This is a genomic window from Pseudomonas sp. McL0111, from assembly GCF_052567255.1.
Map to the genome: position 1 here is coordinate 111,314 of NZ_CP199585.1, position 55,386 is coordinate 166,699.

At 59.3% G+C, this 55,386-nt stretch carries 56 protein-coding genes and 2 tRNA genes (2 of these 58 only partly in view); 36 read left to right on the forward strand and 22 right to left on the reverse strand.

Annotated elements, in window-relative coordinates; genetic code table 11:
* On the forward strand, positions 1 to 689 hold the 3' portion of the coding sequence (locus ACTWLJ_RS00570; protein WP_445179497.1) for an ABC transporter ATP-binding protein. 13 nt of this gene lie to the left of the window's left edge; 689 of the gene's 702 nt are visible here — the last part of the coding sequence; its start codon lies beyond the left edge, outside the window; it ends in the stop codon at positions 687 to 689.
* Between the two features lie 60 nt (positions 690 to 749).
* On the opposite strand, the gene acpP is transcribed toward ACTWLJ_RS00570, so the two are convergent.
* The 4 genes from acpP to ACTWLJ_RS00590 form a co-directional block, all read right to left on the reverse strand.
* The gene (acpP, locus tag ACTWLJ_RS00575) at positions 750 to 989 is read right to left on the reverse strand and encodes an acyl carrier protein (protein WP_445179498.1); all 240 of its coding nucleotides are present in this window, start codon (positions 987 to 989) and stop codon (positions 750 to 752) included.
* Positions 990 to 1,105: 116 nt separating this feature from the next.
* Positions 1,106 to 1,357, reverse strand: a complete 252-nt coding sequence (locus ACTWLJ_RS00580) for a hypothetical protein (RefSeq protein ID WP_445179499.1) — start codon at positions 1,355 to 1,357, stop codon at positions 1,106 to 1,108.
* Between the two features lie 371 nt (positions 1,358 to 1,728).
* Positions 1,729 to 2,967 carry a DUF2599 domain-containing protein gene (locus ACTWLJ_RS00585; RefSeq protein ID WP_401216560.1) on the reverse strand — a complete coding sequence of 413 codons (1,239 nt, stop codon included), beginning with the start codon at positions 2,965 to 2,967 and terminating at the stop codon, positions 1,729 to 1,731.
* 33 nt (positions 2,968 to 3,000) lie between these two features.
* The gene (locus tag ACTWLJ_RS00590) at positions 3,001 to 4,722 is read right to left on the reverse strand and encodes a DUF2599 domain-containing protein (protein WP_445179500.1); all 1,722 of its coding nucleotides are present in this window, start codon (positions 4,720 to 4,722) and stop codon (positions 3,001 to 3,003) included.
* Between the two features lie 302 nt (positions 4,723 to 5,024).
* Here ACTWLJ_RS00590 and ACTWLJ_RS00595 point away from each other — a divergent pair, with 302 nt between their 5' ends.
* The 4 genes from ACTWLJ_RS00595 to ACTWLJ_RS00610 are packed head-to-tail and all read left to right on the forward strand — an operon-like array spanning position 5,025 to position 7,468.
* Positions 5,025 to 5,327, forward strand: a complete 303-nt coding sequence (locus ACTWLJ_RS00595) for a BufA1 family periplasmic bufferin-type metallophore (protein WP_445179501.1) — start codon at positions 5,025 to 5,027, stop codon at positions 5,325 to 5,327.
* 25 nt (positions 5,328 to 5,352) lie between these two features.
* Entirely contained in the window at positions 5,353 to 6,240 is an 888-nt protein-coding gene (bufB, locus tag ACTWLJ_RS00600; protein ID WP_445179502.1) for an MNIO family bufferin maturase, read from the forward strand.
* Positions 6,237 to 6,995: an HvfC/BufC N-terminal domain-containing protein gene (locus ACTWLJ_RS00605; RefSeq protein WP_445179503.1), complete on the forward strand. Its 759-nt coding sequence runs from the start codon at positions 6,237 to 6,239 to the stop codon at positions 6,993 to 6,995. Before bufB ends, ACTWLJ_RS00605 begins: the two co-directional genes overlap by 4 nt.
* On the forward strand, positions 6,992 to 7,468 hold the full coding sequence (locus ACTWLJ_RS00610; RefSeq protein WP_401216569.1) for a DoxX family protein: 477 nt from the start codon (positions 6,992 to 6,994) through the stop codon (positions 7,466 to 7,468). Before ACTWLJ_RS00605 ends, ACTWLJ_RS00610 begins: the two co-directional genes overlap by 4 nt.
* An 11-nt stretch (positions 7,469 to 7,479) precedes the next feature.
* Here ACTWLJ_RS00610 and ACTWLJ_RS00615 read toward each other — a convergent pair whose 3' ends face one another.
* A complete protein-coding gene (locus ACTWLJ_RS00615; RefSeq protein WP_445179504.1) occupies positions 7,480 to 8,394 on the reverse strand; it encodes a LysR family transcriptional regulator in 915 nt (304 codons plus the stop codon).
* A gap of 104 nt (positions 8,395 to 8,498) precedes the next feature.
* Between ACTWLJ_RS00615 and ACTWLJ_RS00620 the strand changes: the two genes are divergently transcribed.
* From ACTWLJ_RS00620 to ACTWLJ_RS00630, 3 genes are all read left to right on the forward strand, one after another.
* Positions 8,499 to 9,098 carry a short chain dehydrogenase gene (locus ACTWLJ_RS00620; RefSeq protein ID WP_401216572.1) on the forward strand — a complete coding sequence of 200 codons (600 nt, stop codon included), beginning with the start codon at positions 8,499 to 8,501 and terminating at the stop codon, positions 9,096 to 9,098.
* Positions 9,099 to 9,157: 59 nt separating this feature from the next.
* Complete coding sequence (locus ACTWLJ_RS00625; protein WP_401216574.1) at positions 9,158 to 9,811, forward strand: COG3650 family protein; 654 nt, start codon at positions 9,158 to 9,160, stop codon at positions 9,809 to 9,811.
* A 97-nt stretch (positions 9,812 to 9,908) separates the two neighbouring features.
* A complete protein-coding gene (locus ACTWLJ_RS00630) occupies positions 9,909 to 11,522 on the forward strand; it encodes an NAD(P)/FAD-dependent oxidoreductase (RefSeq protein ID WP_445179505.1) in 1,614 nt (537 codons plus the stop codon).
* Positions 11,523 to 11,651: 129 nt separating this feature from the next.
* On the opposite strand, the gene ACTWLJ_RS00635 is transcribed toward ACTWLJ_RS00630, so the two are convergent.
* Positions 11,652 to 12,746, reverse strand: coding sequence for a PLP-dependent cysteine synthase family protein (locus ACTWLJ_RS00635; protein WP_401216578.1), 1,095 nt, complete (start codon positions 12,744 to 12,746; stop codon positions 11,652 to 11,654).
* Positions 12,747 to 12,995: 249 nt separating this feature from the next.
* Between ACTWLJ_RS00635 and nhaA the strand changes: the two genes are divergently transcribed.
* Entirely contained in the window at positions 12,996 to 14,183 is a 1,188-nt protein-coding gene (gene nhaA, locus ACTWLJ_RS00640) for a Na+/H+ antiporter NhaA (RefSeq protein ID WP_401216580.1), read from the forward strand.
* A 6-nt stretch (positions 14,184 to 14,189) separates the two neighbouring features.
* Here the strand turns inward: nhaA and ACTWLJ_RS00645 are convergent, their stop codons facing one another.
* Positions 14,190 to 14,765 (reverse strand): hypothetical protein, encoded by a 576-nt coding sequence (locus tag ACTWLJ_RS00645; protein WP_445179506.1) that lies wholly within the window; start codon positions 14,763 to 14,765, stop codon positions 14,190 to 14,192.
* A 224-nt stretch (positions 14,766 to 14,989) separates the two neighbouring features.
* Between ACTWLJ_RS00645 and ACTWLJ_RS00650 the strand changes: the two genes are divergently transcribed.
* Together ACTWLJ_RS00650 and ACTWLJ_RS00655 are read left to right on the forward strand one after the other, a co-directional pair.
* A complete protein-coding gene (locus ACTWLJ_RS00650) occupies positions 14,990 to 16,216 on the forward strand; it encodes an S-type pyocin domain-containing protein (protein WP_445179507.1) in 1,227 nt (408 codons plus the stop codon).
* 4 nt (positions 16,217 to 16,220) lie between these two features.
* Positions 16,221 to 16,475, forward strand: a complete 255-nt coding sequence (locus tag ACTWLJ_RS00655) for a colicin E3-like toxin immunity protein (RefSeq protein ID WP_445179508.1) — start codon at positions 16,221 to 16,223, stop codon at positions 16,473 to 16,475.
* Positions 16,476 to 16,550: 75 nt separating this feature from the next.
* On the opposite strand, the gene ACTWLJ_RS00660 is transcribed toward ACTWLJ_RS00655, so the two are convergent.
* On the reverse strand, positions 16,551 to 17,015 hold the full coding sequence (locus ACTWLJ_RS00660) for an outer membrane lipoprotein (RefSeq protein WP_008086349.1): 465 nt from the start codon (positions 17,013 to 17,015) through the stop codon (positions 16,551 to 16,553).
* Between the two features lie 167 nt (positions 17,016 to 17,182).
* Between ACTWLJ_RS00660 and ACTWLJ_RS00665 the strand changes: the two genes are divergently transcribed.
* Positions 17,183 to 17,419 carry a hypothetical protein gene (locus ACTWLJ_RS00665; RefSeq protein ID WP_445179509.1) on the forward strand — a complete coding sequence of 79 codons (237 nt, stop codon included), beginning with the start codon at positions 17,183 to 17,185 and terminating at the stop codon, positions 17,417 to 17,419.
* Positions 17,420 to 17,424: 5 nt separating this feature from the next.
* On the opposite strand, the gene pdxH is transcribed toward ACTWLJ_RS00665, so the two are convergent.
* From pdxH to dinG, 5 genes are all read right to left on the reverse strand, one after another.
* Positions 17,425 to 18,072: a pyridoxamine 5'-phosphate oxidase gene (gene pdxH, locus ACTWLJ_RS00670; RefSeq protein WP_445179510.1), complete on the reverse strand. Its 648-nt coding sequence runs from the start codon at positions 18,070 to 18,072 to the stop codon at positions 17,425 to 17,427.
* 24 nt (positions 18,073 to 18,096) lie between these two features.
* Positions 18,097 to 19,206: an OmpA family protein gene (locus ACTWLJ_RS00675; protein WP_445179511.1), complete on the reverse strand. Its 1,110-nt coding sequence runs from the start codon at positions 19,204 to 19,206 to the stop codon at positions 18,097 to 18,099.
* Positions 19,207 to 19,318: 112 nt separating this feature from the next.
* On the reverse strand, positions 19,319 to 20,464 hold the full coding sequence (locus tag ACTWLJ_RS00680) for a serine hydrolase domain-containing protein (protein ID WP_445179512.1): 1,146 nt from the start codon (positions 20,462 to 20,464) through the stop codon (positions 19,319 to 19,321).
* Between the two features lie 190 nt (positions 20,465 to 20,654).
* Positions 20,655 to 23,009, reverse strand: a complete 2,355-nt coding sequence (locus ACTWLJ_RS00685) for a beta-galactosidase (protein WP_445179513.1) — start codon at positions 23,007 to 23,009, stop codon at positions 20,655 to 20,657.
* 93 nt (positions 23,010 to 23,102) lie between these two features.
* On the reverse strand, positions 23,103 to 25,247 hold the full coding sequence (dinG, locus tag ACTWLJ_RS00690; RefSeq protein ID WP_445179514.1) for an ATP-dependent DNA helicase DinG: 2,145 nt from the start codon (positions 25,245 to 25,247) through the stop codon (positions 23,103 to 23,105).
* A 98-nt stretch (positions 25,248 to 25,345) separates the two neighbouring features.
* Here dinG and ACTWLJ_RS00695 point away from each other — a divergent pair, with 98 nt between their 5' ends.
* Complete coding sequence (locus ACTWLJ_RS00695; protein ID WP_401216598.1) at positions 25,346 to 25,810, forward strand: CopD family protein; 465 nt, start codon at positions 25,346 to 25,348, stop codon at positions 25,808 to 25,810.
* Between the two features lie 70 nt (positions 25,811 to 25,880).
* Here ACTWLJ_RS00695 and ACTWLJ_RS00700 read toward each other — a convergent pair whose 3' ends face one another.
* The 4 genes from ACTWLJ_RS00700 to ACTWLJ_RS00715 all read right to left on the reverse strand — a co-directional run bounded on the left by ACTWLJ_RS00700 (position 25,881) and on the right by ACTWLJ_RS00715 (position 28,583).
* Complete coding sequence (locus ACTWLJ_RS00700; protein WP_401216600.1) at positions 25,881 to 26,639, reverse strand: collagen-like protein; 759 nt, start codon at positions 26,637 to 26,639, stop codon at positions 25,881 to 25,883.
* Positions 26,632 to 26,913 (reverse strand): DUF1145 domain-containing protein, encoded by a 282-nt coding sequence (locus tag ACTWLJ_RS00705; RefSeq protein WP_445179515.1) that lies wholly within the window; start codon positions 26,911 to 26,913, stop codon positions 26,632 to 26,634. Before ACTWLJ_RS00705 ends, ACTWLJ_RS00700 begins: the two co-directional genes overlap by 8 nt.
* A gap of 161 nt (positions 26,914 to 27,074) precedes the next feature.
* Positions 27,075 to 27,797: an OmpA family protein gene (locus ACTWLJ_RS00710; protein WP_445179516.1), complete on the reverse strand. Its 723-nt coding sequence runs from the start codon at positions 27,795 to 27,797 to the stop codon at positions 27,075 to 27,077.
* 90 nt (positions 27,798 to 27,887) lie between these two features.
* Complete coding sequence (locus ACTWLJ_RS00715; protein WP_401216605.1) at positions 27,888 to 28,583, reverse strand: OmpA family protein; 696 nt, start codon at positions 28,581 to 28,583, stop codon at positions 27,888 to 27,890.
* Between the two features lie 199 nt (positions 28,584 to 28,782).
* Here ACTWLJ_RS00715 and ACTWLJ_RS00720 point away from each other — a divergent pair, with 199 nt between their 5' ends.
* From ACTWLJ_RS00720 to ACTWLJ_RS00735, 4 genes are read left to right on the forward strand one after another with little or no spacing between them, the layout of a single operon-like run.
* The gene (locus ACTWLJ_RS00720; protein WP_445179517.1) at positions 28,783 to 29,280 is read left to right on the forward strand and encodes a DUF6231 family protein; all 498 of its coding nucleotides are present in this window, start codon (positions 28,783 to 28,785) and stop codon (positions 29,278 to 29,280) included.
* 4 nt (positions 29,281 to 29,284) lie between these two features.
* Positions 29,285 to 29,761, forward strand: a complete 477-nt coding sequence (locus ACTWLJ_RS00725) for a YchJ family protein (RefSeq protein WP_401216609.1) — start codon at positions 29,285 to 29,287, stop codon at positions 29,759 to 29,761.
* A gap of 45 nt (positions 29,762 to 29,806) precedes the next feature.
* A complete protein-coding gene (locus ACTWLJ_RS00730) occupies positions 29,807 to 30,301 on the forward strand; it encodes an LEA type 2 family protein (RefSeq protein ID WP_445179518.1) in 495 nt (164 codons plus the stop codon).
* Complete coding sequence (locus ACTWLJ_RS00735) at positions 30,298 to 30,522, forward strand: SEC-C metal-binding domain-containing protein (protein ID WP_445179519.1); 225 nt, start codon at positions 30,298 to 30,300, stop codon at positions 30,520 to 30,522. The genes ACTWLJ_RS00730 and ACTWLJ_RS00735 overlap by 4 nt, the downstream gene beginning before the upstream one ends.
* A gap of 183 nt (positions 30,523 to 30,705) precedes the next feature.
* On the opposite strand, the gene ACTWLJ_RS00740 is transcribed toward ACTWLJ_RS00735, so the two are convergent.
* Entirely contained in the window at positions 30,706 to 31,263 is a 558-nt protein-coding gene (locus ACTWLJ_RS00740) for a cysteine hydrolase family protein (RefSeq protein WP_445181435.1), read from the reverse strand.
* Positions 31,264 to 31,406: 143 nt separating this feature from the next.
* Between ACTWLJ_RS00740 and ACTWLJ_RS00745 the strand changes: the two genes are divergently transcribed.
* From ACTWLJ_RS00745 to pdeM, 11 genes are all read left to right on the forward strand, one after another.
* Positions 31,407 to 32,051: a glutathione binding-like protein gene (locus ACTWLJ_RS00745; RefSeq protein ID WP_445181436.1), complete on the forward strand. Its 645-nt coding sequence runs from the start codon at positions 31,407 to 31,409 to the stop codon at positions 32,049 to 32,051.
* 152 nt (positions 32,052 to 32,203) lie between these two features.
* On the forward strand, positions 32,204 to 34,654 hold the full coding sequence (locus ACTWLJ_RS00750) for a penicillin acylase family protein (protein ID WP_445179520.1): 2,451 nt from the start codon (positions 32,204 to 32,206) through the stop codon (positions 34,652 to 34,654).
* A 193-nt stretch (positions 34,655 to 34,847) separates the two neighbouring features.
* On the forward strand, positions 34,848 to 35,882 hold the full coding sequence (locus ACTWLJ_RS00755) for a ligase-associated DNA damage response exonuclease (RefSeq protein WP_445179521.1): 1,035 nt from the start codon (positions 34,848 to 34,850) through the stop codon (positions 35,880 to 35,882).
* A complete protein-coding gene (locus tag ACTWLJ_RS00760; protein ID WP_445179522.1) occupies positions 35,879 to 37,567 on the forward strand; it encodes an ATP-dependent DNA ligase in 1,689 nt (562 codons plus the stop codon). The genes ACTWLJ_RS00755 and ACTWLJ_RS00760 overlap by 4 nt, the downstream gene beginning before the upstream one ends.
* Positions 37,568 to 37,961: 394 nt before the next feature.
* Positions 37,962 to 38,744, forward strand: a complete 783-nt coding sequence (locus ACTWLJ_RS00765) for a transporter substrate-binding domain-containing protein (protein ID WP_445179523.1) — start codon at positions 37,962 to 37,964, stop codon at positions 38,742 to 38,744.
* A 57-nt stretch (positions 38,745 to 38,801) separates the two neighbouring features.
* Positions 38,802 to 39,530 (forward strand): ABC transporter permease, encoded by a 729-nt coding sequence (locus ACTWLJ_RS00770; RefSeq protein ID WP_445179524.1) that lies wholly within the window; start codon positions 38,802 to 38,804, stop codon positions 39,528 to 39,530.
* Entirely contained in the window at positions 39,527 to 40,237 is a 711-nt protein-coding gene (locus ACTWLJ_RS00775; RefSeq protein WP_445179525.1) for an ABC transporter permease, read from the forward strand. The genes ACTWLJ_RS00770 and ACTWLJ_RS00775 overlap by 4 nt, the downstream gene beginning before the upstream one ends.
* A gap of 12 nt (positions 40,238 to 40,249) precedes the next feature.
* A complete protein-coding gene (locus ACTWLJ_RS00780) occupies positions 40,250 to 41,368 on the forward strand; it encodes a succinylglutamate desuccinylase/aspartoacylase family protein (RefSeq protein ID WP_445179526.1) in 1,119 nt (372 codons plus the stop codon).
* A gap of 13 nt (positions 41,369 to 41,381) precedes the next feature.
* Positions 41,382 to 42,146, forward strand: a complete 765-nt coding sequence (locus ACTWLJ_RS00785) for an ABC transporter ATP-binding protein (RefSeq protein ID WP_445179527.1) — start codon at positions 41,382 to 41,384, stop codon at positions 42,144 to 42,146.
* A 180-nt stretch (positions 42,147 to 42,326) separates the two neighbouring features.
* Positions 42,327 to 44,816, forward strand: a complete 2,490-nt coding sequence (locus ACTWLJ_RS00790; protein ID WP_445179528.1) for a ligase-associated DNA damage response DEXH box helicase — start codon at positions 42,327 to 42,329, stop codon at positions 44,814 to 44,816.
* A complete protein-coding gene (gene pdeM, locus ACTWLJ_RS00795) occupies positions 44,813 to 45,469 on the forward strand; it encodes a ligase-associated DNA damage response endonuclease PdeM (RefSeq protein ID WP_445179529.1) in 657 nt (218 codons plus the stop codon). Before ACTWLJ_RS00790 ends, pdeM begins: the two co-directional genes overlap by 4 nt.
* A gap of 22 nt (positions 45,470 to 45,491) precedes the next feature.
* Here pdeM and ACTWLJ_RS00800 read toward each other — a convergent pair whose 3' ends face one another.
* Together ACTWLJ_RS00800 and dcd are read right to left on the reverse strand one after the other, a co-directional pair.
* A complete protein-coding gene (locus ACTWLJ_RS00800) occupies positions 45,492 to 45,701 on the reverse strand; it encodes a hypothetical protein (RefSeq protein ID WP_445179530.1) in 210 nt (69 codons plus the stop codon).
* Between the two features lie 106 nt (positions 45,702 to 45,807).
* Entirely contained in the window at positions 45,808 to 46,374 is a 567-nt protein-coding gene (gene dcd / locus ACTWLJ_RS00805) for a dCTP deaminase (protein WP_129390062.1), read from the reverse strand.
* Positions 46,375 to 46,727: 353 nt separating this feature from the next.
* On the opposite strand from dcd, the gene ACTWLJ_RS00810 reads away from it, so the two are divergent.
* The gene (locus ACTWLJ_RS00810) at positions 46,728 to 46,937 is read left to right on the forward strand and encodes a cold-shock protein (protein ID WP_002554837.1); all 210 of its coding nucleotides are present in this window, start codon (positions 46,728 to 46,730) and stop codon (positions 46,935 to 46,937) included.
* A 151-nt stretch (positions 46,938 to 47,088) separates the two neighbouring features.
* On the opposite strand, the gene ACTWLJ_RS00815 is transcribed toward ACTWLJ_RS00810, so the two are convergent.
* The gene (locus ACTWLJ_RS00815; RefSeq protein WP_445179531.1) at positions 47,089 to 48,096 is read right to left on the reverse strand and encodes a DUF481 domain-containing protein; all 1,008 of its coding nucleotides are present in this window, start codon (positions 48,094 to 48,096) and stop codon (positions 47,089 to 47,091) included.
* Positions 48,097 to 48,259: 163 nt separating this feature from the next.
* Here ACTWLJ_RS00815 and ACTWLJ_RS00820 point away from each other — a divergent pair, with 163 nt between their 5' ends.
* From ACTWLJ_RS00820 to ACTWLJ_RS00835, 4 genes are all read left to right on the forward strand, one after another.
* Positions 48,260 to 48,613, forward strand: coding sequence for an MGMT family protein (locus tag ACTWLJ_RS00820; protein WP_445179532.1), 354 nt, complete (start codon positions 48,260 to 48,262; stop codon positions 48,611 to 48,613).
* 43 nt (positions 48,614 to 48,656) lie between these two features.
* Positions 48,657 to 50,216: an AmpG family muropeptide MFS transporter gene (locus ACTWLJ_RS00825; protein ID WP_445179533.1), complete on the forward strand. Its 1,560-nt coding sequence runs from the start codon at positions 48,657 to 48,659 to the stop codon at positions 50,214 to 50,216.
* Between the two features lie 129 nt (positions 50,217 to 50,345).
* Positions 50,346 to 52,061, forward strand: a complete 1,716-nt coding sequence (locus tag ACTWLJ_RS00830) for a proline--tRNA ligase (RefSeq protein ID WP_445179534.1) — start codon at positions 50,346 to 50,348, stop codon at positions 52,059 to 52,061.
* A 17-nt stretch (positions 52,062 to 52,078) separates the two neighbouring features.
* Complete coding sequence (locus ACTWLJ_RS00835) at positions 52,079 to 53,032, forward strand: hypothetical protein (RefSeq protein WP_445179535.1); 954 nt, start codon at positions 52,079 to 52,081, stop codon at positions 53,030 to 53,032.
* Between the two features lie 103 nt (positions 53,033 to 53,135).
* On the opposite strand, the gene dinB is transcribed toward ACTWLJ_RS00835, so the two are convergent.
* Positions 53,136 to 54,197, reverse strand: a complete 1,062-nt coding sequence (gene dinB / locus ACTWLJ_RS00840; protein ID WP_401216641.1) for a DNA polymerase IV — start codon at positions 54,195 to 54,197, stop codon at positions 53,136 to 53,138.
* A gap of 281 nt (positions 54,198 to 54,478) precedes the next feature.
* Between dinB and ACTWLJ_RS00845 the strand changes: the two genes are divergently transcribed.
* From ACTWLJ_RS00845 to mprF, 3 genes are all read left to right on the forward strand, one after another.
* Positions 54,479 to 54,555 (forward strand) — tRNA-Met (locus ACTWLJ_RS00845).
* A gap of 219 nt (positions 54,556 to 54,774) precedes the next feature.
* Positions 54,775 to 54,851 (forward strand) — tRNA-Met (locus tag ACTWLJ_RS00850).
* Positions 54,852 to 55,130: 279 nt separating this feature from the next.
* Positions 55,131 to 55,386, forward strand: partial view of a bifunctional lysylphosphatidylglycerol flippase/synthetase MprF gene (gene mprF, locus ACTWLJ_RS00855; RefSeq protein WP_445179536.1) — the 5' portion only. Its footprint extends 2,384 nt past the window's final position; only the first 256 of its 2,640 coding nucleotides appear in the window; its start codon is at positions 55,131 to 55,133; the stop codon falls past the right edge of the window.

The window sequence follows — 55,386 nt, forward strand, 5'->3', positions numbered from 1 at the left end:
AAAACGTTTCCACCTTCTACGGCAAGATCCAGGCCCTGCACAGCGTCAACGTCGAGATCAATCAGGGCGAAATCGTCACCCTGATCGGCGCCAACGGTGCCGGCAAGTCCACGCTGCTGATGACGCTCTGCGGTTCGCCGCAAGCCCACAGCGGCAGCATCCGTTACATGGGTGAGGAACTGGTCGGTCAGGACTCGTCGGTGATCATGCGCAAAAGCATTGCGGTGGTGCCGGAAGGTCGTCGGGTGTTTGCCCGTCTGACCGTGGAAGAGAACCTCGCCATGGGCGGATTCTTCACCGACAAGGGCGACTATCAGGAACAGATGGACAAGGTTCTCGGACTTTTCCCACGCCTGAAAGAACGCTTCGCCCAACGCGGCGGCACCATGTCCGGTGGCGAACAGCAAATGCTCGCCATCGGCCGTGCGCTGATGAGCAAACCGAAACTGCTGCTTCTCGACGAGCCATCGCTGGGTCTGGCACCGATCATCATCCAGCAGATCTTCGACATCATCGAACAGCTGCGCAAGGACGGTGTGACGGTGTTCCTGGTCGAGCAGAACGCCAACCAGGCGCTGAAAATCGCCGACCGCGCCTACGTTCTGGAGAACGGTCGGGTAGTGATGCAAGGCACTGGTGAAGCACTGCTGACCGACCCGAAAGTACGCGAGGCGTACCTTGGCGGTTGATGTATTTCGCTGAACAAAAAACGGCCTTCGGGCCGTTTTTTATTTCTCGTAATCCTCCCTTCAGGCTTTAACATGCAAACGAACATAATCAATAGCCTGCTGCACAGTAGCGATTTTTTCGGCATGCTCATCCGGAACGTCCATTCCAAACTCATCTTCAAGTGCCATGATTAATTCAACAGTATCCAAGGAGTCCGCGCCCAAATCATCTATAAAGCTGGAAGAATTTTTAAAATCCCTATCCAGCACTCCCAACTGCTCCGCAACAATTCTCTTCACTCTCACTTCCATCTTGTCCATATTAAAATCTCACTTTTACATTGTTTTGAGAGCTCGCTATGGCTCCCTGATAACAGAGCAACTTAGCAGCAGCCAGCCGTCTATCGATGACGATCAAGTCTGAAAGCTCTTTGAAGTCATCTTTCAACTTTTGAGCGGAGCGTCTCTTTCGAAGAAAGAACACCAAGTGTCTGCAGCACGTTGTTCATTGCATGAAGAACACCGATGTCCTCAAGGGTTGCCTTCTTATTGAGAATCCTGCGAAAGCAAAAGTAGATCTGCATCTCTCCCAACGCAGCACCGTCGTGAACCATGTCCTCATTCAGAATGATTTGAGCTTTTTCATTAATCTTGTTCTCCAGATAATCCTTCAACTCAGCCCTGGTCATACCTGCTCTCCTTGTTAAAAATCAGAGCTTGAATATATCCATGATGAGAACAGCTTCGCACCTGTCAGAAATAACAGGTTTTAATATCCATTCACTATCAGCAGTCAGCGCTTATTCCGACTGCTCAAACAACACGAATAATGATCAGCACTAAACATCGACTTTCAATACTGTTGGGTTTTTCTGACAATAAAAAACGGCCTTCGGGCCGTTTTTTTATGCCTGCCTCAAACCTCCAGCTCACCGATATCCCCTGTGGGAGCCAGCCTGCTGGCGATAGCGGTACGGCATTCAACATCGATGTTGACTGTCGTACCGCTATCGCTGGCAGGCCAGCTCCCACATTGGAGAATTGCCCTCAAGCAAATGGCTCAGTACGGATTGCAGTGTTTTGCTACCGCTGTGGCTTGGTCAACGTATGGTCGTGCCGGCTCCAGGTTCCATTCAGGCTTGTTCCTCACCGGTTTGCCATCGAACGTCGCCGCCAGGTGACAGACCATCTGCCGACGCAGCGAGCCGCCATTGACGCTGTACTGCCGCCATTGCTGATCGTCTTTGTGCTTGTTGTACAACTCGGCAAACATGCGGTCGGTCTGGTCATCCTTGATCGCCCGGCCGCACGCGGTCGGCACCACTTGCAGCGACCAGGTGTTCGGCCCGAGTTCCGGATCGGGACGCTGTACCCAGGTGCTGGACTCGATGTACTTGTCACAGAACTTCGGTGCAGTCGGCGTCGCGGTCTGGACACAGGAGAAGCTGGCCTTGGCGACCGGGGTTTTCGGGAAGTCGATCTTGATGATGTTGCGATCCTTGCCGGTCTTGGCTTTGTAGTCGCGCTGATTGGCCATGGCATCGTTCAAACCGCGTTGATCGCTGTAGAAAAACGCCAGAACCGGTAGTTCGTCGGTTTTCGGATTGCCCAGACGCAGTTCGGTCTGAGTCTGAAACTCGCGGCTGTTGATGACTTTACGTGCGCCCATGAAGTTGCGAAAGGCATCCACGCGCTCCTTGCTGCTCATCGGATTGCGCATGTTGAAGCCGCATTGCAATTGGTCCTGCTGGCGGTTGTTGTTGAACTGGGTGAAGTGCGCAACCCAGGCATTCGGACTCAGGATCGGGGGTTTCATTGCCTGGCAGACAGCTTCGGCTGGCGCGGTGTTTTTGTTATCGCCACAGCCACGGTCATTGCGAAAATCGGTCCAGGCGTCGTTGGGGAACGCGCAATAAACATGTACCGGTGTTTCCGGGTCGCGCACCAGATCTCTCGGGGTAATCAGGTAGCCGTTCTGCGTGCTCATGCCGGGATCTTCATAACTGATACCGTCGGCACGCATATAGGACGCGGCAAACGTACCCAGCTCGATGGCTTTCGGGCTGGGATTCCAGACATCCCATTGCTGCCCTTTGGCCGGATCAGCACGGTGTGTGCCGCGAACCAGTAATCCAGAACAGTCCGATGCGGGGTCCTGACCACAACTGTCGACCGTGTTGTTGTACAGCGTTTCAACCTTTTTCAGCGTCTCTGCGCATGACTCCGCGTTGGCCCATGTCGCATGCGCCAACAGTGGCAACACGAGCAATGGAGCGAACCTGTTCAGACCTTTGTTCATGGCTTGCATCTCCTTGATTAGCCAAACACACCTTCAACGTGCGACCGGGTTGCAACCCGCAGCCTTGGTCTCGCTATCCGACAACGCTGGCCGGAACGGCTCCAGATTCCACGGCGTCTTGTTGCGGTAATTGACCAGCACGCAGCCCAATTGCTGGCGCATGCTGCCGGCCGCTGTTTCGTTGTCGCGCCAGTTGCTGTCAGCGCCCTTGAGCGCGAACAACTGGTCATACAGAGCCGCGAGCTGCTCGTTGGGCAAGGCGCGGCCCGCCGCCGTGGGCACGATGCTCAGGGACCATTCATCCTTACCGGTGCCGGGGTCGTAACGCTTGATCCAGTCGGCAGAGGCAATGTATTGCGGCGCCTGAACCGGCAGCGGATTGCAGCCGGCCTTGGCCGATTCCTGCGCGCTGACATTGGGCCGGAACGGCTCCAGATTCCATTCGGTCTTGCCCGGATAGTTCTGGATCAGGCAGCTCAGTTGTCCGCGCATGCTGCCCGCCGACTTCTCGTTGTCGCGCCACTGGCTGTCGGCGCCACGCAGGGCGAACAGCTCTTTGTACAAGGCGTCCTGATCGCTGGCCTGAATTGCTTTGCCTTGGGCGGTTGGCGTGATTTTCAGCGACCATTCGTTTTTCTTGCTGCCCGGGTCGTAACGTTCGATCCACACCGCTTCAGCGATGTATTTCTGCGCCGGTGTCGCGGGGGTCGGCTGCGCGCCGCCCGCTGTCGTCAGATCTATCGCCTGATCGGCAGCGACATAGCTGAAACGCTGTTCCGCAGGCTTGGTGAAATCCAGCCGCAGGATCGGCACGCTGTAGCCCTGCGCCTGAAGTTTCTTCTGAAAGCTGCGTGCGCTGTTCAGGCCGTTTTCCGGTTTCGGTGGCGCCTGATCACCGCGCGTGGCGAAGTTCTGCGTGCTGTTGACGTTGTAGATAAAGGCATCGATGTACTTCATGTTTTCACTGCCATCGTTAGTTGCGGTGGCGTTCTTCAACATGAACTCGTTGACCTGGGCGCTGTAGGAGAAAGGGTCTTTGTTGGTGGTGGTCGGGCGGGATTCGTGAACCCGGATCATCGCGTGCCAGTCGCTGGGTTTTTCCGCGTTAAAGGAACACTGGCCGTACTGAATCGGCCCTTTCATCAGGCCGGTGTATTTCTGCGTCCACTGCTCGGCAGTGCTGACCCCGGCCTCCGCGCAAGTGCCGTAAGCCAACGCGGCGTTGCGATTGTTCATCGTGCCTTGAGCGGCGCGAGGTGGCTCTCGACTGTCGAAGAATCCGCAGCCATACCATTTGCGCTCGGGCCCGGTGCCGCCATCGAAAGCGTAGATGCAGGTAAAGCCCTGCTCCTTGACCGGCAGGTTAAGCGCAGCCGCATCGGTGGGTGTTCGCAGGATCAAACCGGCCGGGTGGATGAGAATCTTCGTGCTCAGATCCTTGCGAATCCACGAGTAGGAAGTTGCGCCGATCTTGATCGCGTAAGGACTGTAATCCCACGGATTGAACGGCCCGTCGTTGACCATGCGCAAGGTCACGCCGCTGCAATAGTAGAGACCGCGGGCCGCGCCGGTATCGGGTTCCTGACAGCTGTCCTTGAGGGTGTTGTAGTTGTTGTTGATGCGCTTGAGCGTGTCCAGCGGATCAACTTGCGTCTGCGCGTAAACCGTACCGAACAATAAGGGCAGCGTGCAGGCGAGAGCAAAAGATGAAGTCCTGCGCAAAAGCACAGCGGAGGCTGAGCGATCCTTCTTCATGAGATACCGTCCTGGTAAATCGGCCTGTGAGAGGGGCCGTTGAAATGACTATAGAACAGAAGATTCTGAACACAATCACTGTGGGAGCGAGCCTGCTCGCGAAAGCGTTGTGTCATTCAGCAGATGTATTGACTGATTCTTCCTCTTCGCGAGCAGACTCACTCCTACAATGGATTGCAGTGCTCTGAGATTTTTATCAAAAACTTTTGAATCGGCTGTAACGCTTCCCCATGAGCTTTCTCTAGTGGGGTAAGCAAGCGCAAATCGCTTGTACAAACCCTGACTGAAACCGGAGAAACATCATGACTGCTACCACTCGCACCCTGTCCGCCACCGCCCTGGTTCTGGCCCTCGGTTCTGCTCTGAGCATCGCCGCCGTTTCCACCGCCCACGCCGCTGACGACATGGAAAAATGCTTCGGCGTGGCCATGAAAGGTCACAACGATTGCGCCGCAGGTGCAGGCACCACTTGTGCCGGCACCGCGAAAATGGATTTCCAGCCAAATGCCTGGAAACTCGTTCCAAAAGGCACCTGCGCCACCACTGAAAGCAAGACTTCGCCGACCGGTTTCGGTCAGATGGAAGCCTTCAAAGCCAAGTCCTGATAGTCGGTCTGCCTGAGTGACGATCATGTTCACAGCCAACAACCACGCCCGGCCCCGCACTCAGGCAGCCCTCACCGGGCTCCCGCCCCGTGCCGGGCTGGGGCTCAAGACCGGGCATTTTCGTGAAGTGCTGGGTACACAACCGGACATCGGCTTTTTCGAAGTCCACGCCGAAAACTACATGGTTGCCGGCGGCCCGTTTCATCATTTTCTTGGTCTGGTCCGCGAGCAATATCCGCTGTCGCTGCACGGCGTTGGCCTGTCCATCGGTGCTGAAGGGCCGCTGGATGTACAACATCTGCAGCGCCTCGCCGAGTTGATCGACCGCTATCAACCGCATTCCTTTTCCGAACATCTGGCGTGGTCGAGCCACGGCCCGGTGTTCCTCAATGATTTGCTGCCCCTGGCCTATGACACACCGACCCTGAATCGCGTCTGCGACCACATCGATCAGGTGCAGAACACCCTGAAACGCCCGATGCTGCTGGAGAACCCGGCGACCTATCTGGCATTCCAGCGCTCGACCATCGATGAGGCGCAGTTCATCAGCGAGGTAATCCGCCGCACTGGCTGCGGGCTGTTGCTCGACGTCAACAATGTCTACGTGTCGTGCATCAACCATCAACGCGATCCGCTGGCCTACCTTGATTTGCTGCCCTTGCACGCCGTTGGCGAGATTCATCTGGCCGGGTTTGCCGAAGATTCCGACAGCCTCGGCGACCGCTTGCTGATCGACGATCATGGCGCGCCAATCGATCAGGCAGTCTGGGCGCTGTATCAGCAGGCACTGCAACGTACCGGCCCAATGGCGACGCTGATCGAGCGCGACAATCAGGTGCCAGCCTTCAACGTATTGCTGGCCGAGGCGCGGCAGGCTGATGAGTTGTTGCTGTGCGCCGGGGGTCAATCATGAGCACTCAAGCCGCGTTTGCCGCCGCCCTGCTCGACACTCGCCTGCCATGCCCCGAAGGCCTGTACAGCGCCAACGGCGCCGATCCCGACAGCCGATTTTCGGTGTACCGCAACAATGTGCAGAGCTCGTTGATCAATGCGCTGTCGGACAGCTATCCGGTCGTCGCGCAGTTGGTAGGCGAGGAGTTTTTCCGTGCGATGGCCGCAATCTTCATCCAGAGCCAACCGCCGCAAACTCCGCTGATGAGTAGCTACGGCGATGCTTTGGCGACTTTCATTGCGGCGTTCGAACCAGCCGCCAGCGTGCCGTATCTGGCCGACGTCGCACGACTCGAACGCCTGCGCACCCTCGCCTATCACGCCGCTGATGCAAACCCGGTGCATCCGGAACAGATCAGCGCCGCCCTCGCCGATCCACAAGCGCTGAGCGAACTGAGCGTTGAGCTTCACCCCTCGTTGTACTTGCTCGATTCGGCCTACGCCGTCGTCGCGATCTGGGCCGCGCATCAGCAAGACGCATCGTTGGCGCAGGTCGATGTGAACCTCGGCCAACATGCGCTGGTGCTGCGCAACGAGCTGGATGTCGAGGTGTTTGCCCTCGATCACGGCGCCAGTGTGTTTATCCGTCACTTGCTCGCTGGTCAGCCGTTGCTGGCCGCCGTGCAAGCCAGCCCGCCATTCGATCTGAGCCAGACTCTGGCGCTGCTGATCTCCCGCAACGCCATCACCCACCTGAACAACAAGGTATCGCCATGAACAACCTCATCACTCGCGCCATTGCCCTGCTGGAAATGATCCCGCGCAGTCTGATTGCCTTCATCGCGCGATTCTCGATTGCCGCGGTGTTCTGGAAGTCCGGGCAGACCAAGGTCGAAGGCTTGGCCATCGATTTGATCGACGGCACCTTTCAGGTTGGCTGGCCGCGCCTGGCGGACTCGACCATTCCGCTGTTCAAAAGTGAATACCATGTGCCGCTGCTGTCACCGGAAGTCGCCGCGCACATGGCGGCGTTCGCCGAGCACTTCTTCCCGATCCTGATTCTGGTTGGCTTCGCCACGCGCTTTTCCGCACTGGCATTGCTCGGCATGACCCTGACGATCCAGATATTCGTCTACCCGGATGCCTATCCGACCCACGGCACCTGGGCGGCGGTGTTGCTGTACCTGATGACCACCGGGCCGGGCAAGCTGTCGATCGATCACCTGATTGCCAAACGCTACAACCATTGAGGTCAACAGGGTTAGCGTTGCAGTCTGTCCAATGCCTCGCCGCTGCGCTTGAACCAGCCGATCAGATAGTCCGCCAGCACCTGCGTGCGTTTGGGCAATCCGCCCTGATACGGGTGCACCAGATGCATCGGCATGCGACGGGTCTGATAATCGCGCAGGAGCCAGCGCAATCGTCCGTCGGCCAATTCCGTTTGCAACAGATAAGACGGCAACCGGGCGATCCCTGCGTCGGCAAGCGCAGCCTTTTTCAGCAGGTTGTAATGGTTACTGGCGAACGGCCCGGACACCCTCACCCGCAGCAATTCGTGCTGCTGGTGATACAACCACTCTTCGCGACCGCTGTAATGGCTGTTGAGCAAGCATCGGTGTTCGGCCAGCGCCTGCGGCGTCAGCGGCTCACCGAAGCGCTCTAAATAGGCCGGGCTGGCGCAGGTCATTTCCTGCCACGCCAACAGCGCCTTGGCCACCAGCCGTTCGTCATTGGCCACTTCGGAGCGGATCGCCAGATCAAAGCCGTCCCGCGACAGGTCGCGATAGCTGTTGTTCAGCTCCAGCTCGATCTGCACGTCGGGATACTGCTGCGAAAACTCCAGCAGCAAGCCGTCGAAGAAAGTTTCCCCCAGCGACACCGGAACCGTCATACGCACGGGGCCGGCCATGTCGTCCTTCAATCGTGCCAACGCCTGACGCGCCCGCTCGACTTGGACTACAAGTGCCTGCGCTTGTGGCAACAACGCAGCACCAGCAGCGGTCAGGCTCAAACGACGGGTCGTCCGTTGCAGCAGCACCACGGAAAACCGTGCCTCCAGTTGGCTGATGCGCTTGGACAACTGGCCCTTGCTGCACCCCAATTGCTGCGCCGCCAAGGTGAAACTGCCGGCTTCGATCAACACGGCGAACGCCGCGAGATCATCCATTTCGCTCATGGATTGTTTCCATTTGAAAACCAAAGGTTGCCTATTAGTGCGCTTATCCGCAGGAAAAACCACTCTAGACTGAAACCTCGTTCAATCACTCGAGGTACAGCACGATGAAAATTCTGTTGATCGGCGCCAGCGGCACCATCGGTTCGGCGGTAGACAAAGAGCTGTCGCAACGTCACGAAGTCATTCGTATCGGTCGCACCAGCGGCGATTTCCAGGTGGATATCAGCGACAGCGCATCGATCCGCAAATTGTTCGAACAGACCGGCAAGTTCGACGCATTGGTTTGCGCCGCCGGCAAAGTCACCTTCGCCGCGCTTGGCGAGATGACCACCGACAGCTTCACCCTCGGCCTGAACGACAAGCTGATGGGCCAGGTTAATCTGCTGCTGATTGGCCGTGAGTTCGCCAACGATGGCGCCTCGTTCACCTTCACCACTGGCGTGCTCAGCCACGACCCGATCCGCACCGGTGCCTCGGCTGCGCTGGTCAATGGCGCCCTCGATAGCTTCGTGCGTTCCGCCGCCATCGAATTGCCGCGTGGCCTGCGAATCAACTCGGTCAGCCCGACGGTGATCCTGGAAGCGATGGGCAGTTACGCCCCGTATTTCCGTGGCTATAAACCGGTTTCTGCAGCGGATGCGGCGTTGGCCTACGCGAAAAGTGTCGAAGGCCTGCAAACCGGTCAGACTTTTCACGTGGGCTAAACCCTTGTGATGAACGGTCAGCCTGCGTAACGTGGCGGCACTTGTCTGGAGAGCCGAAGATGCGTGTTGCCCGTTCGTTGATCGTTGTTGCCCTGCTGCCGTTGTTTGCCGCCTGCCAATTGCTCGATGGCCCGCGGGAAAGCGCTTCCCATGTCGGGCAAACCCGAATGCAAGGGCAACTGACCGCAGCCGACGGCAAACTGGTGTTCCAGTCCTGCGGGGAACAGCGCCAGTACGTGGTCAACGACATCGGCGGCACCAGCGTGCTGCAGGAAGCCGCCAGCCTGGCGGATCAACAGGGCAAGTTGTTTGCCGATGTTCGCGGCAAGATCGTCGGTGATCGCCTCGACCTGACTCAGTTGTACCGGGTCGAGCGCTCCGGCACCGCTTGCGATGATGCCAACTTCAAATTGCTGATCCTGCGCGCTGCCGGTCACGGCCCGGAATGGAATGTGAAAGTCAGCGGCAAAGGCCTGGTCATCGATCGCGAAGGCCAACCGCCACTCGCCGTGCCTTATGTTGAAGAGCAATTGGGCGACGGTCGCTTCAATCTCAGCTCAGAAGCCAACAACCAGCGAATCGAACTCTGGGTCGCGCCGCAGCGTTGCGTCGACAGCAACACCGGTAGCGTGCAGCACATGAGCGCCGAGTTGCGTATCGACGGCAAGGTGCAGCGCGGTTGCGGGTATTTCGGCGGATCGCGCAACGACTGAGCTTTTTAGCCTCACCAAATCCGGGCTTTGCGGCTTATAATCGCGGCCTTAAAACGCCTTGGCGCAGTTGTGCGCCCCGCGAACCCGGACCCCCGCCATGTTACGAATTACTGAACTCAAGCTGCCAATCGACCATCCCGAAGAAGACCTGCGCGTCGCCATCGTGCAACGCCTGGGCATCGCCAGCGATGACTTGCTCGATTTCACCTTGTTCAAGCGCAGCTACGATGCGCGCAAAAAGTCCTCTGAACTGTGCTTCATCTACACCATCGACCTCAACGTGCGCGATGAGGCCAAGGTATTGGGCAAGTTCGCCGACGACCGTAACGTCAACGTGGCGCCGGATGTCAGCTACAAATACGTCGGCCAGGCGCCAGCCGACCAGAGCGAACGGCCAATCGTCGTCGGCTTCGGCCCGTGCGGGATCTTCGCCGGCCTGCTGCTGGCGCAAATGGGCTTCAAGCCGATCATCCTCGAACGCGGCACCGAAGTTCGCCAGCGCACCAAGGACACTTGGGGCCTGTGGCGTAAAAGTGTGCTCAACCCTGAATCCAACGTGCAGTTCGGCGAAGGCGGCGCGGGAACGTTCTCCGACGGCAAGCTCTACAGCCAGATCAAGGACCCGAAATTCCTTGGCCGCAAAGTGCTGCACGAGTTCGTCAAGGCCGGCGCGCCGGAAGAAATCCTCTACGTCAGCAAGCCGCACATCGGTACCTTCCGCCTGACCGGTATGGTCGAAGCCATGCGCGAAGAAATCCGCGCACTGGGCGGTGAAGTGCGGTTCCAGGAGCGCGTCAACGACGTGCAGATCGAAGACGGCCAAGTGGTCGGCGTCGAACTGGCCAGCGGTGAAGTTCTCAAATCGAAGCACGTGGTTCTGGCCCTCGGCCACAGCGCCCGTGACACCTTCCGCATGCTGCACAGCCGTGGCGTGTTCATGGAAGCCAAACCGTTCTCGGTTGGTTTCCGTATCGAACACCCGCAATCGCTGATCGACCGTGCGCGTCTGGGCAAATACGCCGGCCACCCGAAACTGGGTGCCGCCGACTACAAACTGGTGCACCACGCCAAGAACGGCCGCTCGGTTTACAGCTTCTGCATGTGCCCGGGCGGCACCGTGGTGGCGGCGACTTCCGAGCCGAATCGCGTGGTCACCAACGGCATGAGCCAATACTCGCGTAACGAGCGCAATGCCAACTCCGGCATCGTCGTTGGCATCACCCCGGAAGTCGATTATCCGGGCGGCCCGCTGGCCGGGATCGAGTTGCAGGAACGTCTGGAATCCCACGCGTTCATTCTCGGCGGCAGCGACTACAAGGCCCCGGCGCAACTGGTCGGCGACTTCATCAATGACATCCCGTCGGTGGAAATCGGCGAAGTAGAACCGTCCTACAAACCGGGCGTGGCGTTGGGCGATTTGTCCCTGGCATTGCCGGACTTCGCCATCGAGGCGATTCGTGAAGCGTTGCCGGCGTTCGAGAAGCAGATTCGCGGTTATTCGCTGCACGATGCAGTGCTGACCGGGATCGAGACGCGCACTTCGTCGCCGCTGCGGATCACGCGCGATGAAACGCTGCAGAGCATGAACGTGAAGGGCTTGTTCCCGGCCGGTGAAGGCGCGGGTTATGCGGGCGGGATTCTGTCGGCGGGTGTGGACGGGATTCGCATTGCTGAAGCTGTGGCGCGCAATATCCTCGGCCTGGAAGCTTAAGGCACTGCAAAACCCTGTGGGAGCGGGCTTGCCCGCGATGACGGATTCAGCCTCAACATTGATGTTGACTGACCCTCCGCCATCGCGGGCAAGCCCGGCTCCCACAGGTTTACTCAGTGTCTGGAAATTTCAGATATTGGCGCGTAATACACTGGTAGGCAGAAGCTCACCGCGTTCGGCACTCGCTGCCACTGCCGCAATCAACCCATCCAGTTCATATCCCTGGGCCTTGAGCCAATCCTGATCGTAATAGGTGTCGGCATAGCGCTCGCCGCCATCGCACAGAATCGCCACGATCGACCCCGACTCCCCCGCCGCCTTCATCTGCTGCGCCGCCATCAAGGCGCCGATCAGATTGGTCCCGCTCGAGCCCCCGACATTGCGGCCCAGACGCTGCGCCAGATAATGCATGGCCGCCAGCGACAAGGCGTCCGGTACTTTGACCATCGCATCGATCACCTTCGGCAGGAACGACGCTTCCACTCGGGGCCGGCCGATCCCTTCAATCCGCGAACCGCAATCCAGACGCAGACTGGCGTCGCCGGTCTGGTAGTAGTCGAAAAACACCGAACGCTCGGCATCGGCACACAGCACACGCGTGCAGTGCTGACGGTAACGTACATAACGACCGAGGGTAGCCGTGGTGCCGCCGGTGCCGGGACTGGAAATCAGCCAGCTCGGCTCGGGGTGCTGCTCGAAACGCATCTGCTGGAAAATCGACTCGGCGATGTTGTTGTTCGCCCGCCAGTCGGTGGCGCGTTCGGCGTAGGTGAACTGGTCGATGAAGTGACCGTCATGCTCACGGGCCAGACGTTCGGACTCGGCGTAGATCTGCGTTGGATCGTTGACCAGATGACTTTTGCCACCATAGAAGGCGATCTGGGCGATTTTCTCTTTCGAGGTGGTCGCCGGCATCACCGCAATGAACGGCAAGCCAAGCATGCGGGCGAAATACGCTTCCGAGATCGCCGTCGAACCGCTGGACGCCTCGATCACCGGCGCGCCGGGTTTGAGCCAGCCGTTACACAAGGCGTAGAGAAACAGTGAGCGCGCCAGCCGATGCTTGAGGCTGCCGGTCGGGTGGCTGGATTCATCCTTGAAGTACAACTCGATGCCCGCAAAGCCCGGCAGCGGCAAGGGGATCAGGTGAGTGTCGGCGCTGCGCTGGAAATCCGCTTCGATGATACGGATGGCTTCGCGGGCCCACTGTCGGTTGTCGCTCATGGTGATGATCTCGTTGAATCGGGCAGGAATCGCCTTGGTCGCAGGCTCAGCCGACAAGCTTAGGAAAAAACCTACATCCCTCACAGATACAGCTGAGGTTCAATATATCCGTCAACTGCTAGGCTCTGCTGCATCGGCCTTCAACGTCTTGTAACGGTATATAACAAAAAAGAATATAACTTTTGTTTTAACAACTAACGGTACGGGTTAGGGTGTCCCACCTTTTGCCTTTATCGATGGAGAGCGACCTTGCCTCTGCGTAGCACTTTCACGCGTTTCTTTCAGTTGGAAGCTGCCAGCGGTCTGTTATTGATCGCCGCGGCCATTCTGGCTTTGATCATCAACAACTCGCCGCTGTCGTGGCTGTACACCGGCCTGCTCGACACTCCGGTAGTCGCGCAGATCGGCGCGTTGAAGATCGCCAAACCCCTGCTGCTATGGATCAACGACGGCCTGATGGCGCTGTTCTTCCTGCTGATCGGCCTCGAAGTGAAGCGCGAAGTCCTCGACGGTCAGTTGTCGAAACCCTCGCAGATCGTCCTGCCCGGTGCAGCGGCCATCGGGGGCATGGTCGTGCCGGCGCTGATCTACTGGTTCCTCAACCGTGACAATCCGCCAGCCCTCGACGGCTGGGCGATTCCGACCGCCACCGACATCGCCTTCGCCCTCGGCGTACTGGCCTTGTTGGGCAAGCGTGTGCCGGTGTCGCTGAAGCTGTTCCTGATGACTTTGGCGATCATCGATGACCTTGGCGCCATCGTGATCATCGCGATCTTCTACTCCGGCGAACTTTCGACCCTGTCGCTGGGCCTCGCGGCAGCGTGCATCGCGGCACTGATCGGCATGAATCGTCTCGGGGTGGTCAAGCTCGGGCCGTACATGATCGTTGGCCTGATCCTCTGGGTGTGCGTTCTCAAGAGTGGTGTCCATGCGACGCTGGCAGGTGTGACCCTGGCCTTCTGCATCCCGCTGCGCACGAAAAACGCCGAGCCTTCGCCGTCGCTGACTCTCGAACACGCGCTGCATCCATGGGTGGCTTACGGCATCCTGCCGCTGTTCGCCTTCGCCAACGCCGGCCTGTCCCTGAGTGGCGTCACCGTCGAAAGCTTCACCCACTACGTGCCGATGGGCATCGCTGTCGGCCTGCTGCTGGGCAAGATGGTCGGCGTGTTCGGCCTGACCTGGCTGGCCGTGAAAACCGGCATCGCCACCCTGCCGCAAGGCGCCAACTGGGGTCAGGTGCTGGGTGTAGCGATTCTCTGCGGTATCGGCTTCACCATGAGCCTGTTCGTCGGTTCCCTGGCCTTCGAGCCGGGCGTCAGCGAATACGCCGGGATGGACCGGATGGGGATTCTGACCGGCTCGATTCTCGCGGCACTGATCGGCTATGCCGTGACGGCAGCGGCGAGTCGCAAGAACACCCTGCAGGCAAACTAAGCTCGCTTACCCCTCCCCGGGCGCTTCTTCCTCGATGGAAGCGCCTTGATCATCCGCGTGGTTCGATCGCTCTGTCGATTGCGCCACGCAGATTGCCAATGATCGCTGATACGCCTCCAACACCGCCTCCGCGTCGGACTGACGCTCATCACGCAAACGAAAGAAATCATCGCGCCCCAGTTCGTTTTCGACCAGCCGCACGTTCTCCCGAATGATCGCGCACTCATCCTGCTCCTCACCGGCATTGGCCCTGGAGTCCTTCAATTGCTGTTGCATGAGTGTTATTCGCTTGTCGGCTTCACTGACTTTCTCAACGGCGATAGCTAGCTCGGCACCGACGCTGCGTTGCTGGCCGGACAGTGCATCGTTCTCTGCCGCCAGCTGTTTGATCTGATCCACGTATTCGGCCAGACGCCGGTTTTGCTGCTCAGTGGTGGTCTGCAACGGACTCAACTCGATCAGCTTGTATCCGGCAATCCCGGTCAACACAGTCATGGCCAACGTCAGCAGGGTCAGACACAGCACTGCTGTGTTGTTACGCGCCGAGGCTGCAGGGTTTTGGGAGTGGGTGGGCGTGCTCATAAACCTTCGCAGTTGCTTTGCAATCGGCCGAAAATTCTAGCGATGCAGGCCCGCACGTGGCTTTAGGACGATTCCGATTTCAGCGCCTGTTACCCGATGAGTGAAGCGCTGGCGAACTATCCCCACAACTTTGACGACTCGTCCTACAGCCATATTTCGGCCCTTTGGTTAACGTCTTTCAGCCCTGTTTGCAGGGCTCGAGTGGACGAACGAAAGGACAATCAGTGGCAGGCCACAAGGACATCCCCCGGGTTTCCAACCTACCGGCAGGCGACGGGCATCTCGTTACCCACCGCTTCATGAGCACCACCGAACTGGCCGCACGGGACGCGCGCCAGGACGCCTACGACGCGATGCTGGCCCGTCAGGACGCTTTCGAACGCAGCCGCGAAGTGGCAGTAAAAAAGGCTGAAACCCAGCGCGCCGGATGCGTGTTCGCCAAGTCCTGCAAATTGCCGGACGCCATCATCGATTACTCGAATCCTGCGGGAATGGTGCCGACCGACAGCCTGAAGGACTACGGCGACCTGATTTTGCTCGGTGCCCGCGAGGCTGACGCAAATGGCGCCGTGCCCCTGAAGAAAATCAGCGGCAGCGCGATACCGGTTGGTTTTGGCAGCTTCGCGCTGGGCGGTGCGGCGTTTGAAGCCTTGCCCGTAGTCGCTGCCAGCACCGCTGCCGCCACTCTGGCGGGATTGCTCGCGCTGTTCATTCCCTCAAGCCTGGGCGACAGCGCGCTCTATACCGACGAACAATTGCGTGCCTTGAAACAGGCGCGCACCCGCGTACGTCTGCAGGTCGAGCAGCAGGCCGATGGAAGTCTCAAGGGTTACGGTTTCTACACCGGCAAGAACCGCGATTGGGAAATGGTCGATGTCGTGCAGTTCGGCTTGCGCGGCAGCCAATACGTCGCCGACCTGGGCGAAGGTGTCGAACTGATCTGGACACCGGCAGTGGATGGCTCGGACATCCTCGGCATTCCTGCGCTGGAAGCTGCTCCGCAGGCGCCCCATATCTGGGTGTATCCGCCGACGAAAGCCGCTGACGGGATTCTGGTGAACCCGGTTTATCCGCCGGAGTATCGGGATTTCATTCTGGTGTTTCCGGTGGGGTCGGGGGTTCGGCCTCTGTACATCGTGCTCAACACCTCACGCAAAGGCTTACCGTCTGCGGGACATAGCTACCATCAGCCGCCGAAAACAGAGCAAATAACGGCATTTCCAGGCCTTATAAAAGTAAAAGACAAGAATCCTGTACAAGGCGGTGGTGGACTCCGCAAGCGCTGGGCGGATTCCAAGGGACGGATCATTTACGAGTGGGATTCAATGCATGGCGAGTTGGAAATTTATCGAGCAAGCGATGGAGCTCATGCAGGAGCTTTTGACCCTTATACGGGGGAGCGGCGCGAAGATCCTATAGACAAAAGAAACATCAGAAAAAAATACTTGTGAGGAAATGATGGGACTGGAACTGAGACTGGAGTGGTACGACAAAGCAACCCATGAATGCGAAGGCGAGGAGTCGTCAAGGGACCTGGGTGATGATGAGTCTGTCCTGAATGCCTTGGGCATCCCGGTGGAGGGCAACATAAACAATGGTAGCTTCAATGTTATCGAAAAGTGGGTTGCTACCATTCAGCCCTACTTTCAACATGACATTGCTCTAAGCACCCATGACTATCAAATTTCGTTTGATTACAGTGACAACTGATAGAACTGTCCAATCGTTAACAAAAAACCCCGACCAGCTCAGCTGATCGGGGTTTTCTTTACCGCTCGTTCTCGCTTAGTGCGAAACGCGACTGGTCCCGCCAACGGTGGAGATGCGTACACGCTCACCCACGCGGAACACTTCGTTTTCCTGAACCTGTTGTACGTAGGCGCGCATGCTGCCGTCGTCTTCACGGACGGTGATTTCCACGCCCTGGGTGCGGGTCAGGCCTTCTTCAGTGGCCGAACCGATCAGACCGCCGGCCACGGCGCCGATCACTGCAGCAACGATGCTGCCTTTGCCGCCACCGATGGCGCTGCCGCCGACGCCGCCGACCGCTGCACCAGCGATGCCGCCGATTGGGGTTTTGGTGCCTTCGATTTTCACCGGACGCAGGGATTCGATGGTGCCCATGCGAATCGTCTGCACGCGACGTGCTTCGTCACGGGAGTAGGAGTCACCGGTCAGGCTCGATTGGCAGCCGGTAAGCAACATCGCCATCGTGGAAAAGGAAGCAACCAGCAGAACAGACTTACGCATAGCATCAACTCCAAAAGAACAGATATTCATTAAACTCCGCAGCTTGACGCCTGTCACGGCGCCGCCCGGATAAAATTGGTTTCATTCAGGCCCAGTACAGGCACCTGCAGACTCACCCAACAGTAGCGCCAAAATGCCGTTCTTGCGCCATCGACTCAAGGATTTTCATGGATTACTTCATCATTTTCGTCACAACGGTCGCCGGTCTGTACTTCCATTGGTGGCTGTACGTGCGGATCAAACGCTGGATGGATCGCGACCTGGCGCTGGCGCTGGCGGGCAAGGATGAAGAAAAACGCGCCTTCATGCTCGAACAATTAGCCCACGCCCGGTTGCAGAAAATCAAGCGTCGGAATCTGCCGCAGTGGCTGGAGGCCGCCGCGGCAGGCTATCTTGCTCGGTAGACTGCTTAGGGTGCCAGACGTTCAAGCAACCAGTCAGCGCCCTGCAAACGGTAGTTGAGGCGATCGTGCAGACGGCTCGGACGGCCCTGCCAGAATTCGATGCGCTCGGGCAGCAAGCGATAACCACCCCAGTGTTCCGGGCAATCCGGCTGGGTATCGCTGAAACGCTGCTCAGTGGCTTTGAGCAAGTCTTCCAGTTCGCCACGGCCGTTGATCACCCGGCTCTGCGGTGAAGCCCAAGCGCCGAGTCGGCTGCCCAGTGGCCGCACCTGATAATACGCATCGGACTCTGCCGGCGTGACCTTCACCACCCGCCCTTCGATGCGCACCTGACGCTCCAGGGTTGGCCAGAAGAACGTCATGGCGGCAAACGGATTTGCCGCCAGATGCTGACCCTTGGCACTTTCATAGTTGGTGAAAAAGGTGAAACCCTGCTCGTCCAGGCCCTTGAGCAGCAGAATGCGGCAATGTGGACGCCCATCCGCATCGACCGTAGCCACGGTCATCGCGTTGGCCTCCACCGGAGCCTGTTCGGTTTTCACCGCGTCGGCAAACCATTGATGGAACAGCGCGAACGGCTCGGCCGGGGCTTGCGCCTCGGTCAAACCATCCCGGGTGTAATCGCGACGCATATCAGCCAGAGCCTGGGTCATGGCGCATTCCTTTTCGTTAGCGGATTACTGCTTGGTAGCATCGGTCGCCGCGACTTTCTTGTCGGTGGCAGCGGCTTTGGCCGGAGCGGTTTTCTTCACCGGGGTTTTCGCCGGCGCTTTCTTGGCTGGGGTCGCGGCTTTTTTAACCGGGGCCTTTTTGCTCGCAGGCACTGCGGCTTTCTTCGCGGCCGGGGCCGGGGTCACCGGTTTGGCGACTGGCTTGACGTCCTGCACGGCAACCATGGTCACCGGCGCCGGAGCCGGCATGTTGTACTTGCTGAGCAGCGCAACCATGGTGTTCTGCGGAGTCACCAGCAGTTCGACGCGACGGTTCAGGGCACGGCCCTCGGCGCTGTCGTTGGCCGCACGCGGGGCATCGGAGCCCATGCCGCGCAACATCAGGCGATCACGCTGCAAGCCGCTGAGGCGGAAGATCGCCGCGATGGACTGGGCGCGTTCCTGGCTGAGCTTGATATTGGCCGGCGCCGCGCCGGTGTTGTCGCTGTGACCGAGTACCAGAACAGCGGTTTTCGGGTCAGCTTCAAGCAGCTTCGCAACATTGGTGAACGGGCTGAGGGTGACTGGCAACAGCATGGCCGGACGCTTCGGGTTGAACGAGCCCTCGACTGGAGCAATCACCACCAGAACGTTTTCACGGCGCTCAAGTTGCAGGTTGCTGTCCTTGATCGCGGCACGCAGGCGCGGCTCGTAATCGTCGAGCCAGGCCTGGGTGACTTTCGGGTCAGGCATCGGCACGGCTTTAGTGGTTGGTTGATCCTTGCCACCGAACGGCCACCACCAGTGAGTCCCGGTGTCGGCATCGGCCTTGGCCACGGCAACCGGTTTGGCTTCAGGTTTTACTTCTGGCTTCACATCGGCCTTGGCGGCCGAATCACTGGAGCCGAATGGCCAGTACCAAGGATTGCTGCTCTCGGCCTTGGCGACTGGAGCAACGGCGGCAGGTTTCAGCGCAACGGGTGTTGGGGCTGGAGCCGGGGCGGGCTCTTTGGCAGCCACTTTGTCGGAAGATCCGAACGACCACCAACTGCTGCCGTCCGCGTCATTTTTAGGAGTCTGTGCACAACCGGTAATCGCAACACACAGGGCAAGGGCGAGAGTTTTTTTAGATGACATTGAAAATCCACAAAATAAAGTAATGAAAAATCAGAGCTCTTTGCCCGGATAAACAGACGCTTTGAATCAAAAAAGCAAACGAGGTTCCGAATCCGGGACCTCGCTCAGTGTTTTACAGACAAGTGGCAAGCACCCGCGCCAGATTCTGCGCACGCGGGTCCATCAAGACGTACGGCCCCAGGGTATTTGTCACAAAACCAAATGCGACATCATGTTCCGGGTCAGCAAAACCGATGGAACCGCCCGCCCCCGGATGGCCGAACGCCCGTGGGCCAAGGCCGTAGGTAGCGTTTGGCACGTCAGGTTGATCGAGCATGCAACCAAGACCGAAACGGGTGCGGGTCAGCAGGGTTTTGTCCTCGCCCAGGCTGTGTTCGCGGGTCAGTTCGTCGAGCATTTCGCCTTCGAGCAGGCTGCCGTCGAGCAACCCGGCATAAAAACCGGCCAGACTGCGCGCATTGCCGTGACCGTTGGCCGCTGGCTGCTGCATGCGCCGCCATTCCGGCTTGTTGGTGCTGGTGAGCACCGACGGCGGATTGGTGAAGGCGCGGGTGGTCATCGCAGTAGGCTCGCGCATGGTCACCTGCAACAGACGTTGTGCGGCGGCATCACCGACATTGCCCTTGCCCCGGGCGATGTGCGCCACGCGGTGGAATTCTTCGTCAGCGAGGCCGACGTGGAAGTCCAGCCCCAACGGTTTGGCGATACGCGCAACGATGGATTCGCCCGGCCCGCGACCGTCAGCGCGACGCAACAACTCGCCGACCAGCCAGCCGTAAGTGATCGCGGCATAACCGTGACCAGTGCCCGGCGTCCACCACGGGGCTTCCGCCGCGAGGGCATCGACCATGGTTTGCCATTGATAAAGAGCTTCAGGGGCCAGCAATTCGCGCAAGGCCGGCAGACCAGCCTGATGGCAGAGCAGTTGGCGCAGGGTTACCGATTCTTTGCCGGCGGCGGCGAATTCCGGCCAGTAGCGGGCGACCGGAACGTCCAATTGCAGTTTGCCTTCGGCCACCAGTTGCAGCGCAGTGACCGCCGTGAAGGTTTTGGTGCAGGAGAACAGGTTGGCGATGGTGTCGCTGTGCCAGGCTTCGCTGCCATCCTTGTCGGCAGTGCCGGACCAGAGATCGAGGACCGTTTCACCGCCGACCTGAATGCACAACGCTGCGCCGCGTTCCTGGGGATCGTCGAACAGTGCCGCGAAGGCTTCGCGCACCGGCTCGAATTGAAGCTCGTAATGTCCCTGAATCTGCACCCGCAACTCCCCCGCGAAAACGCTCTACAAAGTGGTCGGCATTGTTCCAGCCCTTGAGGGATTTGGGAACAGCCTTGGGCCGGGTGGTAAGGCAAGATCAAAAGATCGCAGCCTGCGGCAGCTCCTGCATTGGAATTTGTGTTTCCCGGTAGGAGTTGCCGCAGACTGCGATCTTTTGCTGTTTTAGAGATTAATGTCCGTTACCGGAATGCCCGCCCGCATGGCCTGCGCCCTGCCCCGGGCCTTTGCCGGCCTCGCCCTTGCGCCCGCCTTGTGACTCATGGTCAGCCTTGTCCGCCGCTTTCTCGGCTTCTTTGCCGAGCTGATCGACGGCTTGCAGGTTGCTCGCGCGCACGGCTTCGACAAAGCCCTGATACGGCAGATCGGTAATGCCGACCAGACCAAAATGACCATTCTCGCCATCCAGCAAACGCCCGGTCACCGGTTGATCCAGATACTGGAACCAGTGCACGCCGACAATCGACGGCTCGCTCAAGGCCTGCTTGAGGAAATTCGCATAAGCCGGAGCGCGATCCTCTTCCTTGGCCAATTGCGTCACACCGCCCCAGAACGGGCCACGGTCGGCAGAGCCAAAGTTGAACTCGGTAATCAGTACCGGTTTATCGAGGGCACGCAACGCGGCGAAGTCATAACCGTCCTGCGGTTTGAGCGTGTACATGTTGAAGCTCAGCACGTCGCAATACTGCGCGCAGGAGGCCACGGCTTCCGGGGTGCTGATGGCGAAGCGGCCGCCGAGCAGCAACTGATTCGGCGCGTGCCATTTCAGCGAATCGGAAATGGTCTTGAAGTAGGTATCAGCGAAGACCTTCTGGAAATATTTGAAGTCGGCCTCGATTTCCGGGTGTTCCGGGTTCGGTAGCGGCGGCACGAAGCCCGGGTCTTCCATCAATTCCCACGCCGGCAGATCGATGCCCCACGCCTTCGACAGCCCCGCCTGATTACGATACTTGTCGCGCAACTGCTTGAGGAACGCGCGTTTGGCCGGCGCGTCGGTGGTCATTTTCAGCGTGCCGTAAGCCAGTGCATAACGGGATTTCGCGTCGTCACCGGGACCGGCCCAGGCCAGTTCGTTGTCGGCGAAATAACCGATCAGCCACGGGTCGTCGCGGTGATCGCGGGCAGCGATGGCGACCGCACGTTCGGTGGCCATGGCGAAACGCGGATCGAACGGGTCGGGCATGCCGCCCCACCAGTCGCTACCGGTGCTGATGCTGGTGTAATCGCCGACAATCGACAGCGGCAAGGTGTACGGCACGCGTTCGGCGTCGCTCAGTTGCGGCGCGCTCCAGTTGCCAACCGTGTTGAAGCCCCAGGCTTGCAGGCGATCAAGGGTGTGCGTGGCCCACTTCTGTTCATCGATTGCGGCGTTGCAAGGTGCGGCGGGCTCAACTGCCTGATCGCTTTTCGCTTCCTTCGCGCAAGGCTCACCGTTCAGCCGTTGCAGGTTGGCACCGTAAAAATCGTACCAGCGCCCGGTGCCGTAGCCTCGGCCCTGATCACTGCCGTTGCCGCCACGGTTATCACCTTCGCCAAAATGCCTGGCGAGTGGCTCATCGGCTTTGGGCAGGGATTCAAACATCCACTCGCGACCGGCCACGTAGGTCTGATCGACATCCGGGCTGACGGTGTTGACGCCAAGCGAGTAGAACGGGTGCCCTTCAGGCGTTACCAGATACCAGCGTCCGTCACGTTTTTCGGTGCGGAAGAAGCCGCTGGCCTTGAACGCCGGGCCTTTGTTCCAGCCGCCGAATTTGTCCAGCGAGGACTTCTCGCGCTCGGCCAGCCAGGTTTTTAGCTGTTGCTGTTCCTTGGCGGCGGCGGATTTCAGTTGCTCGTCGCTGGTGACTTTTTCCGGCCATTTGGCCCGAGTCGATTGCCCATAGGCGTCGACCAGATTGCCGTAAACGGCCTGGGTCACCGACTCGCTGTCCTGCACGCCAAAGCGTTCAAGCAACAAGCTCTGAGCGACTTTCGGCTGATCCATCGACAGACTCACCGACACCACCTGGCTGCGATCGATCTCACCGCTGCTGCTGGCCAGCAAGATTCGCTGACCCTCGACGGTCATCGGCATCGGTGGCCCGGCCTTCATGCCCTGGCTCAACGGCGAACTGGCCACCAGTGGCACCAACAGGGTTTGCGCTGGACCGGCTGGCAGATCGACGCGGCTGACCAAGGTCTTGCCGTCGTTGCTCTGGATCTGCACGTAAACCGTTACCGCCCAGTTCATCGCACTTTGAATACGCAGGCTCATCGCGCCGGATTGCGACCAGTCCCAGGCGCCAGTCTGCGGCGTCAGGCGCAAGGTCGGACGGGCCACCGGGTTGAACGTCACCCGGCGCAGTACTTCGCCTTCGGCGGTTTGTTCGGCGTTGGCTTGCGGCAGGTCGGCGTTTTCGGTCGCGACTTTGACCACGTCGGCCGGACGCACAAAGTTGAACAGGGTCTGCTGACCGGCAGGCGCGGCCAGCAACGGGGCAGCGAAGATCAAGGCAAAAACGGCAGGCAACGAGCGGCGGATCATAAGAACGGAGTTCTCCCTAACGACCAAAAGGCCAATGGAAAAGCGATGGCAGAGAGATAGACAGCAAGGTGGGCAAAACTGCCCACCGTTGTCTCAGGATATTTCACGACGGAATGGTGGCAACGCATTGAGGATCGCCTTGCCATAGCGTTGGGTGACCAGTCGGCGGTCGAGCAAGGTGATGGTGCCGCGATCTTCTTCGGTTCGCAGCAGTCGGCCGCAGGCTTGAACCAGTTTGAGCGAGGCGTCAGGCACGGAGATTTCCATGAACGGATTACCGCCCCGGGCTTCGATCCACTCGGACAACGCGGCTTCGACCGGATCATCCGGCACCGAGAACGGAATCTTGGCAATGACCACGTGCTCGCAGTAGGCACCCGGCAAGTCGACACCTTCAGCGAAACTGGCGAGCCCGAACAGCACGCTGGAGTCACCGCCATCGACCCGCGCCTTGTGCTTGTTCAGGGTTTCCTGTTTCGACAGGTTGCCTTGAATGAACACTTGCTTGCGCCAGTCGCGGTCGAGACCGTCAAACACGTCCTGCATCTGTTTGCGCGAAGAGAACAGCACCAGCGTGCCCCGCGAGCCTTCGACCAGATCCGGCAGATCACGAATGATCGCCGCAGTGTGCGCCGCCGCGTCACGCGGGTCGGCATTCAGGTTCGGTACCCGCAGTACGCCAGCATCGGCGTGATGGAACGGGCTCGGCACCACCGCAGTGACGGCTTTTTTCGGCAGACCGGCGCGCATGCGGAAACGGTCGAAAGTGCCGAGCGCGGTCAAAGTTGCCGAAGTCACCAGGCAACCGTAAGCCACGTTCCACAGATTGCGCCGGAGCATTTCAGCCGCAAGGATCGGGCTGGCGTTGACCTCGATATCGAACAGCGAGCCGCTCTCGGCGAGGGTCAGCCAACGCGCCATCGGCGGGTTGTCTTCCGGGTCTTCGACGGTGAACGCCGTCCACAACTCCCAGTTGCCGGTCGCCCGTGACAGCAAGGTGCCGAACAGCGGATACCATTCTTCCGCCTGATTGCTGGCGATGCCGATGTTGACCTCGCCGTCCATGCCTTCCTTTAGAAGATCGGTCAGGCGGGTGAACAGGTCAGTCAGGCGCGAGAAGCCTTTTTTCAGCTCGATGCCCATTTCGCGCATGTGCTCGGGAATCACCCCGCCGACGAACCGATGACGTGGCCGCTCGCGGCCTTCGACGTCTTCGCCGGGTTTGAAGTCGGCGACCTGTTCGCAGGCGCTGAACATGAACTGTTGCTGGGTCTTGATCTCACGCGCCAGCTCGGGAACCTGCTCGATCAGTTTGCCGAGGTCGCCCGGCAACGGATGCTGGGCCAGCAGTTTGGTCAGGTTCTTGGCGGTGGCTTCCAGCCAGTCGGCGGTGGAGCGCAGGCGCGTGTAGTGTGCAAAGTGGCCGATGGCCTTGTCCGGCAGGTGGTGACCTTCGTCGAACACATAAATCGTGTCACGCGGATCGGGCAATACCGCGCCGCCGCCGAGGGCCAGATCCGCCAGCACCATGTCGTGGTTGGTGACGATCACGTCAACCTTGCCCATGCCTTCGCGTGCCTTATAGAAAGCGCACTGGCCGAAATTCGGGCAATGACGATTGGTGCATTGGCTGTGATCGGTGGTCAGGCGCGCCCAGTCGGCGTCTTCCAGAGCATTCGGCCAACTGTCGCGGTCGCCGTCCCACTTATTGCCGGCGAGCTTCTCGATCATGCTGGTGAACAGCTTCTGACTGGCCTCATCGACCTCGATCTTGAAGCCTTCTTCTTCGAACAGCTGAGCCGTAGCGGTTTGCGCGTGACCTTCCTGCAACAGCATGTCGAGCTTGGACAGGCACATGTAGCGGCCACGGCCCTTGGCCAGGGCGAAGGTGAAGCTCAGCCCGCTGTTGCGCATCAGGTCGGGCAAATCCTTGTAGACGATCTGCTCTTGCAGGGCCACGGTCGCGGTGGCAATCACCAGACGTTTGCCGGCAGCCTTGGCCGTAGGAATCGCCGCCATGCTGTAGGCAACGGTTTTACCAGTACCGGTGCCGGCTTCCACCGCGACAATCGCGGGGTCGCCACTGCGCCGGCCTTCGTCGTCGGTATCGATATCCCCGAGGACTTTGGCGATTTCGGCGATCATCAGGCGCTGGCCGTAACGCGGTTTGAGGCTCTTGGCTTCAAGAAAACGCGAGTAGGCGCCCTGGATCGTGGTTTTGAGTTCAGTGCTGATCATTGAGTGTCGGGCGCAAAAACGCTGGATAAATTTTCAGTGGTTCGGTTCGGCGGCTATCATACCCCGCTAATTAGTCCCGCGCAGAACGGAGTACCCCAATGACACCTTTTAGCCTCGTTTACCCCCTGCATGTACTGGCCGCCCTGGTGTGGGTCGGCGGCATGTTTTTCGCCTGGATGGTCCTGCGCCCTGCGGCGATGAAGGCCCTGGACGGCCCTGGCCGACTGACGCTGTGGGTGGAAGTGTTTCAAGGTTTTTTCCGCTGGGTGTGGGTCGCGGTGATCCTGCTGCCGATCAGCGGCGTGGGCATGCTGCATTTGCAGCAGGTCGGGTTCGAGACCGCGCCGAAATATGTGCAGGTGATGATGGGGCTGTACGTGGTGATGACCGCGCTGTTTATCCGGATTCAGGGTTTAATGCTGCCGGAACTGCGTAAGGCGGTAGAGGCGAAAGACTGGCCGACGGGTGCGGCAGTGCTGGGGAAGATTCGGCGGGTGGTGGGAATTAATCTGATTGTCGGGTTGGTGCTGGTGGCGATTGCGGCGGCGCGGCCAATATTTTGATCAGTCGGCGGTAAGCACAACTTGTGGCCAGGGAGCTTGCTCCCTGGCCACAATGATGAACAGCGTGCTGCTAAAGGCGCTGCACTGTCACCGAACCCGGCGAACCCACTGGCCCCGGCTGACCATCAGCCCCGGCCTTGCCATTCTTGCCACCATCGGCCTGATACACCAGACAGCCTTTGGACTTGCCGCCCGCACCGGCCTTGCCGCCAACGCCCGGTGCGCCACCGGCGCCGCCAGCCACGTTGACCTTGATCAGCTCAGCGGGAAACGCGCGTGGCACTTCCAGACGCACCAGTGCACCCGAAGCCCCCGGCTGGCCGTCGCTGCCATTGCTGCCGTCAGCGCCGTGACCGGCCTGACCGTAAGTGCAACCCGGTGCCTCTCCGTTGCCGCCATCAAGGCCGATGAAACCCGGCGCACCGGTGCCGCCACGGGCATCGACCAACAATTGCGGTGCATTCAAGGCCTTGAATTGCAGATTCAGATTACGACCCGAGCGCGCTGCTTTCTGATAAGTCCCCGGCGCTCCGCGTGCGGTGATCTGGCTGCCTTCGCTCAGTTCGGCGCGAATGACCTTCATATCCAGCGCCTGTTCGCCCGGCACGATGGCAATACGTGCTTCATGGCCGAGGCGCAGTTCACCCACGCTCAGCTCGGTGACGTTCGCCGGAATCAGCAGGGTGCCGTAATCGGCGACTTCCAGTTTTTCCAGCTGCAAAGTGCTGGCGGTGTTCGGCAAACGCATCAGGGAGTTGCTTTCGACACTCACCACCTGCGCACAGGCCAGCGGGCTGATGAATGCAGCAAGAAGACAAAGTTTACGCATGGGAAGAAGCCTCCGGAGCGGCCGGGGCCGGGATGGTTTGCAGGTGGAATACGCCAAACAGCAGGATGCGTGCACGGTCACGCCAGGGATGCGGGCGACCTTGAAGAGTGCGATTGCTCAGCAGCATCTCCAGCACATGAATCAGCAACAACAGACCACCGGCCAGATTGACCAGAAGATGCAGCGGATGCACGAACGGCATCAACTGATTGGCCAGCACCACGCAGCAAAACAGCAGGGTCAACAAGCGCCCCAGCCCCCAAAACATCTTCATACGCTCCCCCGTATCTGAATTATTCTTTGGGCGCACATTAACGGCTTCCCGGGGGGATAAGCCAGAGGGGCAAAAGAAAAAAACCAATAAGCCGCCGGATGGCTGCCGGTTTCCCGACGTTTACCACCCGACAGCTCTAGTCCGCGGACTACAGACACGTCTTAGCGATTGATATGCAACTCCACCCGACGGTTTTTCGCCCGCCCTTCTTCGGTCGTGTTATCGGCTACCGGTTCGCTTTCGCCACGCCCTTCGCTGGTGAGTTTGTTCGGGGCCAGGCCCTGACTCAGCAGATACGCGGCGACGCTACTGGCGCGGCGTTCGGACAATGCCTGGTTATAGGCATCCGAACCCTTGCTGTCGGTGTGACCGACAACTTTGATGCTGACTACATCGGCATTGCGCAGTTTGTCCATCAACGTATCCAGCTGCGCTTTGGCCGCAGGCGTCAGGTCGGATTTGTCGAAATCGAACAGCACATTACCGGCGTCGCTGAGGGTGATGACTTCAGATTGCGGGGCCGGTTCGGCAGGTTTCTCGGTCACCGGATACTGCGGCAACGGGCAGCCACGGTGATCGACCGGGGTATTGGCCGGAGTGTCCGGGCAACGGTCGCGGCGGTCGAACACGCCATCGCCGTCTTCATCGCCATCCTGGGCGTAGCAGATCAGGCCGCCAGTCAGTATCCCCAGTGCTGCGCCGCCACCGGCCCAGCCGCCACTTTCAATCGCGCCGAGACCGCCGCCGACCAGTCCGCCAATAAGGCTGCAGATCGGCCACGTACGTTGATTGAGGGGGGCAGTGCCATCGCTGTGGGTGGCGCAACCGGTCAATAAGCTGCCCAGCAGCAGAACCGGCAAGACGGACCTTGAGAAAACAGTCATTGTGAAAGCTCCTGTGTCACCGGCCCATACCGGTTACACAGGAGTAAAGACCCGCATCCGCGACTGCACAAGGCGCGGATGCGAGGGGGGCTAACGTTGGATTTTGATTTCGGTACGACGGTTCTGTGCACGACCGTCTGCAGTTTTGTTGTCGGCCACTGGCTGGCTTTCACCCATACCATGCACCGAAACGAAGCTTGCGCGCGGCACACCCTGCTGGATCAGGTATTCCACCACCGAGTGCGCACGACGATCCGAGAGTTTTTTGTTGTAGGCATCGCTGCCGACGCTATCGGTATGACCGGTCACGGTCAGTTGCGCAGTAGAGGACTCCTGTTTCAGGCGAGTGGCGACTTTGTCGAGAACCTGTTTGTCAGGACCGGTCAGCGTGGCTTTGTCGAACTGGAAGTGCACATCACGAATGACGATGGTTTCTTCCTTGACCACTACCGCTTCTTCAACCACTGCCGCCGGGACTGGTGGAGGGCAGCCGTCAGCATCGACCTGCACGCCTTTAGGTGTGTGCGGGCACTTGTCGCGACTGTCCGGCACACCATCGCCATCTTCGTCGCCATCGCCATGCACCCAGCAATAAGCCGCTGCCGTACCACCGACCAGCAAGGCGCCGTAACCGGCCCACGCCGAACTCTCAGTCGCGCCGATGCCTGCGCCGACGACGCCACCGACCGCCGCACACGTCGGCCAGTCGGTTTTCTGTAAACCTGCGCAACCAGTCAACACACTGGTTAGCAGAATCAAAGGTAATGCTGTCCGAACTATGCTCATCTGGTTTTCTCCTGAGGGATCGGCTTAGAACCGATTCAGGGAGTAAAGACCGGAGTTTTAATCTCCGCCAGCAATAGGCCACCGCTGTTTGCGACCGTGTTCACAGGACTTCGGCGCATTTGCCGCAAACCTGCGAGACAGGGCTCTTTGCCGCTGCGATCAGGCAGGCTAGTCTTGGCGGTCTGATTGAGGAGCTTCGATGAACGTCGCCATTTCTTCCCGTACGCCGCAACAGGCATTGGCCGCTTTGCTGGATCGCTATGCGCCGGCACGCCTGCTGTTGATCGGCGCCAGCGAATTTCCGGCATTGAGCGCTTTCAAGGAAGCGCACCCGGACACTTTCGTTGCCCACACCGCACCCGGCGCCTTGCCTGCCGAGCTGGCGGCACAACGTTTCGATCTGGCGCTGGTGGTCGACTGCCTGGAGCATCTACCCAAGCGCGATGGCCTGAATCTTCTCGGCGGGATTCGCAACCTCAACGCCAGCCGCATCGCCGTGCTGGCGGACTTGTCGGCCTGCGGCTGGCAGGAAACCGATTTCTTTTCGCTGGCCCTGCAAGCCAGCGAGCGATTCCAGCGCGACGATCAAGTGTTGACCCTGTTCACCTATGATCTGCTTGACTACAAACAAGTCCCCGACTGGCTCAACTCACGGTTCTGGGCCAATCCGGAAAACTTCGGGAAATACTGGTGGTAATGCAATGAGTACAGCCATTTGCCCTTGCGGCAGCGGCAATCTGCTGGATGCCTGCTGCGGTCATTATCACGAAGGCCTGCCGGCCCCTTGCGCCGAGGCTTTGATGCGTTCGCGCTACAGCGCCTACGTGCTGGGCCTGATCGACTATCTGGTGGCGACCACCCTGCCCGCCCAGCAAACGGGACTGAATCGCCAGTCGATCAGCGACTGGAGTGCGCAGAGCACCTGGCTTGGCCTTGAGGTGGAAAGCTCGGAAGTGTTCGGCGGTCAGCCGGAGCATGCTTTCGTCACCTTCACTGCGCGCTGGCATGACAGCCAGGGCGAACACAGTCATCGCGAGCGTTCCTCTTTTGTGCAGAATGCCGGGCGTTGGTACTTCATTGATCCGACTGTGCAGTTGAAGCTGGGGCGCAACGATGCCTGCCCTTGCACCAGCGGGCAGAAGTTCAAAAAGTGTTGTGCGGGATATTTCGGCGGTTGAAGCGATTTTTTAACGGCTAGACTGGGCTTCAAAGGGAGTTCAACCATGCTCGGTCAGTGGCGCGTTATCAAAACCTTCACTCTGCTGCTGTTTCTGGGCATGGGTGGCTGTGCGTCGTGGTTCAGCGATGACAGCCTCGATCCCGCCGTGCATCTGGTGAAAGTCGAGGTGGTGCGGGCCAAACTGCTCGAACAGAAATTCATCCTGCACTTTCGCATCGACAACCCCAATGACAGCGACCTGACTGTGCGCGGACTGGAATATCGCATCCATCTGGCCGACCTGTTACTGGCTGAAGGCGAGCATGAACGCTGGATCACCGTCGGCCCGAAAAGCAGTGCCTTTTACAAAGTGCCGATCCGTACCAACCTGTGGCCGCAGGTCAAAGAAGTGGTAAAAATGCTGAAAAGTCCCAATCAGCAGATCCCCTACCGGTTGCAGGGCGAGATGGAAACCGGTTTATTCATCGCCCACTACGTGCACCTGGAGCGCAATGGCGTGATAATCCCCGCCGATTTAATTCCGGAGCAACACCGATGACTCAGCAACCTCATGTTCATGGCCCTGACTGCAATCACGATCATGACCACGACCATCACGACCATCACGACCATCACGATCATGACCATGGTCATGTTCACGGCCCGAACTGTGGCCACGCCCATCAAGAGCCGGTGCGCAACGCTCTGAAAGACGTTGGCCGCAACGACCCGTGCCCATGCGGTAACGGCAAGAAGTTCAAGAAGTGCCACGGCGCTTGATGCTTCGGGCGAAGTTTATCTTCGCCTGACAGATCGCCTTCGCGAGCAGGCTCGCTCCCACATTCGGATGCTGTACACCGCGGTCCCTGTGGGAGCTGGCTTGCCAGCGATGAGGCCAGCACTTTCAACATTGATTTCGCCTGACACTTAGCCATCGCTGGCAAGCCAGCTCCCACAAGGTTCTCAGTCAGCAGCAAGAATATGGGGGCTACTGACCACCGTCGCATACTCCCCATCCAGATTCCCCAGCGACATCGCATGCACGTCCTCCGCCGAGCGCAACGTGCCGAAATAATCCGCCTTGTCGAAGGTAAAACACGCATCCTCCGCCACCCAGGCATCAAACCCCAGATTGCCCGCCGTGCGCGCCGTGGACTCCACCGAGTTATTGGTTGCTACGCCTACGATCAGCAACTGCTCGATCCCGGCCTCACGCAATCGCGCCTCCAGCCCCGTCGCACAAAACGCATCCGGCACGTGTTTCTGGATCAGCCATTCGCCGATCTGCGGCAAAAACTTTTCCTGAAACTCCACACCCGACTGCTCCGGCCAGAACACTGAATCCGGCGACCGCGACAGATGCTGCACATGAATCACCGTTCGCCCGCTACGTCGCCAAAGCCCCAGCAGATCGAGGATGCGCGCTTCCGCGTCAGGATTATTGCGCCGCCCCAAACGTGGATGCAGGATGCCTTTTTGCTGGTCGATGATGATCAGCGCGGTATTGGCCTTCAGCTCCATGGCGATATTTCTCACTCGGGGTCATTGAATTTTCCGCAGTTCAGCATCACCTCATCCTGTGAAGCAAGCTATCGAACACACAGGACGACCTGATGCCGGCGTTTGCTGTCCGCGAGCAAGCCATCCCTGATTTGGAGCTTTCCATGATCGACCTGTATTACTGGACCACCCCCAACGGCCATAAAATCTCGCTGTTCCTCGAAGAAGCCGGCCTCGCCTACAAGGTGAACCCGATCAACATCAGTCAGGGTGAGCAGTTCCAGCCGCACTTCCTGAAAATCTCCCCGAACAACCGCATTCCGGCCATCGTCGACCATGAGCCTGCCGATGGCGGCGAACCGTTGTCAGTGTTCGAGTCCGGCGCCATCCTGCTGTATCTGGCCGAGAAGACCGGGAAATTCCTGCCCAAGGATCTGCGCGGCCGGCAAACGGCGTTGCAATGGTTGTTCTGGCAGATGGGCGGACTGGGGCCGATGGCTGGGCAGAATCATCATTTCAGCCAGTTCGCGCCGGAGAAGATTCCGTATGCGATCAAGCGCTATATCGATGAGACCGCGCGTCTTTATGGCGTTCTGGACAAGCAATTGGCGAGTCATGAGTTCGTCGCCGGCAGCGAATACAGCATCGCCGACATGGCGATCTACCCGTGGATCGTTTCCCACAAGTGGCAGAGCCAGAACCTTGAGGACTTCCCCAACGTGCAGCGCTGGTTCAACCAGATCAAGGATCGCCCGGCGACCGTGAAGGCGTACGCGCTGGTGCAGAAGATCAACCCGCCGAAATCCTGACCTGGATATGAACCTTTGTGGTGAGGGGATTTATCCCCTCACCACAAAGTCCGGTGCTATCTCACAAATAACTTTATCCGCAGCTTGCGCGGCACCCTCCTGCTCTCTAACGTAGCGCCTTTACTGATGCTACCCCCCGCAGGAGCTTTGCCATGGCCTCGCCAGCCCTTTCACATTTTCTTCCCCGGTTCGGCGTTGCCACAGCAGTGGCCGGTGTTTTGAGCCTGACCGGTTGTCAGACCTGGAACACTCAGGACACCCTCCCGCCGACCTCCGGTGTGCAGCCGCTCAAGGGCCTGGCGCAGAACGTTTCGGTGCGCCGCAATGCCATGGGCATGCCGCTGATCGAGAGCAACACGTTCCACGACGCGTTGTTTTCCCTCGGCTACGTGCATGCCAGCGACCGCATCAACCAGATGGTCACCCTGCGTCTGCTCGCACAGGGCCGTCTGGCGGAAATGTCCGGCCCGTCGATGCTCGACGCCGACCGCTACATGCGTGCAGTCAACCTGAAGAAAAGCGCCGGTGAGCTGTATAAAGCCTCGTCGCCACGCCTCAAGCGTTTCTTTGAAGTCTATGCGCGGGGCGTCAACGCCTACCTGTTCCGTTATGCCGACAAGTTGCCGGGCGACCTCGCCTCCAGCGGTTACAAGCCTGAATACTGGAAACCGGAAGACTCGGCGCTGATCTTCGCCCTGCTGAATTTCAGCCAGTCGGCCAACCTGCCGGAAGAAATCTCCTCGCTGGTGCTCGCCCAAAGCGTCACCACCGACAAACTCGCCTGGCTGACCCCGTCCGCTCCGGACGAGAACCTGCAACAGGCCGAAGCCGACAAACTGCAAGGCCTCAAGCTCAACGGGCAAATTCCCGGTTTGACTGAACTGAGCAACGCCAGCCAGCAACTGTCAGCGATGAATCTACTCGGCGCCGCGTCGTCGAATAACTGGGCAATCGCCCCGCAACGCAGCCGCAGCGGCAAAAGCCTGCTGGCCAGCGATAGCCATGGCCCGTTGGCCGCGCCGTCGCTGTGGACTTTCGTGCAGATCCGCGCACCGAAATATCAGGCCGCTGGCGTGACCGTCGCCGGTCTGCCAATGGTGCTGGGCGGTTTCAACGGCAAAGTGGCGTGGAGCATGACCAGCGTGCTCGGCGACAACCAGGATCTGTTCCTGGAAAAAATCCGCCGTCAGGGCAGCAGTCTCACCTACGAAGTCAACGGCAAGTGGCAACCGCTGGCCGTGCGCAACGAAACCTACTTCGTCAAAGGCCAGCGGCCGATTCGCGAAGCGGTGTACGAAACCCGTCATGGCGCGCTGCTCAACAGCGCCCAGGCAGCGGCGCAAGGCAGCGGCTTCGGTCTGGCCTTGCAGACGCCGAGCTTCACCGACGACAAGTCGCTGGACGCGTTTTTTGATCTGACCCGCGCCCAAACCGTCGAACGCGCTTCGGACGCCAGCCGGGAAATCCGCGCCATCGCCCTGAATCTGGTGTTCGCCGACGCCAGCAATATCGGCTGGCAAGTCACCGGACGTTTCCCCAACCGCCGTGAGGGCGAAGGTCTGCTGCCATCGCCGGGTTGGGAAGGTCGTTACGACTGGGACGGTTATGCCGACCCGATGCTGCACCCGTACGATCAAGACCCGGCACAAGGCTGGCTCGGCACTGCCAACCAGCGCGTGATCCCACACGGTTACGGCATGCAACTGTCGAACTCGTGGGCCGCGCCGGAGCGTGGCGAGCGTCTGGCGGAACTGGCCGGCAGCGGCAAGCACGACAGCCGCAGCGTGATCGCCATGCAGTATGACCAGAGCACCACGTTCGCCGCCAAGCTGAAGAAAATGTTCGAAGCGCCGGGCATGGCACAACCGCTGAAAAAAGCCATTGAAGCGCTGCCCGAAGCAGACCGCAACAAAGCGCGCGAGGCGTTTACTCGTCTGATGGCGTTCGACGGCAAGCTCAGCCCGACCTCCGCTGACGCCGCGATTTATGAGCTGTTCCTGCAAGAAAGCATGAAGCAGATCTTCCTCGACGAACTGGGCCCCGAGAGCAGTCCGGCGTGGAAAGCCTTTATCGCCAATGGTGATCTGTCCTACTCGGCGCAAGCCGACCATCTGCTGGGCCGTGAGGACAGTCCGTTCTGGGACGACATCCGCACACCGCAGAAAGAAGACAAACCAACCATCCTCGCCCGCAGCCTGGCGGCGGCGATCAGCGCCGGTGACAGCCAGTTGGGCGGAGATCATCGTGCGTGGCAGTGGGGCAAGCTGCACAGCTACACCTGGAAAAACGCCAGCGGCCAGACCGTTCGCGGCCCGATTGCAGCCGGCGGCGACCACACCACGCTCAACACCGCAGCGTTTGCCTGGGGTCAGGACTTCAGCACCACGCGTGCGCCGTCGATGCGTTTCATTGTCGACTTTGGCCAGAGCGAGCCGCTGATGGGGCAGAACGGCACTGGCCAGTCCGGTAACCCGGTCAGCCCGAATTACCTGAATGGCATCGATGCCTGGCTGAAGGGGCAGTACATCGGTTTGCCGATGCAACCGCAGAACTTTGATCGGGTATACGGTAAAACCCGCCTGACCCTTACACCGGGCAAGTAACACCGCTATCCCCTGTGGGAGCGAGCTTGCTCGCGAATGCGTCGTGTCATTCAGCATTGATTCCGGCTGATCCACCGCATTCGCGAGCAAGCCCGCTCCCACATTTGTTTTGTATCGCCTTCAAAAACAATCGATAGAACTTCCGACCCCGCGCCAACCTCATAGCTAACAAGCCCCCCATTCTGGTAACGACATGGACCTTGTTATCGCCCGTCCCGAAGGCCTGTATTGCCCGGCCGGTGACTTCTACATTGACCCGTGGCGCCCGGTCGAGCGCTCGGTCATCACCCATGCCCATGGCGATCATGCGCGCACCGGCAATCAGCATTACCTGGCGTCCAGCGCCAGCGAAGGCATTCTGCGTGCCCGGCTCGGCGACGATATCAACCTGCAAACCCTCGCTTACGGCCAACGCTTGACCCATCACGGCGTGACCTTGAGTTTTCACCCGGCCGGTCATGTGCTCGGCTCGGCGCAAGTGCGCCTGGAATACGGCGGCGAAGTCTGGGTCGCTTCCGGTGATTACAAAATCGAGCCCGACGGCACCTGCGCGCCTTTCGAACCGGTGCGCTGCCACACCTTCATCACTGAATCGACCTTCGGCCTGCCGATCTATCGCTGGCAGCCGCAAGCGCAGGTGTTCAGCGAGATCAACCAGTGGTGGCAGGCGAACATTGCGGCCGGCAAGGCCAGCGTGCTGTTCTGCTACTCATTCGGCAAAGCCCAGCGGATTCTCCACGGCATCGACGCCAGCCTCGGCCCGATTCTCAGCCACGGCGCGGTCGAGCCGCTGAACCGGGTCTATCGCGAGGCCGGCGTGTACTTGCCGCCAACGATCTATGCCGGCGACATAAAAAAGAGCGATCCGATCATGCGCCAGGCATTGGTCATCGCCCCGCCGTCGGCCGGTGGCAGTGGCTGGATGCGGCGTTTCGGCGACTACAGCGACGCGTTCGCCAGTGGCTGGATGCGCCTGCGCGGCACACGTCGTCGGCGCGGTGTGGATCGCGGTTTTGTGCTGTCCGATCACGCCGACTGGCCCGGCCTGTTGTGGGCCATCGAACAGACCGGCGCCGAACGGGTGATGGTCACGCACGGTTCGATTGGCGTCCTGGTTCGGCATCTGCGCGAACAAGGTCTGGATGCCCAAGGCTTCAATACCGAATACGGCGATGACGAAGAAGACAATATCGCCGCCGAGCCCGCCATCGCCGAGGTGCAGGCATGAAGGCCTTCGCCGGGTTGTACGCCGAACTCGACGCCACCACATCGAGCAATGCCAAACTCGCGGCGATGCAAACGTACTTCGCCCAGGCTGCGCCGGAAGATGCGGCGTGGGCGGTGTACTTTTTGTCCGGTGGCCGGCCTCGGCAATTGGTGCCGGTGCGGATTCTGCGCGAGCTGGCGGTCGAGGTGTCCGGGTTGGCGCCATGGCTGTTCGAGGAAAGTTATCAAGCGGTTGGCGATCTGGCGGAAACCATTTCGCTGGTGCTACCAGAAAATCTCCACAGCTCCGACGCTGGTCTCGCCGAATGGATCGAAGACAAACTGTTGCCACTGCGCGGTGAAACCCCAGAATATCTCGCCCGACAGTTACCCGCGTTATGGGCGCAACTGGATCGCTCCAGCCTGATGCTGTGCATCAAGTTGATCACCGGCAGTTTCCGCGTCGGGGTCTCCAAACTGTTGGTGACCCGCGCACTGGCCTCGATGGCCGGGATCGACAGCAAACGCGTCGCGCAACGGATGGTGGGTTACACCGACCTGTCCAACCGGCCGAACGCAGCAAGTTATCTGAAGCTGATCGCGCCAGAGTCTTCCGACGAACATGCGCAACGCGGTGGCCAGCCCTACCCGTTTTTTCTCGCCCACGCCTTGGCGCAACCGGTCGAAGAGTTCGAGGCGCTATTGGGGCCGGCGAGCAATTGGCAGGTGGAGTGGAAGTGGGACGGCATCCGTTCGCAAGTGGTCAAGCGCGATGGCCGATTGTGGATCTGGTCGCGCGGCGAGGACCTGGTCACCGAGCGCTTCCCGGAACTCGACACGCTGGTGCACGGCTTGCCCGACGGCACGGTGATCGACGGCGAAATCGTAGTCTGGAAAAGTACCCATCCGACCACCGAAGACGCTTTCGATCCGCAATCGATTACGCCGCCAGCGGTGCAACCGTTCGCCCTGCTCCAGCAACGGATCGGCCGGAAGACCCTCGACCGGAAAATCCTCGAAGAGGTGCCAGTGGTGGTGCTCGCCTACGACCTGCTGGAATGGCAGGGCGAAGACTGGCGCAATCGGCCGCAAGCAGAACGACGGGCGCAACTGGAACAAGTGGTCGCGCAGTGCAACAGCCCGGTGTTACTGCCGTCGCCCGTATTGACCGGCAGTGACTGGTTCGACCTCGCCCGCCAGCGTGAAGCTTCGCGGCGTCTGGGCGTCGAGGGCATGATGCTCAAGGCTCGCGATGCGTTGTATGGGGTTGGCCGCACCAAGGACATGGGGGTTTGGTGGAAATGGAAAGTCGACCCGTTCAGTGTCGATGCGGTGCTGATTTATGCGCAGCGCGGGCATGGTCGCCGCGCCAGTCTTTACAGCGATTACACCTTCGCCGTGTGGGACGGCCCACCCGAGGCCAGTCAACGTGCTTTGGTGCCATTCGCAAAAGCCTATTCGGGACTGACCGATGCACAGATGCGTGAAGTCGACAGCATTGTGCGCAAGACCACTGTGGAAAAATTCGGCCCGGTGAGCAGCGTTACGCCGAGTCTGGTGTTTGAGCTGGGGTTCGAAGGCATTGCCCTGTCGCGACGGCACAAGAGCGGGATCGCCGTGCGCTTCCCGCGCATGCTGCGCTGGCGTCAGGACAAGACCGTGGATGAAGCGGACAGTCTGGCGACGCTGCAAGACCTGCTGGCCTGACCCGGTTTCCGGGGACAAACCTCTTTTTTGAGCCAACTGAATTACCTGTGGCGAGGGGATTTATCCCCGTTCGGCTGCGCAGCAGTCGTAAATCCTGCACCAGTGATCCAACTGAAATAATGCAGGGGGCCGCTTCGCTGCCCAACGGGGATAAATCCCCTCGCCACAATGATTAGCTGAACCTCCAGATCAGCAGTCTTGAACCGAGATGGTGCACCCCATTCCCGATGCCCGTTTTCGTGCATCAATCCTCAGCTACTCTCCCTGTCCTCGACCTTTTAAACGCTCGTTCGGGACTCTGGTTCGGAAATTGCTACTTTCTATAGGTCGTACGCGTTCCAGTAACAATAATTCTGCGCCACAAGCGCTCATATTGGTTCTTAGGGATTGAATAATGAAAAAAGCATTGCTGACCCTTTCTGCACTGGCGTTGTGCATGGCCGCCGGCTCCGCGCTGGCCAAGGAATACAAAGAGCTGCGCTTTGGCGTTGACCCTTCGTACGCACCGTTCGAGTCGAAAGCGGCCGATGGCAGCCTGGTGGGCTTCGACATTGATCTGGGCAACGCGATCTGCGCCGAGCTGAAGGTCAAGTGCAAATGGGTTGAAAGTGACTTTGACGGCATGATTCCGGGCCTCAAAGCCAATAAATTCGACGGTGTGATCTCGTCGATGACCGTTACCGAAGCGCGCGAAAAAGTCATCGACTTCTCCAGCGAGCTGTTCTCCGGCCCGACGTCCTTCGTATTCAAGAAAGGCGCCGGCATCACCGAAGACACCGCATCCCTGAAGGGCAAAACTGTCGGTTACGAGCAAGGCACCATTCAGGAAGCCTACGCCAAAGCCGTACTGGACAAGGCCGGCGTGAAAACCCAGGCCTACGCCAACCAGGATCAGGTCTACGCGGACCTGACTTCCGGCCGTCTCGATGCTTCGATCCAGGACATGCTGCAAGCCGAACTGGGCTTTTTGAAGTCGCCACAGGGTGCCGACTACGAAGTCAGCAAGCCAATTGACGCGCCTTTGCTGCCAGCCAAAACCGCTGTCGGTATCAAGCAAGGTAACACTGAGCTGAAAGCGCTTTTGGATAAAGGTATCAAAGCGTTACACGACGACGGCAAATACGCCGAGATTCAAAAGAAACACTTTGGCGATCTGAATCTGTACAGCGGCAAATAATGCCCCGGCGCCCATCATTCGATGGGCGCCTTTTCCATCCGCTCAGGTTGCTGATTTATGTTCGAAAACCTCTTACAAAATCTGGGGCTCTCCGCGTTCAGCCTTAAAGGCTTCGGCCCGTTGTTGCTGGAAGGCACCTGGATGACCATCAAATTATCGGCGTTGTCGCTGCTGGTGGCCGTGTTGCTCGGTCTGATCGGCGCCAGCGCCAAGCTGTCAAAAGTGAAATTGGTGCGCCTGCCCGCCCAGCTCTACACCACGTTGATTCGCGGGGTGCCGGATCTGGTGCTGATGCTGCTGATTTTCTACAGCCTGCAAACCTGGCTGACATCGCTCACCGACTACATGGAATGGGAATACATCGAGATCGACCCGTTCAGTGCCGGGGTGATTACCCTGGGCTTCATTTATGGCGCGTACTTCACCGAAACCTTCCGTGGCGCGATCCTCGCCGTGCCTCGCGGGCAGGTTGAAGCGGCCACGGCCTATGGCCTTAAACGCGGCCAGCGCTTTCGCTATGTGGTGTTCCCGCAAATGATGCGCTTCGCCCTGCCGGGCATCGGCAACAACTGGATGGTGATGCTCAAGGCCACCGCGCTGGTTTCGATCATCGGTCTGGCCGATCTGGTCAAGGCTGCTCAGGACGCCGGGAAAAGCACGTATCAACTGTTCTACTTTCTGGTCGTCGCCGCGCTGATCTATCTGCTGATCACCAGTGCCTCGAATTTCATCCTGCGCTGGCTCGAACGCCGCTACGCCGCCGGTTCCCGGGAGGCCGTACGATGATCGAACTCTTGCAAGAATACTGGCGTCCCTTCCTTTATACCGACGGCCAGAACATCACCGGGCTGGCGATGACGATGTGGCTGCTCAGCGCCTCGATTTTCTTCGGCTTTATCGTCTCGATTCCGCTGTCGATTGCGCGGGTTTCGCCGCACTTCTATATCCGTTGGCCAGTGCAGTTTTACACCTACCTGTTCCGTGGCACGCCGCTCTACATCCAGTTGCTGATCTGCTACACCGGGATCTACAGCCTGGCCGCCGTGCGTGCGCAACCGATCCTCGACAGTTTCTTTCGCGATGCGATGAACTGCACGATCCTCGCCTTCGCCCTGAACACCTGCGCCTACACCACGGAGATTTTCGCCGGGGCGATACGCAGCATGAACCACGGCGAAGTCGAAGCGGCCAAGGCTTACGGTCTGACCGGCTGGAAGCTGTATGCCTACGTGATCATGCCTTCAGCCCTGCGCCGTTCGTTGCCGTATTACAGCAACGAAGTGATCCTGATGCTGCACTCGACCACCGTGGCCTTCACCGCGACCATCCCCGATATCCTGAAAGTCGCCCGGGACGCCAACTCGGCGACCTTTCTGACGTTTCAGTCGTTCGGCATTGCCGCGCTGATCTACCTGACCATCACCTTTGCGCTGGTCGGCCTGTTCCGCCTCGCCGAACGCCGATGGCTGGCCTTCCTCGGCCCGACTCACTAGGACCTTTCTGAAATGCGCCACCAGATTCATGACCTGCTGGCCCCGCTACCGGGGACCGCACGACAGATTCACAGCTTCCACTTCGGCCCGGAGCAGGCCAAAGGCAAGATCTACATCCAGTCTTCGCTGCACGCCGACGAACTGCCCGGCATGCTCGTGGCCTGGCATCTCAAGCAGCGTCTGACGGAGCTGGAAGCCGCCGGGCGCCTGCGCAGCGAAATCGTGCTGGTGCCGGTGGCCAATCCCATCGGCCTCGAACAAGTGCTGATGGACGTGCCGCTGGGCCGTTACGAGCTGGAGAGCGGGCAGAACTTCAATCGCTGGTTCGTCGATCTGAGCGAAGAAATCGGCAACGATATCGAAGCAAAACTCGGCGACGATCCGCAGCGCAATCTCGAACTGATCCGCGCCAGCCTGCGCACCGCCCTCGCCCGCCACACTGCCAGCACCCAATTGCAGTCCCAGCGCCTGACCCTGCAACGGCTGGCCTGTGATGCGGATATGGTTTTGGACCTGCATTGCGACTTCGAATCCGTGGTGCATCTGTACACCACGCCCGAAGCCTGGCCGCAGGTTGAACCGCTGGCGCGTTACATCGAATCGCAGGCAAGTCTATTGGCCACCGACTCCGGCGGTCAGTCGTTCGACGAATGCTTCACGCTGCTGTGGTGGCAATTGAAGGAACGCTTCGGCGAACACTTCGAGATTCCGCTGGGCAGCTTCTCGGTGACCGTCGAGTTGCGCGGCCAGGGCGACGTCAATCACCCGATGGCCAGCCGTGACTGTCAGGCGTTGCTGGATTATCTGGTGCACTTCGGCGCCATCGTCGGCGAACCGGCTGAGTTGCCGGCATTGCCGTATCCGGCCACACCGCTGGCGGGTGTCGAACCGGTAGTCACCCCGGTTGGCGGACTGCTGGTGTACACCGCCGCAGCCGGGCAACACCTCGAAGCCGGACAGCAAATCGCCGAAATCATTGACCCGATCAGTAATCAGGTCACCCCTGTTCATTGCTCCGCTGCCGGCCTGATGTACGCCCGCTCGCTGCGGCGCATGGCCACTGCCGGCATGGCGATCGCGCACGTCGCGGGCACCGAAGCCTATCGCAGCGGCTACCTACTTTCGCCTTGAGGATGTCTGTCCCATGTACAAACTGACCGTTGAAGGCCTGCACAAAAGCTACGGCGACCATCAGGTGCTCAAAGGCGTTTCGCTCAAGGCCAAAACCGGTGACGTGATCAGTCTGATCGGCGCCAGCGGCTCGGGCAAAAGCACCTTTTTGCGCTGCATCAACTTTCTCGAACAACCCAACGACGGCGCGATGAGCCTCGATGGCCAGACCATCCGTATGGTCACTGACCGTCACGGCATGCACGTGGCTGACGCCAATGAACTGCAACGCCTGCGCACCCGTCTGGCGATGGTCTTTCAGCACTTCAACCTGTGGAGCCACATGACCGTGCTGGAAAACATCACCATGGCCCCGCGCCGGGTGTTGGGTTGCAGCAAGCAAGAAGCCGACGACCGTGCCCGGCGCTATCTGGACAAGGTCGGCCTGCCGGCGCGGGTCGCCGATCAGTACCCGGCATTTCTCTCGGGTGGTCAGCAACAGCGCGTGGCGATTGCCCGGGCGCTGGCAATGGAGCCGGAAGTCATGCTGTTCGACGAACCGACTTCGGCGCTTGATCCGGAATTGGTCGGCGAGGTGCTGCGAGTGATTCAGGGCCTGGCCGAAGAAGGCCGGACGATGATCATGGTCACCCATGAAATGAGTTTTGCGCGCAAGGTGTCGAGCCAGGTGCTGTTCCTGCATCAGGGTCTCGTAGAAGAAGAAGGCGCCCCGGACGATGTGCTGGGCAATCCAAAGAGCGAACGCCTCAAGCAATTCCTCAGCGGCAACCTCAAGTAACCTCGTAAGCAAAACCCTGTGGGAGCGAGCTTGCTCGCGAAAGCGGTGTGTCGGTCAATGCAAATGTTGCCTGACACGCCCAATTCGCGAGCAAGCTCGCTCCCACAGTGGATCTGATTAAACTTGTCCTCCCGAGACGTGGTCACTGAAGGAACACCTTTCAGAGCGCACGCCGCCGGCATGGCAACCTCTCCCGACTTGGCAAAACACTGGTTCAGCGCTCGCGGCTGGAAGCCGTTCGCCTTTCAGAAACAGGTTTGGGCCGCGGTCAAACGCGGTGAATCGGGTTTGCTCCACGCCAGCACTGGCGCCGGCAAGACTTATGCGGTGTGGTTCGCGGCGCTCAATCGCTTCGCCAAATCCAACCCCGTCGCAGAACCCACGCGCAAACGCCAACCACCGGCAGAGCCGCTGACCGTGCTGTGGATCACCCCGATGCGCGCACTGGCCGCCGACACCGCACGCGCCCTGCAAACGCCTGTGGGTGACCTGCACCTCAACTGGAGCATCGGCCTGCGCACCGGCGACACCGGCAGCAGTGAACGCGCCCGCCAGAGCCGACGCCTGCCAACCACGCTGATCACCACCCCGGAAAGCCTGACGCTGATGCTCGCCCGCGCCGACGCGCAAACAGCGTTATCGACGCTACGCATGGTAGTCGTCGATGAATGGCACGAATTGCTCGGTAACAAACGCGGCGTACAACTGCAATTGGCGCTGGCCCGACTTCGGCACTGGCAGCCGGAGCTGATCGTCTGGGGCGTTTCCGCCACGCTGGGCAATCAGGCCCACGCAGAACAGGTGCTTATCCCACAGGGCGGCGGCGTGAGTGTGCAGGGTCAAAGCGAAAAAACGCTGCTGGTTGATACCTTGCTCCCACCCGCCATCGAGCGTTTCCCCTGGGCCGGACACATCGGGCTGAAAATGCTGCCGCAAGTGGTCGCCGAACTGGAGACCAGCGCCAGCACGCTGGTCTTCACCAACACCCGTGCGCAATCGGAAATCTGGTATCAGGCGCTGCTTGAAGCGCGGCCGGATTGGGCGGGGTTGATCGCGTTGCATCACAGCTCACTGTCCCGCGACACCCGCAACTGGGTCGAGCAGGCATTGAAGGACGGCCAACTCAAAGCGGTGGTCTGCACTTCAAGTCTGGATCTCGGCGTGGACTTCCTGCCGGTAGAACGCGTGCTGCAAATCGGCTCAGCGAAAGGCGTGGCGCGGCTGATGCAACGCGCCGGCCGCTCCGGCCACGCCCCGGGGCGCACTTCGCGGGTGACATTGGTGCCGACTCACAGCCTCGAATTGATTGAAGCTGTCGCCGCTGCCGATGCAGTGGCCCAACGAAGGATCGAACCGCGACTGTCACCGCACAAGCCGCTGGATGTGCTGGTACAGCATCTGGTCAGCATGGCGCTGGGTGGAGGATTTCTTCCCGAGGAGCTGTACGAAGAAGTCCGTGGTGCCTGGGCATATCGTGACCTGACGCCAGCGGATTGGGCCTGGGCACTGGCTTTCGTACGTCATGGCGGGATGTCTCTGACGGCCTATCCGGATTATCGCCGGGTCGAACCGGACGAACACGGTGTCTGGCGAGTGCCCGATGCTCGCTTGGCGCGGCGGCATCGCATGAGCGTCGGCACCATCGTCAGCGACGCGAGCATCAATCTGAAGTTCTGGAGCAAGGGCGGCGGTGGCAAGCAGTTGGGCAGTGTCGAGGAAGGCTTCATCGCACGGCTGAAACCGGGTGACGGTTTTCTGTTCGCCGGACGGCTGCTGGAACTGGTTCGGGTCGAGAACATGACCGCTTATGTGAAACGCAGCACGGCGAAGAAGGCCGCCGTGCCGCGCTGGAATGGCGGGCGGATGCCGCTCTCCAATGAATTGGCCGAGGCCGTGGTCAGGCGTTTCAGTGCGGCGGCGCGGGGCGAATTCGTCGGGCCGGAGATGCAGGCGCTGCAACCGCTGCTCGAAACCCAGGCGCGCTGGTCTGGCCTGCCCACCACTGAAAGCCTACTGTCCGAGGTGCTGAAATCCCGCGAAGGCTGGCACCTTTTCCTCTATCCGTTTGCCGGACGACAGGTGCATCTCGGGCTCGCCAGTCTGCTGGCGTGGCGGGTCAGTCAGCGCCAGCCGCTGACGTTCTCGATTGCGGTCAACGATTACGGTCTGGAATTGCTCAGTGCCACGCCGCTTGATTGGGCGCAGCAACTGAATCCTGAACTGCTTAGCCCGGATCAGCTGCTGATCGATGTTCTGGCCAGTCTCAACGCCGGCGAACTGGCGCTGCGACGCTTCCGGGAAATCGCCCGAATTGCCGGACTGGTGTTCGCCGGCTACCCCGGCGCGCCGAAGAGCACTCGACAGGTGCAGGCCTCCAGCGGACTGTTTTTTGAAGTATTCAAACAGTACGACGCCGAAAACCTGTTGCTGGCACAGGCCGGGGAAGAAGTCCTGCGGGAAGAACTGGATATTCGTCGCCTGGAACAGACTCTGGAACGGATCAACCAAATGAAACTGGACTTGCACCTGATCAAACGTCCTACGCCGCTCGGTTTTCCGCTGCTGGTCGAACGTATGCGTGAAAGCATGAGCTCGGAAAAACTCGCCGACCGCATCAGACGCATGGTCGGCGACCTGGAGAAATCTGCCGACAATGGAAAACTCCGATGAGTGCGCCCTACCCAGTGCGTCTGGCGGGCGAAGAGCTCTGGTTACTGCCGGAGAAAGCGCTGTACTGGCCGGCGCAGCAGGCGCTGTTGATCGCCGACGTGCACTTTGGCAAAGCGGCGGCTTATCGCAGCCTCGGCCAACCGGTGCCGCAGGGCACAACGGCCAGCAACATCGAAGTGATCGACCGGTTGCTGGCGAAACTGCCCTGCCGACAGCTGATATTTCTCGGCGACTTCCTGCATGGGCCCGGCTCACATGCGGCCGGAACGCTTAACACGTTGGCTGAATGGCGAGCGCGACATATTGATCTGCCGATGACGCTGATTCGCGGCAACCACGACAAACGTGCGGGAGATCCGCCCCTTTCGTTGAACATTCGGGTGGTACCGGAACCGCTACTGCTCGGGCCGTTTGCCTTGCAGCACGAACCTGATCCACATCCCGAACGGCACGTGCTGGCGGGCCACGTGCACCCGGTCTATCGCCTCAACGGCAGAGGCCGGCAGAGTCTGCGGCTGGCATGCTTCAAACTTGGCGAGCGTCTTAGCCTGCTGCCGGCGTTTGGGGCCTTTACCGGCGGCTATCCGGTCGAACGGGACGAGCGTTGCAAGATCTTTGTCATTGGCGATAACGAAATATGGCCAGTCAGTTGACTGGCCATAAGCGCTGACAGGATCAAGCAACAGGCGCCGGTGGCGGCTCGTCCGGTAGCGTCGGCTCGCCCGGTTCGGTCGGTTGCTCGTTGGGGGTATCAGGATCGGGTTGACCGGGAATTCCACCGGCCATGCTCAGCTGTGGGTGTGCCAACAAGGACCAGGCTAAAACGCCAATCTGATTGGGCTCAAGCCTTGCCAGTTCGGCGGTGATATGCGGATCGATCTTCATGGAGCACTCCTCGGCGAAGGCCCGCTTTGCCAGAAGCAAAAACGGGCAGTACACCCCATAGAGTGTCTGCCCGCCAAAGAATTCCCGACATCCGCCGGATGGACTATCAGGTACGCGGCAGAGTTACGCCACGCTGGCCCTGATATTTGCCACCGCGATCCTTGTAGGAAACTTCACATTCTTCATCGGATTCGAGGAAGAGCATCTGCGCCACGCCTTCGTTGGCGTAGATCTTCGCCGGCAGGTTGGTGGTGTTGGAGAATTCCAGGGTCACGTGACCTTCCCACTCAGGCTCGAGCGGAGTGACGTTGACGATGATGCCGCAGCGCGCGTAGGTGCTTTTACCCAGGCAGATGGTCAATACGTTGCGCGGAATGCGGAAATATTCGACGGTGCTGGCCAGCGCGAACGAGTTCGGCGGGATGATGCAGACGTCGCTGTGGACGTCGACGAAGCTGCCCGGGTCGAAGTTTTTCGGGTCGACGATGGACGAGTTGATGTTGGTGAACACCTTGAAATGATTGGTGCAACGCACATCGTAACCGTAGCTCGACACACCGTAGGAGATCACACGGTTGTCGTCATTGCCGCGCACCTGGCGCTCGACGAACGGTTCGATCATGCCGTGTTCCTGCGCCATGCGGCGAATCCACTTGTCCGATTTGATGCTCATGGCGGGTGTCCTGAATAGCGAGGTGGAAAAAATCTGTCCGGCATCTTACCGGGCGCGCAGCCGGGTTCAAAGTGCGCGGTGCAATTCTCGCCGATCCTCCCTTATTTACTCGGTCTGACGACGAACCGTCACACCGTCGATCCCAAAATAAGAGAAACCTTCGCAAGAAGCATTGGCACGTCCCGGAAAAAGGGTTAAGGTGGCGCCACTGTGCTGCTTGTGTCACTGAGAATCTCTACACGATATGTTGAATTTCGATCCAACCATCTACAAGAATTTTTCCTGCTCTTTGCACTCAGTCTCGGCCAGGGTTCTTCCTGCGTCGCAGTTATCTTTGTTCAAGGAGTTACACCATGTCTAATCGCCAAACCGGTACCGTTAAGTGGTTCAACGATGAAAAAGGCTTCGGCTTCATCACTCCACAATCCGGTGACGACCTGTTCGTTCACTTCAAAGCTATCCAATCCGACGGCTTCAAAAGCCTGAAAGAAGGCCAACAGGTTTCTTTCATCGCTACCCGCGGTCAGAAAGGCATGCAAGCTGAGGAAGTACAAGTTATCTAACTTGTAGCTTCTTTAGTAAAAAGCCCCGCCCTTAAAAGCGGGGCTTTTTTGTGGGCGTCTGTTTTGCACCCACAAAAAAAATCACAACCTCCAGCAACCCAATTCTCTGTTGGAGTTGCCGAAGGCTGTGATCTGTTGATCTTCTAAAGGCTTACCAGGCTACGCCAAACCCTGCGGTATACCGGGTCTTGTCCAGATCAGCGTCCTTGGTTCCGCTGATGATGTCGCGCTCAGCCTTGAGGTTGAGCGACGCCCAATCAGTGACCTTGTAGCGCAAGCCCATCTCCGCATCCAGCGCATAGTTGGCGACGTCGGAAAGTGGTTTGCCCAGTTCGCCATTGGTGAAGAACTCGACCTTCTTGCCGATCAGGTAACGGTTGTAATCCCACTTCATGGCGACCGAGTAGAAATTGTCCTTGCCACCATCGCTGTACTCGTAATCGGTACGGTTGAGCAGTGAACCCAGCGAGAACGCGCCTAACTCGTCATCCCAGAACTGGTAACCAGGGCCGGTACCGACCACGCGCTGACGAGACAGCTCTTCAACGAAATCACGCTTGTAGTTCAAACGCCCCTGCCAGAACCACTTGTCCGTCAGGAAGCGGTCGAGTGCGTATTCGGCGCGCCAGTTATTGGTCGTGACCTGCTCATCCTGGACTTCGCGGTTGTACTCGCCCTCGGCGGTGTGCCGCCAGCGACCGTGGCGTGCCGTGGTCTTGAAATCGATGTCGTAATCGTCGGTGTCTTTTTCCGCTCGCTGATAGTCCAGCGCCAGACCGACATTGCCTTTCCAGACCAGATCCTCGACCACCGGTTTCGGCTTGAGAATCTGCTGAATACTTGCCAGCTCCACGGTTTTCGGTGCTTCACCGTTGGCCAAAGTGACCTTGCCATCATCGGCAGCGGTCAGCGACTTGGCCTTTTCACCAGTGTAAGCATCCTGCTTGACCAGCAATTCCTGATCGCTCTCCAGCGTCTTGACCTGTTTCCAGTCAATGGTGACCGCACCCGCGTACTGGGTCTGGATCAGCAACTTGCCGCCGTCGAACACAGAAATTTTGCCGCTCAACTTGTCACCGTTCTTTAACCAGACGGTGTCGGCAAGCACGGGCGTGGAGGCGCTGAATACAGCAAGGCACAGCAAGGTTCTGGAGAACATAAGCGAATCAAAGGCTCAGTTTGCGAAAAAGGTCGGCATTATCCTTAGGAATAAGACCCTGACAAGGACTGACCGGACGATTTCCGTTGAGTTCATTTCTCAACTGGCGCTGCACGGATTACGCTTAAACTCCTTAACCCGACTATGTTCAGGAACCGCGCAGGTGACAGAGAAAATCCACGAGCCCGACAGCGAAGCGCAAATCCGACGCACGGCGCTCTACTCGACCCTCGCCCAAGTGCCGGAAGGCAAGGTCGTCAGCTATGGTCAGTTGGCCGAACTGGCTGGTTTGGGGCGCGCCGCCCGCTGGGTCGGTCGTACTCTGAGCCAGTTGCCCGGTGACACCCGACTGCCATGGCACCGCGTTCTTGGCGCTGGCGGCCGGATCAGCCTGCCGGCAGGCAGCCCTTCAGGGGACGAACAAAGGGCACGGTTGCGCACGGAAGGCATCACCATCCTGAACAATCGTGTGGATATTCGGCGCCATGGCTGGCGTCCGGTAGAGCACAGCGGTTAGAGTGCGCGCTTTGTTTTCGCAATCTTGAGGCAGACTTCAGCCCATGCCCCGTAAAACCTGGCGCGCCGCGCTAGCCGCTTATGCCAGTCCTTCGACGCTCGTGCTGTTGTTGCTGGGTTTCGCCGCCGGCCTGCCGTACATGCTGGTGTTTTCCACGCTTTCCGTCTGGCTGCGTGAAGCCGGTGTGGCCCGTGAAACCATCGGCTATGCCAGCCTGATCGGTCTGGCCTATGCGTTCAAATGGGTCTGGTCACCGCTGCTCGACCAATGGCGCCTGCCCCTGCTGGGCAAGCTCGGTCGTCGCCGTTCGTGGCTGGTGCTCTCGCAGACGCTGGTGATCCTCGGTCTGATCGGCATGGGTTTCTGTGATCCGCAGAAACACCTGTCCTGGCTGATCGCCATTGCCGTGGTCGTAGCTTTCGCCTCTGCAACTCAAGACATTGCAGTCGATGCCTATCGCCTGGAAATTGCCGAAGACAACCGCCAGGCCGCACTTGCTGCCAGCTATATGTCCGGCTATCGCGTCGCTGCATTGCTGGCGACCGCCGGAGCACTGTTCTTCGCCGAAGGTTTCGGCTCGACCGGTTTCAACTATCAACATTCGGCCTGGGCCGGCACCTACGCACTGTTCGGGTTGCTGATGGTTCCCGCGCTGCTCACAACCCTGTTCATGCGTGAACCGCCAGTACCGCTGCGCACGCAATTGCAGGCCGGACGCTACAGCTTCGGACATCAACTGGCCTCGGTATTCGTGCTGATCGTATTACTGGTGTCCGTACCGGCGATGTTCACCCAGCTCTACAACACCGACTTTGCCAGCGTATTGTTCAATGGCGTCAGCGTGCTCGACCTGTTGCTGGAAGACCGCGCATTCCTGCGCGCCATCCTCTATACGCTGCTCACCGCGCTATGCCTGTCGACCATGGGCCGCCGTGGCCTGGCGCCGGTGCTGACACCGGTCAACGATTTCATCCTGCGTTATCGCTGGCAGGCCCTGCTGCTGCTCGGGCTGATCGCCACCTATCGAATGTCGGACACGGTCATGGGCGTGATGGCCAACGTGTTCTATATCGACCAGGGCTTCACCAAGGATCAGATCGCCAGCGTCAGTAAAGTCTTCGGCCTGATCATGACCCTGCTCGGCGCCGGTATGGGTGGTCTGCTGATCGTGCGTTTCGGTATTTTGCCGATCCTGTTCATCGGCGGCGTATGTTCGGCGGCCACCAATTTGCTGTTCGTGATGCTGGCGGATATGGGCCCGAATCTGAAGATGCTGGTTGTGACCATTTCCCTCGACAACTTCAGTTCAGGCATGGCCACCTCGGCGTTCGTCGCCTATCTGTCGAGTCTGACCAACCTGAAGTTCTCGGCAACGCAATACGCCCTGCTGAGCTCGATCATGCTCCTGCTGCCACGCCTGATCGGCGGATATTCCGGGGTCATGGTCGAGAAGTTCGGCTACCACAGTTTCTTCATGATCACCGCCCTGCTCGGCGTTCCGACGCTGGTGTTGATCGCTCTGCACTGGTTTCAGGAAAGCCGTCGCGAAGGCCCGACACCGACGCCGGAGCCCGTACCGACGCCCGTCGCAGAAGAGTCGTAGGACATTTCACCTGTGGCGGGAGGAATCCCGCCCTTGCACTTCACCGCCGGCCACACTTCTGTACGTCAGCAAGTCTCGCCGGTACACTGCTCCGTCATATCCAGTCTCAGCAACCGACAACGGCCAACCATGCGCACCAGTCAATTTTTGCTCGCCACACAGAAAGAAACGCCTTCCGATGCGGTAGTAATCAGCCATCAGTTGATGCTGCGCGCCGGCATGATCCGCAAACTCGCCTCCGGCCTGTACACCTGGCTGCCCATGGGCCTGCGGGTTATGCGCAAGGTAGAAGCCATCGTTCGCGAAGAAATGAACGCCGCCGGCTCTCTTGAAGTGTTGATGCCGAGCACCCAACCGGCCGAGCTGTGGCAGGAATCGGGTCGCTGGGAAGAATACGGCCCTGAACTGCTGCGCATCAAAGACCGCCACGGTCGTGATTTCTGCGCCGGCCCGACTCACGAGGAAGTGATCACCGACCTGATGCGCAACGAATTGAGCAGCTACAAACAGCTGCCAATCAACCTGTATCAGATCCAGACCAAATTCCGTGACGAAATCCGTCCACGCTTCGGCTTGATGCGCGGTCGCGAATTCATCATGAAGGACTCGTACTCCTTCCACGCCGACCAACCGTCGCTGCAAGTCACCTACGACCGCATGCACCTGGCGTACTGCAATATCTTCACCCGTCTGGGCCTGAAGTTCCGTCCGGTTGAAGCGGACAACGGCTCGATCGGTGGCGCCGGTTCCCACGAGTTCCACGTACTGGCCGAGTCTGGTGAAGACGACATCGCCTTCAGCAATGTCTCCGACTACGCAGCGAACATCGAGAAAGCCGAAGCCGTGCCACGCGAAACCTCGCGCGGCGCAGCGACTGAAGAGCTGCGCCTGGTCGATACCCCAGACACCAAGACCATTGCGGCACTGGTGGAAAAGTTTGGTCTGCCGATCGAAAAGACCATCAAGACCCTGATCGTCCACGCCGAAGAAGAAGGCAAGCTGATCGCTCTGGTCATCCGTGGCGACCACGAACTCAATGAGATCAAGGCTGCCCAGCAACCAGGCGTTGCCAGCCCGCTGGTCATGGCTTCCGACGCCGAACTGCGTGACGCGATTGGCGCCGGCGCCGGTTCGCTCGGCCCGCTGAACCTGCCGCTGCCGATCATCATTGACCGTTCGGTCGAGCTGATGAGCGACTTCGGTATCGGCGCGAACATCGACGACAAGCACTACTTCGGCGTGAACTGGGAGCGCGATCTGCCGGTTCCAACCGTTGCCGACCTGCGTAACGTGGTTGCCGGCGACCCTAGCCCTGACGGCAAAGGCACGCTGGAAATCAAGCGCGGCATCGAAGTCGGGCACATCTTCCAGCTAGGCAACAAGTACAGCAAGGCGATGAAGTGCGAAGTGCTGGGCGAGAACGGCAAGCCTGTCACCCTGGAAATGGGTTGCTATGGCATTGGCGTGTCCCGCGTGGTGGCTGCAGCCATCGAGCAGAACAACGACGACAAAGGCATTATCTGGAGCGATACCCTGGCGCCGTTCCAGATCGCTTTGGTACCGCTGCGTTATGAAACCGAGCAGGTGCGCGAAGCCACCGACAAGCTGTACGCGGAACTCACCGCTGCCGGCTTCGAAGTGCTGCTGGATGATCGCGACAAGAAAACCAGCCCGGGCATCAAGTTCGCGGACATGGAGCTGATCGGCATTCCTCACCGGATCGTGGTCAGTGACCGCGGCCTCGCCGAAGGCAACCTGGAATACAAGAGCCGTACCGAGGCCGAAGCGCAAGCGCTGCCGGTCGCCGATGTGGTGTCCTTCCTTCAGGCCCGTATTCGCCGCTGATTCCAGATAGAGACCTCATGTTCAAGCGAAACACCTTAGGCCTCGGTGGCACCGCCCTGTGCGGTGCCCTGCTGGTCAGCGGCTGTGCCAATCAAATGTCACAGCGCAGCGAGCACGAAGAGCGGGTCGAGCGTAAGTTGCTCGATCACAGCCTGCAGATCGACGTCGGTGAGCCTAAGGAGCTTGAGCTGCCGCAACGACGCGTAAAGATCAACGAACAGAAGACTTTCGAAGTCACCGAGTTCGAGGTCACGCGTCGTTACGACCGCTACACGCCTTATCAACCCTGGCGCGAAATCTACGAGATTCCGCTGGGTGCGGTGGCTGTGGTGGCCGGTGTCGGCGCCAATATCGTCAACGTCTTCGCCCTCGGCAATTTGCCGGACAGCGTGACCAAGGACTGGCTGAGCTACGGTTTCGCCGGGCTCAACCCGTTCATGAACGTGCAGTCCCACGGTCGCGCGCAACAGAACCTGGCCGGTATCGATGAAGTCCAGCGCGACAAGCGCACGGAGTATTCGAGCCTGCCATGGAGCGAGCGTCCGGTGCAGGTCAAGGCCGGCAAACAGTCGTTCGACATGACCACCGACCGTAACGGCGTGCTGCGCCTGAATCTGCTGGACAGCCCGTTCGCCGAAAATGACCTCAATCATGTCGGCAAACTGCAGATCAGCGTCGAAGACGCCAAGGATGACGTGCATAGCAATTCATCCTTGATCATCAGCAGCCACCTGCGCAGCAAGTTGCTGGAAGCGCATGGCTTGATTTACGACGATCTGGAAGATGACGAAGTCAGCGAGTGGGTGCACCGGGTCAAACGGCTGTCGGAGCTGGGTCTTGAAGAAGAAGCCAGCGAGCTGGAACAGAGTCTGATCGAGCTGACCCGTAACGATCCTGAGTTGCAGGCTGAGTTTCTCAAGTCTCTGACCAAGGATGCCGGGCGCCTGGTGGCTGATCCAGGACCGAATTAAGGCCAATCGCGAGCAGGCTCGCTCCCACAGGAGATTTGTGAACACCACAGATCAAATGTGGGAGCGAGCCTGCTCGCGATGAGGCCCTTCACCCAACGCAAAACTACCGCTCAAACAACTCCATCTGCTCAAATCCGCCCCGCAAGTCCTCCAGCCGCACCCCCACCCCCAGCAACCGCACCGGTTTGCCACCTCTATTGAACGCCTGCGTCAGCATCAACTGATAACTGCCAAGATCACGCCCTGCCCCGGCCTGCTCCAGCGTGGTCTGGGTAAAGTCATGGAACTTCACTTTGACGAATGGCTTGCCCGGACGGTAGCTGCTGTCGATGCGCGCCATGCGGGTCTTGAGGGTTTCCAGCAGCTCCGGCAATTTGTCCAGGCAACTGCGCAGGTCCGGCAGATCAACGTCGTAAGTGTTTTCGACGCTGATCGACTGACGACGGCTGTCGTTATGCACCAGTCGATCATCGATCCCACGCGCCAGACTCCACAATCGCTCACCAAAACTGCCGAATTCGCGCACCAGCGTCAGCTTGTCCCACTCGCGTAACTGCATGCAGTCAACGATCCCCAGCCTGCCTAACTTGTCAGCCGTGACTTTGCCGACGCCGTGCAGCTTGCTTACCGGCAGGCCACTGACGAAGTCTTCGATCTGATCCGGGGTGATCACGAACAAGCCATTGGGCTTTTTCCAGTCGCTGGCAATTTTCGCCAGAAACTTGTTCGGAGCCACGCCAGCAGAAACAGTGATATGCAATTGATTGGAGACTCGCCGCCGAATGTCCTGAGCGATGCGCGTGGCACTGCCACCGAAATGCGCACTGTCGGACACGTCGAGGTAGGCTTCATCCAGCGACAACGGTTCGATCAGGTCGGTGTAATCGCTGAAGATCGTATGAATTTCCTTCGAGGCTTCGCGATAGGCATCCATTCGCGGTTTGACGATGGTCAGATCCGGACACAGCTTTAAAGCATGCCCGGACGACATCGCCGAACGCACACCATAAGCCCGCGCCTCATAGTTGCAGGTGGCAATCACCCCGCGCCGATCCGCCGAACCACCCACCGCCAAAGGCTTGCCGGCAAGGTTCGGGTCGTCACGCATCTCGATCGCGGCGTAGAAACAATCACAATCGACGTGGATGATTTTTCGCTGAGTCATGGCAGAAAAGGAAGTATTGGCGAGCCGGATCGGCAGTATCTCACTGGCACCTGTATATAGCACCAGTGGTATGAATGTTCTTTTCCATATGTAGGAAAAGGCATTTGAATTTATTTTCTCAATCGAAGACGGGGCTCTGATAGAGCTGAAAGCCTTGCCCCGCCTGCCCCCCAGCCGTTTCGAACACCTGCAAACAGCGCTAACCGATTGAACAGGAACAGATTTTATCTGAATTGACGGTTGACACCCCTGCGATCCTCTGTAGAATGCCGACACACAGACGCGGGATGGAGCAGTCTGGTAGCTCGTCGGGCTCATAACCCGAAGGTCGTCGGTTCAAATCCGGCTCCCGCAACCAAACATCAAAAAAGGCTACTCGAAAGAGTGGCCTTTTTTGTGCGCGTTTGTTTTTCAGATTGAGTCTGCGTCGAGCGAGTCCGCCAAACAGGAATTCGTTGCATTTCCGAAACTTAACGAATGCCCCGCTACCGTTTGACGCTAATTCACGCTTATTTGACCCTTCTGCAGATTATCAGTTGACACCTCGTCGTTCGTCTGTAGAATGCCGCCACACAGACGCGGGATGGAGCAGTCTGGTAGCTCGTCGGGCTCATAACCCGAAGGTCGTCGGTTCAAATCCGGCTCCCGCAACCAAACATCAAAAAAGGCTGCTCGAAAGAGTGGCCTTTTTTGTATCTGTTGAAAAAGTCCTTTCGCAACAATGATCTGTCACTCTGCTGTGAACCGCTCGGGATCGTCAGACACGTCGAGTTGCGACTATGCTTGAGTCGCAGGCAAGACGTCTGCAATCCAGGAACTGCCCTCGCCGATACCGGATGAGAGGCGTAGTATTTTGTGATTATTTTTTTCTACAGGGATTGGTTACTTGGCTGGATACATCCATCCTGTCGCGCACAATCCAAGAGGTGATTGATGCGCGCCAACTCGTCTGATCCACAAGACACCGTCACAGCGAACCAACCGATCAAGCCCGAGCGTTTGCGCTTGCTGGACCGGTTGAGCAAATACCGTCAGCCGATTGGTCTCGCGGTCACTTTGCTGTTGTTCGCCATTGCGCTGATTGCCTGTCGCCATCTGCTTAGCGAACTCGACATCTACGCTTTGCATGACTCGATTCTCGACGTGCCGAAACCCGCTCTGATGGGTGCATTCGGCGCGACCGTGGTCG

Coding starts and splice junctions, on each gene's coding strand:
- acpP (WP_445179498.1), bottom strand. CDS start 989: ATGGACAAGATGGAAGTGAGAGTGAAGAGAATTGTTGCGGAGCAGTTG.
- ACTWLJ_RS00580 (WP_445179499.1), bottom strand. CDS start 1,357: ATGACCAGGGCTGAGTTGAAGGATTATCTGGAGAACAAGATTAATGAA.
- ACTWLJ_RS00585 (WP_401216560.1), bottom strand. CDS start 2,967: ATGAACAAAGGTCTGAACAGGTTCGCTCCATTGCTCGTGTTGCCACTG.
- ACTWLJ_RS00590 (WP_445179500.1), bottom strand. CDS start 4,722: ATGAAGAAGGATCGCTCAGCCTCCGCTGTGCTTTTGCGCAGGACTTCA.
- ACTWLJ_RS00595 (WP_445179501.1), top strand. CDS start 5,025: ATGACTGCTACCACTCGCACCCTGTCCGCCACCGCCCTGGTTCTGGCC.
- bufB (WP_445179502.1), top strand. CDS start 5,353: ATGTTCACAGCCAACAACCACGCCCGGCCCCGCACTCAGGCAGCCCTC.
- ACTWLJ_RS00605 (WP_445179503.1), top strand. CDS start 6,237: ATGAGCACTCAAGCCGCGTTTGCCGCCGCCCTGCTCGACACTCGCCTG.
- ACTWLJ_RS00610 (WP_401216569.1), top strand. CDS start 6,992: ATGAACAACCTCATCACTCGCGCCATTGCCCTGCTGGAAATGATCCCG.
- ACTWLJ_RS00615 (WP_445179504.1), bottom strand. CDS start 8,394: ATGAGCGAAATGGATGATCTCGCGGCGTTCGCCGTGTTGATCGAAGCC.
- ACTWLJ_RS00620 (WP_401216572.1), top strand. CDS start 8,499: ATGAAAATTCTGTTGATCGGCGCCAGCGGCACCATCGGTTCGGCGGTA.
- ACTWLJ_RS00625 (WP_401216574.1), top strand. CDS start 9,158: ATGCGTGTTGCCCGTTCGTTGATCGTTGTTGCCCTGCTGCCGTTGTTT.
- ACTWLJ_RS00630 (WP_445179505.1), top strand. CDS start 9,909: ATGTTACGAATTACTGAACTCAAGCTGCCAATCGACCATCCCGAAGAA.
- ACTWLJ_RS00635 (WP_401216578.1), bottom strand. CDS start 12,746: ATGAGCGACAACCGACAGTGGGCCCGCGAAGCCATCCGTATCATCGAA.
- ACTWLJ_RS00645 (WP_445179506.1), bottom strand. CDS start 14,765: ATGAGCACGCCCACCCACTCCCAAAACCCTGCAGCCTCGGCGCGTAAC.
- ACTWLJ_RS00655 (WP_445179508.1), top strand. CDS start 16,221: ATGATGGGACTGGAACTGAGACTGGAGTGGTACGACAAAGCAACCCAT.
- ACTWLJ_RS00660 (WP_008086349.1), bottom strand. CDS start 17,015: ATGCGTAAGTCTGTTCTGCTGGTTGCTTCCTTTTCCACGATGGCGATG.
- ACTWLJ_RS00665 (WP_445179509.1), top strand. CDS start 17,183: ATGGATTACTTCATCATTTTCGTCACAACGGTCGCCGGTCTGTACTTC.
- pdxH (WP_445179510.1), bottom strand. CDS start 18,072: ATGACCCAGGCTCTGGCTGATATGCGTCGCGATTACACCCGGGATGGT.
- ACTWLJ_RS00675 (WP_445179511.1), bottom strand. CDS start 19,206: ATGTCATCTAAAAAAACTCTCGCCCTTGCCCTGTGTGTTGCGATTACC.
- ACTWLJ_RS00685 (WP_445179513.1), bottom strand. CDS start 23,009: ATGATCCGCCGCTCGTTGCCTGCCGTTTTTGCCTTGATCTTCGCTGCC.
- dinG (WP_445179514.1), bottom strand. CDS start 25,247: ATGATCAGCACTGAACTCAAAACCACGATCCAGGGCGCCTACTCGCGT.
- ACTWLJ_RS00695 (WP_401216598.1), top strand. CDS start 25,346: ATGACACCTTTTAGCCTCGTTTACCCCCTGCATGTACTGGCCGCCCTG.
- ACTWLJ_RS00700 (WP_401216600.1), bottom strand. CDS start 26,639: ATGCGTAAACTTTGTCTTCTTGCTGCATTCATCAGCCCGCTGGCCTGT.
- ACTWLJ_RS00705 (WP_445179515.1), bottom strand. CDS start 26,913: ATGAAGATGTTTTGGGGGCTGGGGCGCTTGTTGACCCTGCTGTTTTGC.
- ACTWLJ_RS00710 (WP_445179516.1), bottom strand. CDS start 27,797: ATGACTGTTTTCTCAAGGTCCGTCTTGCCGGTTCTGCTGCTGGGCAGC.
- ACTWLJ_RS00715 (WP_401216605.1), bottom strand. CDS start 28,583: ATGAGCATAGTTCGGACAGCATTACCTTTGATTCTGCTAACCAGTGTG.
- ACTWLJ_RS00720 (WP_445179517.1), top strand. CDS start 28,783: ATGAACGTCGCCATTTCTTCCCGTACGCCGCAACAGGCATTGGCCGCT.
- ACTWLJ_RS00725 (WP_401216609.1), top strand. CDS start 29,285: ATGAGTACAGCCATTTGCCCTTGCGGCAGCGGCAATCTGCTGGATGCC.
- ACTWLJ_RS00730 (WP_445179518.1), top strand. CDS start 29,807: ATGCTCGGTCAGTGGCGCGTTATCAAAACCTTCACTCTGCTGCTGTTT.
- ACTWLJ_RS00735 (WP_445179519.1), top strand. CDS start 30,298: ATGACTCAGCAACCTCATGTTCATGGCCCTGACTGCAATCACGATCAT.
- ACTWLJ_RS00740 (WP_445181435.1), bottom strand. CDS start 31,263: ATGGAGCTGAAGGCCAATACCGCGCTGATCATCATCGACCAGCAAAAA.
- ACTWLJ_RS00745 (WP_445181436.1), top strand. CDS start 31,407: ATGATCGACCTGTATTACTGGACCACCCCCAACGGCCATAAAATCTCG.
- ACTWLJ_RS00750 (WP_445179520.1), top strand. CDS start 32,204: ATGGCCTCGCCAGCCCTTTCACATTTTCTTCCCCGGTTCGGCGTTGCC.
- ACTWLJ_RS00755 (WP_445179521.1), top strand. CDS start 34,848: ATGGACCTTGTTATCGCCCGTCCCGAAGGCCTGTATTGCCCGGCCGGT.
- ACTWLJ_RS00760 (WP_445179522.1), top strand. CDS start 35,879: ATGAAGGCCTTCGCCGGGTTGTACGCCGAACTCGACGCCACCACATCG.
- ACTWLJ_RS00765 (WP_445179523.1), top strand. CDS start 37,962: ATGAAAAAAGCATTGCTGACCCTTTCTGCACTGGCGTTGTGCATGGCC.
- ACTWLJ_RS00770 (WP_445179524.1), top strand. CDS start 38,802: ATGTTCGAAAACCTCTTACAAAATCTGGGGCTCTCCGCGTTCAGCCTT.
- ACTWLJ_RS00775 (WP_445179525.1), top strand. CDS start 39,527: ATGATCGAACTCTTGCAAGAATACTGGCGTCCCTTCCTTTATACCGAC.
- ACTWLJ_RS00780 (WP_445179526.1), top strand. CDS start 40,250: ATGCGCCACCAGATTCATGACCTGCTGGCCCCGCTACCGGGGACCGCA.
- ACTWLJ_RS00785 (WP_445179527.1), top strand. CDS start 41,382: ATGTACAAACTGACCGTTGAAGGCCTGCACAAAAGCTACGGCGACCAT.
- ACTWLJ_RS00790 (WP_445179528.1), top strand. CDS start 42,327: ATGGCAACCTCTCCCGACTTGGCAAAACACTGGTTCAGCGCTCGCGGC.
- pdeM (WP_445179529.1), top strand. CDS start 44,813: ATGAGTGCGCCCTACCCAGTGCGTCTGGCGGGCGAAGAGCTCTGGTTA.
- ACTWLJ_RS00800 (WP_445179530.1), bottom strand. CDS start 45,701: ATGAAGATCGATCCGCATATCACCGCCGAACTGGCAAGGCTTGAGCCC.
- dcd (WP_129390062.1), bottom strand. CDS start 46,374: ATGAGCATCAAATCGGACAAGTGGATTCGCCGCATGGCGCAGGAACAC.
- ACTWLJ_RS00810 (WP_002554837.1), top strand. CDS start 46,728: ATGTCTAATCGCCAAACCGGTACCGTTAAGTGGTTCAACGATGAAAAA.
- ACTWLJ_RS00815 (WP_445179531.1), bottom strand. CDS start 48,096: ATGTTCTCCAGAACCTTGCTGTGCCTTGCTGTATTCAGCGCCTCCACG.
- ACTWLJ_RS00825 (WP_445179533.1), top strand. CDS start 48,657: ATGCCCCGTAAAACCTGGCGCGCCGCGCTAGCCGCTTATGCCAGTCCT.
- ACTWLJ_RS00830 (WP_445179534.1), top strand. CDS start 50,346: ATGCGCACCAGTCAATTTTTGCTCGCCACACAGAAAGAAACGCCTTCC.
- ACTWLJ_RS00835 (WP_445179535.1), top strand. CDS start 52,079: ATGTTCAAGCGAAACACCTTAGGCCTCGGTGGCACCGCCCTGTGCGGT.
- dinB (WP_401216641.1), bottom strand. CDS start 54,197: ATGACTCAGCGAAAAATCATCCACGTCGATTGTGATTGTTTCTACGCC.